The 45,519-nt window shown below is 67.6% G+C and carries 35 protein-coding genes and 1 pseudogene; 13 read left to right on the forward strand and 23 right to left on the reverse strand.

The features are described from left to right. Positions 1-87: 87 nt before the first annotated feature. The 7 genes from IRZ30_RS01880 to IRZ30_RS01910 form a co-directional block, all read right to left on the reverse strand. Positions 88-1,809 (reverse strand): hydantoinase B/oxoprolinase family protein, encoded by a 1,722-nt coding sequence (locus IRZ30_RS01880; protein ID WP_294082328.1) that lies wholly within the window; start codon positions 1,807-1,809, stop codon positions 88-90. Between the two features lie 17 nt (positions 1,810-1,826). Next, positions 1,827-3,878: a hydantoinase/oxoprolinase family protein gene (locus IRZ30_RS01885; RefSeq protein WP_294082330.1), complete on the reverse strand. Its 2,052-nt coding sequence runs from the start codon at positions 3,876-3,878 to the stop codon at positions 1,827-1,829. 227 nt (positions 3,879-4,105) lie between these two features. Then, positions 4,106-5,038 (reverse strand): ribokinase, encoded by a 933-nt coding sequence (gene rbsK, locus IRZ30_RS01890; RefSeq protein WP_294082332.1) that lies wholly within the window; start codon positions 5,036-5,038, stop codon positions 4,106-4,108. 666 nt (positions 5,039-5,704) lie between these two features. After that, positions 5,705-6,637 carry an acetamidase/formamidase family protein gene (locus tag IRZ30_RS01895; protein ID WP_294082333.1) on the reverse strand — a complete coding sequence of 311 codons (933 nt, stop codon included), beginning with the start codon at positions 6,635-6,637 and terminating at the stop codon, positions 5,705-5,707. Between the two features lie 28 nt (positions 6,638-6,665). Beyond that, positions 6,666-7,586, reverse strand: coding sequence for an ABC transporter permease (locus IRZ30_RS01900; RefSeq protein WP_294082334.1), 921 nt, complete (start codon positions 7,584-7,586; stop codon positions 6,666-6,668). 4 nt (positions 7,587-7,590) lie between these two features. Further along, positions 7,591-8,550 carry an ABC transporter permease gene (locus IRZ30_RS01905; RefSeq protein WP_294082335.1) on the reverse strand — a complete coding sequence of 320 codons (960 nt, stop codon included), beginning with the start codon at positions 8,548-8,550 and terminating at the stop codon, positions 7,591-7,593. Next, on the reverse strand, positions 8,547-10,259 hold the full coding sequence (locus tag IRZ30_RS01910) for an ABC transporter substrate-binding protein (RefSeq protein WP_294082336.1): 1,713 nt from the start codon (positions 10,257-10,259) through the stop codon (positions 8,547-8,549). The genes IRZ30_RS01905 and IRZ30_RS01910 overlap by 4 nt, the downstream gene beginning before the upstream one ends. A gap of 407 nt (positions 10,260-10,666) precedes the next feature. Between IRZ30_RS01910 and IRZ30_RS01915 the strand changes: the two genes are divergently transcribed. The 4 genes from IRZ30_RS01915 to ilvD all read left to right on the forward strand — a co-directional run bounded on the left by IRZ30_RS01915 (position 10,667) and on the right by ilvD (position 14,226). After that, positions 10,667-11,449 carry an SDR family oxidoreductase gene (locus IRZ30_RS01915; protein ID WP_294082340.1) on the forward strand — a complete coding sequence of 261 codons (783 nt, stop codon included), beginning with the start codon at positions 10,667-10,669 and terminating at the stop codon, positions 11,447-11,449. A gap of 114 nt (positions 11,450-11,563) precedes the next feature. Further along, positions 11,564-11,908 (forward strand): hypothetical protein, encoded by a 345-nt coding sequence (locus IRZ30_RS01920; protein WP_294082342.1) that lies wholly within the window; start codon positions 11,564-11,566, stop codon positions 11,906-11,908. An 81-nt stretch (positions 11,909-11,989) separates the two neighbouring features. Further along, on the forward strand, positions 11,990-12,388 hold the full coding sequence (locus IRZ30_RS01925; protein ID WP_294082344.1) for a VOC family protein: 399 nt from the start codon (positions 11,990-11,992) through the stop codon (positions 12,386-12,388). A gap of 140 nt (positions 12,389-12,528) precedes the next feature. Then, positions 12,529-14,226 (forward strand): dihydroxy-acid dehydratase, encoded by a 1,698-nt coding sequence (gene ilvD / locus IRZ30_RS01930; RefSeq protein WP_294082346.1) that lies wholly within the window; start codon positions 12,529-12,531, stop codon positions 14,224-14,226. 102 nt (positions 14,227-14,328) lie between these two features. Here ilvD and IRZ30_RS01935 read toward each other — a convergent pair whose 3' ends face one another. The 6 genes from IRZ30_RS01935 to IRZ30_RS01960 form a co-directional block, all read right to left on the reverse strand. Continuing rightward, positions 14,329-15,144: a class I SAM-dependent methyltransferase gene (locus tag IRZ30_RS01935; RefSeq protein ID WP_294082350.1), complete on the reverse strand. Its 816-nt coding sequence runs from the start codon at positions 15,142-15,144 to the stop codon at positions 14,329-14,331. A 396-nt stretch (positions 15,145-15,540) separates the two neighbouring features. Continuing rightward, positions 15,541-16,776 (reverse strand): Zn-dependent hydrolase, encoded by a 1,236-nt coding sequence (locus IRZ30_RS01940; RefSeq protein ID WP_294082352.1) that lies wholly within the window; start codon positions 16,774-16,776, stop codon positions 15,541-15,543. A gap of 28 nt (positions 16,777-16,804) precedes the next feature. After that, on the reverse strand, positions 16,805-18,961 hold the full coding sequence (locus IRZ30_RS01945; protein ID WP_294082355.1) for a heterodisulfide reductase-related iron-sulfur binding cluster: 2,157 nt from the start codon (positions 18,959-18,961) through the stop codon (positions 16,805-16,807). Beyond that, the gene (locus tag IRZ30_RS01950) at positions 18,958-19,434 is read right to left on the reverse strand and encodes a hypothetical protein (protein WP_294082357.1); all 477 of its coding nucleotides are present in this window, start codon (positions 19,432-19,434) and stop codon (positions 18,958-18,960) included. The genes IRZ30_RS01945 and IRZ30_RS01950 overlap by 4 nt, the downstream gene beginning before the upstream one ends. A gap of 124 nt (positions 19,435-19,558) precedes the next feature. Then, positions 19,559-20,518 carry an electron transfer flavoprotein subunit alpha/FixB family protein gene (locus IRZ30_RS01955; RefSeq protein WP_294082359.1) on the reverse strand — a complete coding sequence of 320 codons (960 nt, stop codon included), beginning with the start codon at positions 20,516-20,518 and terminating at the stop codon, positions 19,559-19,561. A gap of 9 nt (positions 20,519-20,527) precedes the next feature. Next, positions 20,528-21,313 (reverse strand): electron transfer flavoprotein subunit beta/FixA family protein, encoded by a 786-nt coding sequence (locus IRZ30_RS01960; protein ID WP_294082361.1) that lies wholly within the window; start codon positions 21,311-21,313, stop codon positions 20,528-20,530. Positions 21,314-21,562: 249 nt separating this feature from the next. Between IRZ30_RS01960 and gmd the strand changes: the two genes are divergently transcribed. Then, positions 21,563-22,564 (forward strand): GDP-mannose 4,6-dehydratase, encoded by a 1,002-nt coding sequence (gmd, locus tag IRZ30_RS01965; RefSeq protein ID WP_012873349.1) that lies wholly within the window; start codon positions 21,563-21,565, stop codon positions 22,562-22,564. A gap of 387 nt (positions 22,565-22,951) precedes the next feature. Here the strand turns inward: gmd and aceB are convergent, their stop codons facing one another. The 6 genes from aceB to IRZ30_RS01995 all read right to left on the reverse strand — a co-directional run bounded on the left by aceB (position 22,952) and on the right by IRZ30_RS01995 (position 32,167). Continuing rightward, positions 22,952-24,526: a malate synthase A gene (gene aceB, locus IRZ30_RS01970; protein WP_366945309.1), complete on the reverse strand. Its 1,575-nt coding sequence runs from the start codon at positions 24,524-24,526 to the stop codon at positions 22,952-22,954. A 71-nt stretch (positions 24,527-24,597) separates the two neighbouring features. Continuing rightward, positions 24,598-25,014, reverse strand: coding sequence for a DUF3830 family protein (locus IRZ30_RS01975; protein ID WP_294082377.1), 417 nt, complete (start codon positions 25,012-25,014; stop codon positions 24,598-24,600). Between the two features lie 211 nt (positions 25,015-25,225). After that, complete coding sequence (locus tag IRZ30_RS01980; RefSeq protein ID WP_273031425.1) at positions 25,226-27,493, reverse strand: UvrD-helicase domain-containing protein; 2,268 nt, start codon at positions 27,491-27,493, stop codon at positions 25,226-25,228. Positions 27,494-27,729: 236 nt separating this feature from the next. Further along, positions 27,730-29,205 (reverse strand): aldehyde dehydrogenase family protein, encoded by a 1,476-nt coding sequence (locus IRZ30_RS01985; RefSeq protein ID WP_294082385.1) that lies wholly within the window; start codon positions 29,203-29,205, stop codon positions 27,730-27,732. 293 nt (positions 29,206-29,498) lie between these two features. Continuing rightward, the gene (locus IRZ30_RS01990; protein ID WP_294082387.1) at positions 29,499-30,875 is read right to left on the reverse strand and encodes a M20/M25/M40 family metallo-hydrolase; all 1,377 of its coding nucleotides are present in this window, start codon (positions 30,873-30,875) and stop codon (positions 29,499-29,501) included. A 1,169-nt stretch (positions 30,876-32,044) separates the two neighbouring features. Continuing rightward, the gene (locus IRZ30_RS01995) at positions 32,045-32,167 is read right to left on the reverse strand and encodes a hypothetical protein (protein ID WP_294082389.1); all 123 of its coding nucleotides are present in this window, start codon (positions 32,165-32,167) and stop codon (positions 32,045-32,047) included. 175 nt (positions 32,168-32,342) lie between these two features. Here IRZ30_RS01995 and IRZ30_RS02000 point away from each other — a divergent pair, with 175 nt between their 5' ends. Then, positions 32,343-33,194, forward strand: coding sequence for a creatininase family protein (locus IRZ30_RS02000; RefSeq protein ID WP_294082391.1), 852 nt, complete (start codon positions 32,343-32,345; stop codon positions 33,192-33,194). An 87-nt stretch (positions 33,195-33,281) separates the two neighbouring features. On the opposite strand, the gene IRZ30_RS02005 is transcribed toward IRZ30_RS02000, so the two are convergent. Continuing rightward, a complete protein-coding gene (locus tag IRZ30_RS02005) occupies positions 33,282-34,418 on the reverse strand; it encodes a mandelate racemase/muconate lactonizing enzyme family protein (RefSeq protein WP_294082393.1) in 1,137 nt (378 codons plus the stop codon). Positions 34,419-34,470: 52 nt separating this feature from the next. Further along, positions 34,471-35,292 carry a creatininase family protein gene (locus tag IRZ30_RS02010; protein ID WP_294082395.1) on the reverse strand — a complete coding sequence of 274 codons (822 nt, stop codon included), beginning with the start codon at positions 35,290-35,292 and terminating at the stop codon, positions 34,471-34,473. Between the two features lie 291 nt (positions 35,293-35,583). Here IRZ30_RS02010 and IRZ30_RS02015 point away from each other — a divergent pair, with 291 nt between their 5' ends. The 7 genes from IRZ30_RS02015 (at position 35,584) to IRZ30_RS02045 (ending at position 43,946) form a co-directional block, all read left to right on the forward strand. Next, positions 35,584-37,281 carry an ABC transporter substrate-binding protein gene (locus IRZ30_RS02015; RefSeq protein WP_294082397.1) on the forward strand — a complete coding sequence of 566 codons (1,698 nt, stop codon included), beginning with the start codon at positions 35,584-35,586 and terminating at the stop codon, positions 37,279-37,281. A 41-nt stretch (positions 37,282-37,322) separates the two neighbouring features. After that, positions 37,323-38,270 carry an ABC transporter permease gene (locus tag IRZ30_RS02020; protein ID WP_294082398.1) on the forward strand — a complete coding sequence of 316 codons (948 nt, stop codon included), beginning with the start codon at positions 37,323-37,325 and terminating at the stop codon, positions 38,268-38,270. After that, complete coding sequence (locus IRZ30_RS02025) at positions 38,263-39,159, forward strand: ABC transporter permease (RefSeq protein WP_294082400.1); 897 nt, start codon at positions 38,263-38,265, stop codon at positions 39,157-39,159. Before IRZ30_RS02020 ends, IRZ30_RS02025 begins: the two co-directional genes overlap by 8 nt. Before the next feature lie 75 nt (positions 39,160-39,234). Continuing rightward, positions 39,235-40,233, forward strand: a complete 999-nt coding sequence (locus IRZ30_RS02030) for a C-terminal binding protein (protein WP_294082402.1) — start codon at positions 39,235-39,237, stop codon at positions 40,231-40,233. A gap of 147 nt (positions 40,234-40,380) precedes the next feature. Continuing rightward, positions 40,381-41,991, forward strand: a complete 1,611-nt coding sequence (locus IRZ30_RS02035; RefSeq protein ID WP_294082404.1) for a thiamine pyrophosphate-binding protein — start codon at positions 40,381-40,383, stop codon at positions 41,989-41,991. Between the two features lie 24 nt (positions 41,992-42,015). Further along, positions 42,016-43,092 carry an Ldh family oxidoreductase gene (locus IRZ30_RS02040; protein ID WP_294082406.1) on the forward strand — a complete coding sequence of 359 codons (1,077 nt, stop codon included), beginning with the start codon at positions 42,016-42,018 and terminating at the stop codon, positions 43,090-43,092. A gap of 116 nt (positions 43,093-43,208) precedes the next feature. Further along, on the forward strand, positions 43,209-43,946 hold the full coding sequence (locus tag IRZ30_RS02045) for a GNAT family protein (protein WP_294082407.1): 738 nt from the start codon (positions 43,209-43,211) through the stop codon (positions 43,944-43,946). 143 nt (positions 43,947-44,089) lie between these two features. Here the strand turns inward: IRZ30_RS02045 and IRZ30_RS02050 are convergent, their stop codons facing one another. Both IRZ30_RS02050 and IRZ30_RS02055 read right to left on the reverse strand, forming a co-directional pair. Further along, a complete protein-coding gene (locus tag IRZ30_RS02050; RefSeq protein ID WP_294082408.1) occupies positions 44,090-44,677 on the reverse strand; it encodes an NUDIX hydrolase in 588 nt (195 codons plus the stop codon). A 69-nt stretch (positions 44,678-44,746) separates the two neighbouring features. After that, positions 44,747-45,519 (reverse strand): annotated as a pseudogene (locus tag IRZ30_RS02055) (hypothetical protein); the annotation flags it as partial.

The following is a 45,519-nucleotide window of genomic DNA, read 5'->3' on the forward strand; positions in this document are numbered from 1 at the left end:
GGCCGGGGGTGAGGGCCATTGCCCCCTCTCCCCTTGTGGGCTCCGTCCGAGAGGGGGTTGGGGGTGAGGGGTAACCGTAACCCCACCTCACCCCGTCCACCCATACGCTCGGCGGGCGGTTTCCTCGGTGATGTAGCCGTTCTTGAGGTCCCAGGCAACCTTCTCGCGGGGGCGGCGGCGGGGGTCGCCGTAGCCACCGCCGCCGGGAGTGATGAGGCTGACCGTCTCCCCGGCCTTGACCAGGACGTTGGTCGCCTTGGAGTAGATTTCCCGCTCCCGGCCGTCGGGGCTGATGATGCGGAATAGGCCCTTCCCGCCCGGGCCGCCGCCGAAGAGGCCCCAGGGTGCGTGCTTGTGGCGCTCGTCGAGGAACGACATCACCACGTCGGTGTGCACCGTCATGTCGCGACGACCCGAACAGCCGCCGCGGAACTCGCCTACCCCGCCGGAGTCAGGGACCAGCTCGTAGCGCTGGATGGTGACTGGTAGCTCCAACTCGATCATCTCCACCGGGATGTTGAGGAAGTTCGACGTGTTGGCGGCACAGCAGTCCACACCGTCCACGCCGAGGCGACCGCCCATCCCGCCGCCGAGGACCTCATAGAAGGCGAAGTGGCGCCCGCGCCGTTCACTGTAGCCACCCATGGTGTACGACGGCGTGCAGCCGTAGCAGGCAGCCATCACCTGCTCCGGGCAGAGCTGGCTCAGTGCGCCGAAGAGGACGTCGGTGATCCGGTGACAGATCACGTTGCGCGCCTGGCAGGCCGCGGGCAGCGTGGCGTTGACCAGCGTGCCCTCCGGTGCCACGAGCTCGATCGGCCGGTAACAGCCATCGTTGATGGGGATGTCCGGCCCCGCGATCGCCTTGATCACGTAGTAGACGGCCGAGGTGGTGGGGCCGATCGGGGAGTTGGCCGCGCCCATCTGCTGCGGGTCGGTGCCAGTGAAGTCGACGGTGATCCGGTCGCCCTGCTTGGTGACCTTCACCCGGATGCGGCACTCGTGCATCACCACCCCGGTGTCGTCGATCACGTCCTCGAAGGTCGCCTCGCCGTCGGGGATGCGCTCGCGTAGCCCGCGGCGCATGCGCTGCTCCGAGTAGTCGATCAACCCCTCCATCCCGGCCTCGACGGTCGCCAGGCCGTAGCGGTCGATCAGCTCCAGGATGCGCCGCTCGGCGGTGCGGTTGGCGGCGATCTGCCCACGCAGGTCGCCGTAGGCCTTCTCCGGCTCGCGGACGTTGCGCAGGATCATCTTGAGGATGTTCTGGTCCAGCTCCCCGCGCCGCATGATCTTGAGCGGGGGGATGCAGATGCCTTCCTGGTAGTTGTCGGTCACGTCGTTGCCGATGCTGCCGGGCGAGCGGCCGCCAACGTCCACCCAGTGGGCCAGGCTGGCGGCGAAGGCCACGACGCGGCCCTCGACGAAGATCGGCATGAAGGCGATCACGTCCTGCAGGTGGTTCCCGCCGCGGTACGGGTCGTTGCCGATCAGGAGGTCGCCCGGCTCCAGCTCCTCAATCGGGTACTCCTGAAGCCAATCGGTCAGGGCCAGCGGCAGTGAGTTCAGGTGCATCGGGATGTTCGCCGCCTGGGCGACCATCCGCGCCTGGCCGTCGAACAGGCAGCAGGAGAAGTCCATCGCCTCGCGGACGATCGAGGAGTAGGCCGTGCGGCGGAGCGACACCGCCATCTCTTCGGCCGCGGCGTGGAGGTTGGACCCCAGGATCTCCAGCGTCACCGGGTCGATCTGCCGCGCGGAAGCCCCTAACCGGGACTTCCCGGGTGCCTTGGACGGATGTCTCGCCATAGCTGCCTCCCTCGCTGCTATGCTCCGACGGCGATGACAATGTTCCCCAGGTCGTCGACCTCGGCCCGCTGGCCGGGCAGGAGCACGGTCGTGGCACCCGGCTCCTCGATGATGGCCGGGCCGGTCAGGACCACGCCGGCGCCGAGGCGGTCGCGGTCGAGCACCGGCGTCAGGACCGGGTCGCCGCTACCGTCGAACCAGGCGGGTCGCTCGCCGATCTGCGCCGCGCCGCCGGTCCGCTCCAGCCGGGGGAAGGCCGGCTTCGTGGTCGGCACCGTGGCGATGGCGCGGAAGTTCACCAGCTCGACCGGCTCCCCCGGCGCACTGTGGCCGTAGCGCTCGGCGTGCGCCGCGTGGAATGCCTCCTCCAGCGCCGCTACGTCGGACAGCTCGAGCGGGCCGCCCGGCACCGGCACGTTCACCTCGTATGCCTGCCCGATGTAGCGGGCGTCCACCGAACGGCGGAACGTGACCTGGCCGGGATCGAACCCGTCGGCGGCGAACTGCGCGGTCAACTGCGCCTCCAGGTCGACGTAGACCTGCCGGATGCCGTCGAGCGCCTCTGGCCGCAGCGGGGTGAGTTGGGTCCGCACCGCGTCCCGGCTGAGATCGGCCACCAGCAAGCCGAACGCCGAGAAGTTCCCCGGGTTCCGCGGCACGATCACGCGCGGGATGTCCAGCTCCGCGGCCAGGGCCGCAGCGTGCACCGGCCCGGCGCCGCCGAAGGCCAGCAGGGCGAAGCGGCGGGGATCGAGACCGCGCTCGACCGAGACGAGGCGGATGGCGCGCAGCATGTTAGCGTTGGCGATCCGGAAGATACCGTGCGCCGTCTCCAGGCGGGAGAGCCCAAGCTCGGCCGCCAGCCGGTCGATGGCCGCCTCAGCGGCACTGCGGTCGAGCCGCATGCGCCCGCCCAGGAAGGCGTCGGCGCCGAGGTAGCCAAGCACCAGGTTGGCGTCCGTGACCGTCGGCTGCGTGCCGCCGCGGCCGTAGCAAGCCGGGCCGGGGTCGGCGCCCGCGCTCTGGGGCCCGACTTTGAGCCGGCCGCCCTCGTCGGCCCAGGCGATCGACCCGCCCCCGGCGCCGATGGTGGTGATGTCCAGCATCGCCGCGCGGATGACCTCCCCGGCCAGCTCGCTCTCGCTCGCCAGCGTCGGCTTGCCATGGCGCAGCAGGGCGACATCGGTGGAGGTGCCGCCCATGTCGAGCGTGATCAGGTCCGACACCCCGATCTCACGCCCCAGGGCCTCGGCGCCTATCACCCCGGCCGCCGGTCCAGAGAGGATCGTCGTGATCGGCCGGCTGCGCGCCGCCCGGCCGGTCTGCGCGGCCCCACCGGAGTGCATGACGTGGAGCGCGGCCGAAACGCCCGTCTCCGCCAGCCGGCGCTCCAGATCGCCCAGGTAGCGCTCGATGATCGGCGCCACAAAGGCGTTGACGACGGTGGTGGAGGTTCGCTCGTACTCCCGGTACTCCGGGTTGACCTCGTGGGAGAGCGAGATCGACACACCCGGCAGCACCTCGCGGATGATGGCCGCGGCCTGTCGCTCGTGCTCCGGGTTCAGGTAGGAGTGGAGGAAGCAGACGGCGACCGACTCCACCCCTTCCTCGCCGAGCGCCGCGGCCGCGTCGCGCACCCCGCCCTCGTCGAGGGGCACGACCGCGACCCCGTCGACGTTGACGCGCTCGCGCACCTCCTTACGCAGATAGCGCGGCACAAGCGGCGTGGGCTTGGTCCAGAAGATGTTGTAGAGGTCCTCGAAGGAGCGGTTCAGCCGCCGGATCTCGTAGACATCACGGAAGCCCTCGGTGGTGATCAAGCCGGTACGGGCACCCTTCCCTTCGAGGAGGGCGTTGGTGGCGACGGTTGTGCCGTGGGCCAGGAACGCGACGTCTTCGGGTGCGGCGCCCAGCTCCTCCAGCGCGGCCCGCACCCCGGCGATGAACGCTTCGGCCGGGTTCTGCGGGGTGCTCGGCACCTTGAGCGCGACGAGCCGCCCGTCTGCCTCGCGGAACGCGATCACGTCGGTGAATGTGCCGCCCGTGTCGATGCCGATGTGGACCCGCATCCAGCCCTCCAACCTTCCCCGCGAGCCGGCACGCGAACCCGACGCGGCACCGGCCGCGTCTCCGAGCCATCCGGGGAGCGTCGCAGAGTAGGTGGGATGGCTGCGCCGCAGATGATGCGACAGACGGCGCCGCCCCGACCTGGAGGCTCGCCCTACTCACGCACGTCCACGGCGATACTCGACACCCGCATTGTCGCACAGAATCGGGGTTTGGAAAGGGGAGGTAATCAGCTTCTCTCACGCTCAGCGAGGAAAGCGTCGACAGCGACCGCCGTCGGGAGCGACGGCTGGGCACCAGCGGTGAGCGTCGCCAGCGCCCCCGCCGCGGCCGCCCGCCGCAAAGCCTCGGGCGCAGCCAGCCCGCCGCCCACGCCGACGGCGAACGTGCCGACGAAGGCATCACCTGCCCCGACGGCATCCCGCGCGGCGACCGGGAAGCCTGGCTGGCGCACCACACCATTCGCGCCGACCAGCACGGCGCCACGCGCACCCAGCGTGATGATGACCTGCCGCACCCCATGCTCCCTGAGCCGCGCGGCCGCCGCTTCGGCACTCTCCCAATCGCTCGGCAGCACGCCCGTGAGGATCTCGGCCTCGGTCTCGTTCAATATCAGGCACTCGCAGCACGCGAGGAGATCGTCTGAGAGCGGTTGTGCTGGCGCCGGGTTGAGCACGACCCGCACCCCGGCCCCGGCCGCCAGCGCCGCCGCGTGGGCCACGACCTCCAGCGGCACCTCCAACTGGAGCAGGAGCGCGTCGGCGCGCGCGATCTGGTCGGCCGCGGCATCGACATCGCCGACCGTCACGGCCGCATTCGCCCCCGGGGCGACGATGATCGTATTCTGCCCGCTCGGATCGACCGCGATCAGCGCGACGCCCGTCGGCTCCTCAGGTGCGACCCGCAGGTGGGTGATGTCGATCCCCTCCGCCTCCAGCCCCGCGCGGAGGGTATCCCCGAACGCATCCGCCCCGACCCGGCCCACGAAGCTGACCTGCCCGCCGGCGCGCGCGGCGGCCACGGCCTGGTTCGCCCCCTTGCCACCCGGGTGGGTGGCGAACGGACCGCCGAGCACCGTCTGCCCCGGCACCGGCAGCACCGGCGTCGCCACAACTAGGTCCATATTGACACTGCCCACGACGCAGATGCGCGGCCCGGCCATCCCCGCCTCCCGTCACCTCTCACCTGCTCCCACGGGCAACAGAATAACACGGCTCTAGGAGCGCGGCCCTCACCCCCGACCCCTCTCCCAACGTTGGGAGAGGGGAGCTACGTGAGCGGCCGTACGAGGACGTCCGCGGAGCTACGGCAGTGGCGCGTGCCCGGGGGTAACCCCCCGGGCTGACAACGAAAGCCGGCCGTCGCCGGATTTGGAGTGCGGCGGCCCGAGCCGCCGCTTTGGTACCGCGCGGCCGCAGCCGCGCCGCTGTTGGGACGCGAGGTGGGTGGTGCGAAGGATCCCGCATCCCGGCGCGTGCCCGGGGCTAAAGCCGCCGGGCTGACAAGGGAAAGCCGGCTGAAGCCGGCTGGAACGATGCAAGGCTGGCGCCTCGGCATGATGGACCCCGTCGCCCGGCGCGTATACCCACATACAATTCGTCAAACCCCACTAACGCCGGGCAGGCGCCGGGTGGTGAACGCCGTATTGCCAGAATCTGAGCCCGATTCCTCCAGCCGGCTTCAGCCGGCTTTCGTTGTGAGCCCGGCGGCTTTAGCCCCGGGCACGCGGCAGGGCGCCTAGACTCTCCCGCCACCCTCCCAGGACGTTCACGACGACAGGCGATCATCTCTCAGAAAGCGGGGGCGTTGCCCCCGCTGGCGGCCCCCACTACCGAAAGATCGCCTGCGGGAGGAAGGCGGACACCAGCCAGTTGGGAGCGTTCACCACCTCGCTGATGCGGAGGTCGACGGCCACGCTCGCCAGCATGTAGGCGTCTTCCCGGCTCAGCCCGGCCGTTTGCTGCAAGTGCTCGATCTGGTAGCGGATCGCCTTGCGCGCCGCCTCCCGGAGGTCGGACGCGAAGCCGGTGGTGACGAAGTAGCCCTTGGCATCGGCTTCCGGCGTCGGCGGCCCGGGCAGGATATAGCGCGGCTCGGCGATGGTCTGGTTGCGGTGGAGCTGGAAGCGCAGCGTGGCGGTCATTGCCGCCTCGATGGCGGTGCCGCAGACCTCGCCGTCCCCCTGTGCCGCATGGGTGTCGCCGACCGAGAAGAGCGCGCCCTCGACCCACACCGGGAGGAACAGGCGGGCACCGCGCGTCAGGTGCCGGATATCCATGTTCCCGCCGTTCTGGCGTGGGGGTACGATCGTGTGGAGGCCCGGCTCGGGCAGGGCCACGCCGATCGTGCCGGGGAACGGCTTGATCGGGATCTCGATCCCGGACGCGAACTCCGCCCTCCCCTCGGAGAGATCCCAGATCTTCAGGACCGGCGCGGGGAACTCATCGGCCAGGAGCCCGAAACCGGGGATGATCGCGGTCCAGCCCCACTCGGCGCGGCCGAAGTCGAGGATCTCCACCTCGAGCACGTCGCCGGGTTGCGCCCCCTTGATGAAGATCGGGCCGGTGACGGGGTTGACGCGGGCGAAGTCGATCGCTCCGACGTCAGCGGCGGTGGAGTTGCGGTTCAGTTGCCCGCCGGAGGCGTCGATGATCTCGAACTCAACCGTGCTGCCCGGCTCGACCTCCATCACCGGCTCGATCGCGTTATCCCAGCCGAAGTGGTGATGCGCCGCGTGGACCGTGTGGCTCCGTCCTGTCACCGTGTCCTCCCTTCTCCATCGGCCGCCCTCACCGCAGCCGAATGCGCGGGTCGAGCATCGCCTGCACGATATCGATGATGATACTGCTCACGACCACAAGAACAGCGGTGAAGGTCACGGTTCCCAGGATCAGCGGCACGTCGTCGGTCAGGATCGCGTCCACCATCATCCGGCCGATGCCCGGCCAGGCGAAGACCGTCTCGATCAGCACCACCCCGCCGATGAACCAGGGGATGTCCATCCCCACCATGGTCACGATCGGGTTGATGGCATTACGGAGGACGTGGCGGCGGAGGACCTGGCCGCCCGCCAGCCCCTTCGACCGGGCGGTCCGTACGTAGTCGGCGCTCAGCACCTCGAGCGCGCTGGAGCGGGTCATCCGGGCGTACCAGCCCGCGCCGCCGAGCCCCGCCGTGACCGCGGGGAGAATGAGGTGCTGCCAGGAACCCGCCCCTCCGAGGGGGAACAGCCCGAGCCGAAAGGCGAAGAAGTAGAGCATCAGCAGGCCGAGCCAGAAGGGGGGCGAGGAGACCCCGATGAGCGACGCCACCATGCTGGTGCCGTCGAGCCAGGTGCTACGGCGCGACGCGGCGAGGAGACCGGCCGGCACCCCGATCAGAAGCTCGACGAAGATACCGGCGAGCGTCAGTTGCAGGGTGTAGGGGAAGCGGCTCAGGATCGCCTGCGTGACCGGCATCTGCAACTGGTAGGAGTAGCCCAGGTCGCCCTGGACGGCGCGCTCAAGGTAGCGGCCGTATTGGACATAAAACGGTTGGTCGAGCCCGAGTTGGGTGCGGATGCGGTTGACCGCCTCCACCGAGGCGTTCGGCCCGGCGTACATGCGCGCCGGGTCGGCCGGCAGGAAGTAGATCAGGACGAAGGTGATGAGCGAGATCCCGATGAGCACGGGCACTGTGAAGAGCAGCCGACGCAGCAGATAGGCAATCACGGGCTCACCTCCGCTGCTGCTGCGGGTCCAGCGCGTCCCGCAGCCCGTCGCCGAGCAGATTGAAGGAGAGGATCGTCAGCATGATCGCCAGCCCGGGGTAGATCACCAGCCAGGGCGCGGCGCGATAGAAGCTCTGACCCTGCTGGATCATCCCGCCCCAACTCGGCGTCGGCGGCTGGACCCCGATCCCCAGATAGCTCAGGCTGGCCTCGAGCATGACGTTGGTCGAGATCCCGAGGCTGGCCCAGACGATCACGAGCGGCAAGAGGTGCGGCAGGAGGTGCCGCAGCACGATGCGCCAGGTCGGCGCGCCCATGCTCACGGCAGCGGTGACGAACTCGCGCTCGCGGAGCGAGCGGACCGCGCCGTAGACGATGCGGGCGATCCACGTCCAGTAGACGGCGCCGATGACGAAGATGATGACCCAGATGCTCGGCCGCAGGACGGCGACGAGGGCGATCGCCAGGAGCAGGGTAGGGAAGGCCATCATCATGTCGGTGAAGCGCATGATGGAATTGCCCCGCCAGCCGCCGAGGTAGCCGGCCAGCGCGCCCACCAGGACGCCCAGAGTAACGGCGATGACGTTGGCCAGCACGCCGACCGTGAGGGAAACGCGGGCGCCGTAGATGATGCGGCTCAGCAGGTCGCGCCCGTTCTGGTCGGTACCCAGTGGGAACTGGGCGCTCTCGGGCAGGGTGCTCGACACCGGCAGCCCATCGAGGGTCAGCCCCTCGGCGAACTGCTCGGCCGGGTCGTGCGGCGCCAGCACCGGTGCCAGCACCGCGACCAGCACCAGCAGGAGGACGAAGATGCCGCCGGCCAGAGCGAGGCGGTCCCGCTTGAAGTGGCGCCAGGCGAGTGTGAACTGGGTCTCGGGCACCGCCCCCCGAGCCGTCCCCGAACCAGCGTCGGCCAGCGCACGGGCGTCGGCATCGGGCAGCGGCGCGTCGGTGTGCGATCTCACGGCTGCTTCGCGAGGCGCTCGTAGCGGATGGTGTGCTCCGGGTGGGCGAAGTCCGTCTCCTTGCCGACCAGCTTGTCGGAGTGCGCGATGTCGTACTGCCCGTTGTAGACCGGGATCCAGACGGCCTCGTCCATCAGCGTGCGGTAGATCTCGCGGTAGAGCCCGAGCCGCTGCTCGGTGTCGGTCGTGCCGATAGCCTGCTGCGCCTTCTGCTCCAGATCCTGGTTGCAGTACCACGGCCAGTTCCAGCCGCCGGGCACCGCCGCGACGCAGGAGAGGATCGGCGTGTAGAAGTCGTCCGGATCGGGGTAGTCCTGGATCCAGCCCAGCCCGCCGGACCAGACCAGCGGCACCTTACCCTCGGTCCCACCGTCGGCGATCACCGTGCTGGCGGCCAGTGTCTGGACCTGGACCTGAACGCCGATCTTGCTCAGATCCTGCTGGAACGACTCACACAGCTTCGGCTGCGGTTCGACCGCGATGCACTCCATGGTGGTGGAAAACCCGTTCGGGTAGCCGGCATCGGCCAGGAGTTGCCGCGCCTGGTCCGGGTTGTATTCGTATCCCTGGTAGTCCTGATCGTAGCCGGGCATCAGCGGCGGCAGGATCTGGTTGGCCACCGTGCCGCGCCCACCCAGCAGCCGGATGATGCGCTCCTTGTCGATGGCCATGTTCATCGCCCGGCGCACCTGGACGTTGTCGAAGGGCTTCATCTGCGTGTTCATGGTGATGTAGATCGTGCTCACCTGCGGCGCGCTGGTGAGCCGACCTTGCCAGGCATCGTCGTCCTTGATCCGGGCGAACTCGGCCGCCGGAATCGGGTCGCCCATCGAGTCGATCTCGCCCCGCTCCAGCCGCAGCAGCGCGACCTCGGGCTCGACGCCGACCTGGATGACCACCTGATCGAGGTAGGGCAGGCCCTCAAAGAAGTAGTTCGGATTGCGCTCGAAGGTCAGTTGCCGGCCGGCGATCCACTCGCGGAAGAGGAAGGGGCCGGTGCCCACCGGGTTGTGGCCGAAGTTCTCGCCCAGCCGCTCGACTTCCTCTTTCGGCACGATGAAGGCGAAGTTGAGCGCCATCTTGTTGCCGAAGGTGACATCGGGCGATTCCAGAGTGAACTCGATCGTCCGCGGGTCGACCACCCGGATGCCCGAGACGGAGTCCGCCTTGCCGTCGATGAAGTCCTGAGCACCGGCAATTCCGGTGTAGAAGCCGGAGCCGGGGCTCTTGGTCTGCGGGTCGAGCACACGGGTGATGGAGTACGCCACGTCGTCGGCCGTCACCTCGCGGCCGTTGTGGAAGGTGACGCCCTGGCGCAGCCGGAAGGTGTAGACCGTCGCGTCGAGGCTCACCTCGGGCATCGACTCGGCCAGCCGCGGCTGGAGGTTGGTCGTGTCGTCGTAGTCGAGCAACCCGTCGAAGACCATCTTCTCGGCCGGCCAGTTGGTCCAGTCGTAGCCCACGGCCGGGTCCAGGGTAGCGAGGTCGTCCTTGTAGGCGATGGTAAGCGTGCCCCCGCGCGGGATGTCGCCGCCGGCGGAGGGCGGGTTGCCCCCGGGCTCCGGCTGCGTTGCCTGCGGTGGGGACGTTCCCTGATCGGCTGGGCCGAGTTCGGAGGCACCGCCGCCACCGCAGGCAGCCAGCACGACGGAGACGAGGATCGACAGCACGATCGCGCGGAGCGTGACGGGCCGACGGGATGGGTGCACGGGACCGCTCCTCCTCCAGATTCACCTCGGCACCCAAGGATCCCCGCCCGAAAGGCTCGCGCAGCCGGCGCCGCCAGCCGGATCGATCCCTGTGCACCGGGCGACTCCACCTCTGCTCTCTCGCGCCGACGTTCAGTGTCTCGCTCTGGTCTCCGGATTACGCATGTGAGTATAGAAGCGCGCTAAGGTTGTGTCAATGCGTCAATATCAGTCGCTTCCCGCCGGAATCGGCATTCCGATAGCAATCTCCGCTCCGGCACGGGCCGGACGAGGCTCCCGCGGGCGCCAGTGCTCCTGGCCGTAGCCTCCCGCCGCCACACGGTGACAGGCTTGGGTTCGGGTGGTACATCGGCGCCGGATGACCGGACCATCACCTGCGTCGCGCGGGCGTGAAGGGAGGGGATGCTGTGTCGGAGCAGCCGAGCGGGAGACTCGCGGGCAAGGTAGCCATCATCACGGGAGCCGGGTCGGGGATTGGGCGCGCCATGGCGCTCCTGTTCGCCCGTGAGGGCGCGACGGTCGTGGCGGCAGGCCGCACCCCGGCGTCGATCGAGGAGACGGTGGCGATGATCCGGTCCGAGACGGGGCGGGAAGCGCTCGCCGTTGTGGCCGACGTCGCCGTCCCGGCCGACGTTGAGCGCATGGTGCGAGAGACGGTGGAGCGCTTCGGGCGCATCGACATCCTGTGCAACAACGCGGGGATCGGCAGCAGCAAGGACGTGGTCGCCGTCGAGCCGGACGAGTGGGATCAGGTCTTCGCCGTCAACGTGCGCGGGGTCTACCTGGGCTGCAAGTACGCACTGCCGCACATGCTGGCCCAGGGCGGCGGGGCGATCATCAACACCGCGTCCGTGCTCGCCCTGGTCGGCGCGCCGGAGCGGGCGGCCTACTGCGCCAGCAAGGGGGCGGTGGTGGCGCTCACCAAGCAGATCGCGGTGGAGTACGCGGACCGCGGGATCCGCTGCAACTGCCTCTGCCCGACGACCGTCGACACGCCGTGGGTGGACCGGCTGCTGGCCGCAGCACCCGACCCGGCGGCGCGACGGCGGGCGCTGGAGGAGCGGCAGCCGATGGGCCGGCTCGCCACCGCCGAGGAGGTGGCCGCCGCCGCGCTCTACCTCGCGTCAGACGACGCGGCTTTTGTCACCGGAACCGCGATGGTCATCGATGGTGGGCTCTCCGCCCGCTAGCGGGGAAAGGCACACGACACGGTGGCAGCGGGTCTGCAGAGCGATCGGCACGGAGACGCGACACCGATCGGGCGCCTGCACCGGCCTGCCGGGAGACCCCGGCCACGAACCCGGATGGCGCCGGCAACGGAAGGGATCACCGTGGTCCGCTGGCTGCACCACCGTGAGCGGACAACCGACGGCGTGGTCGAGTGGTACGAGAACCTGGACTACGGCCGCAGCCGCCGGCCGCGCCCACAGTGGATCGCCCTCGACGAGGAGTCGGTGACCAACCTGGCGCGCTGCGCACGGCTCGAATTCCGCGGCGACTGGCTGAAGGACGACCCGGCGCGCCCGTTCGCGGTCCGTATCCACTATGATATGCAGGGCGAGCGAATTCAGACGTTCGACGGACCGAGCGTGCGCCGGCTCTACGGCCGCTTGCGCGAGTGGACCGTACCGGATCGAAAAGCTCGCTGACCGCACCCGCCCGAGCCCGACTCAGGAGCCGGGCCACGACCGACGCGCCGGTGCACCGGCGAGCACGAAGGGAAATGACTGATGTCCGACACCGGATCTGCGCGACTGGATGCGACCGCCAACCACGTCGCCCTGCGCGTGCGCGACCTCGACGCGGCGCTGCGCTTCTACCGGGACCTGATCGGCCTGCCGGTCACCCGCACGGGGAAGACGCCCGGCAACGAGGACTCGGTCTGGCTCCCAGGCCTCCAGTTGATCCATGACCCGAACCTCACCGCGGAGGCAGGCGGCCGGCTGGACCACCTGGCGCTGGGCGTCATGAACATCGAGGAGGTCTGCCAGCGGCTCGACGAAGCGGGGTTCGAGGCGGATACCCCCTTGCAGCACCGCACGGCTGCGCAGGTCGGCCGCCCGCTCATGATGGCGTTCTACCGCGACCCGGAAGGCAACCGCGTCGAACTGCTGCGCTACGACGACTAGCCCGAGCCGATCGCGTGCTCGGGGACGGGCGACGGGACGCGCCTTGGCCCGTCGCGACGCCGGCCAGCACACGAGGCGGACCTGTCACGTTCGGCTGAGAGGGATTCATCCCAGGATTCATCGCAGGGGAGGGACGCAGGATGGTCGAGACGCCGACTACCGTGGACCTGCGGCACAAGAGCCGCACGATTGTTGAGGGGCGCGACCGCGCCGGGGCGCGTGCCATGCTGCGGGCCACCGGCCTGACCGACGAGGACTTCCGCAAGCCGGTCATCGGCGTGGCGCACTCCTGGATCGAGACGATGCCCTGCAACCTCGGGCTGCGGCGCCTGGCACAGCACGTCAAGCGCGGCATCCGCGACGCGGGCGGGGTGCCGATGGAGGTCAACACCGTCGCCATCAGCGACGGCGTGACGATGGGCACCCAGGGGATGAAGGCCTCCCTGATCAGCCGCGAAGTGATCGCCGACTCGATCGAGCTGGTCGGCCGGGGCCATATGTTCGACGCCATCGTCATCCTGGCGGCCTGCGACAAGACGCTGCCCGGCTCGGCCATGGCGCTGATCCGACTCGACATCCCGGGCTTCATCCTCTACGGCGGCACCATCGCCCCCGGTCACTTCCAGGGCCGCGACGTGACGGTCCAGGATGTCTACGAGGCGATCGGCGCCAACGCGGCCGGGAAGATGAGCGACGCCGACCTGCTGGAGCTGGAGCGCGTCGCCTGCCCCGGAGAGGGCGCCTGCGGCGGGCAGTACACCGCCAACACAATGGCCATGGCGATCGAGGCCCTGGGGCTCTCCCCGGTCGGGTTCGGCTCCTGGCCGCAGGCCGACCCGGGCAAGAACGAGATCGCCTACCAGGCAGGTCGCCTGGTGGTCGAACAACTCGAGCGCGGCCTGAAGCCGAGCGATATCCTGACCCGCGAGGCCTTCCTCAACGGCATCGCCCTGGCGGCCGGCACGGGCGGGTCGACCAACATCGTGCTCCACTTCCTGGCCATGGCGCGCGAGGCCGGCATCCCCCTCACTATCGACGACTTCAATCCCGTGAGCGAGCGGACGCCGATCATTGCGGACCTCAAGCCGTCCGGCAAGTACACGGCGGTCGACGTCCACCGGGCGGGCGGCACGCAGCTCATCATCAAGCGGCTGATCGACGGCGGCTATATGGACGGCAGCCAGCTCACGCCGAGCGGGCGCACGCTGGCCGAGGAAGTGGCGAACGCGACCGAGACCCCCGGCCAGCAGGTGATCCTGACGCCGGAGACCGCCAAGCAGCCCACCGGCGGGCTGGTGATCCTGAAGGGCAACCTGGCGCCCGAGGGCGCGGTGATCAAGGTGGCCGGAACCGGCCGCACCCGGCATGAGGGCCCGGCGCGCGTCTTCGACTGCGAAGAAGACGCGATGGCGGCCGTCACCAGCCAGCAGATCCGTCCCGGCGACGTGGTAGTCATCCGCTACGAGGGGCCGCGCGGCGGCCCGGGTATGCGCGAGATGCTCGGCGTGACCGCGGCGCTCGTGGGCGAGGGGCTGGGCGAGTCGGTCGCGCTGCTGACCGACGGCCGCTTCAGCGGCGCCACGCGCGGCTTCATGATCGGGCATGTCGCGCCGGAGGCGGCGGTCGGTGGCCCCATCGCCGCGCTCCGCGACGGCGACATCATCACCATCGACACCGCGGCGCGCACGCTCGACGTTGCGCTGACCGACGAGGAGATCGCCGCCCGCATGGCCGAGTGGACGCCACCCCCGCCACCGTCGGGCACTGGCGTCTTCGCCAAGTACGCCGCGCTCGTCTCCTCCGCCTCCGAGGGCGCGATCATGCAGCCGCGGTGGTGAGCGACGTCAGGCGTCATACGTCATGCGTCCTACTCCCCTCTCCCCTGGTGGGCTCCGTCCGAGAGGGGCCGGGGGTGAGGGGGACGCATGACGTATGACGCATCACTCCCCCGGCTTGCGCAGCACGTACACGGTCGGACACAGCTTGCCGAGCATCTGGTAGATACCCCAGACGGCACCGGCTAGTTCCGCCTCGTAGCGCTCACGCCCGAAGCGCTGCACCAGGTCTTCCTCGCGACGGCGCATCCGCGCCACCTGGAGCAGGTCCTCGAGCATCTGGTGATCGCCATCCTCGATCCAGCGCTCGCGCCACTCGCTGTCGATGGGATCCCGCTGCTCGATCACGAACCCCACCTGCCGGGCGGTCCCTTCAAAGGTCGTCGGGGACATGTTCTCGGGCACCATGGCGAGCGCGGTATAGAGGCGCGCCGCCTCCCGCAGCTCCATCTTGTCCGTCGCGAAGGTCTGATAGACCAGCATCCGGCCGCCCGGCACGAGGACGCGGTGGCACTCGGCCAGGCTGGCGGGCAGGTTGACGTGGTTGAGCACGTCCCGGCACCAGATGGCCGCGATCGATCCGCTTTCGATCGGCATGTCCTCCATCCCGGCCTGGTGGACCGTGATCCGGTCGGCCAGCCCGGCCTCGGCGACACGCCGGTGTGCCCGCTCAATGTGGAGCGGCACCGGGTCGATCGCGACGGCCCGGCAGCCGAAGCGCCGAACGAGTTCGACCGCGTAGATGGCATCCCGGCAACCGGCATCAAGGACCGTGTCGTCCGTCCCGACACCAAAGCCGGCGAACACGTCGTACAGCATGTCGGCGCCGCGTGGCTTCAGGCTCGTCCCGAACGCTTCCTGGAACTCCGGGTCGACCCGACCCCAGAAGTCGCCGTAAAGCTCCTCAACGGTGGTGGTCACGGCTGACTCCCGTTCAGTGCCTGTGTCCGGGTGATGAACGTTGAGGGATTAACCTCGTCTACCCGCCAGCAACCCGCTCCCGCGCGCATGTCATCCTGAGCGCCATGTCATCCTGAGCGCAGCGAAGGATCTCTCCGGTGCGTGGCCGCTCCCGCGCGAGATCCTTCGCTGCGCCGGGGGCGGCTGGCCGCCGCCCCCGGCTCCGCTCAGGATGACAGCGATCGAGCGAGGGTGTTGGTTCCGATGGAGCACGGTATGTCGTCCAACTCCACAACCTATCCGCCCAACCCAAGCCACGGCAGGAGCGCCGGCATCGTCCGTCCCCGGTAAGCCGCTCCCCTCTCCCAACGTTGGGAGAGGGGCCGGGGGTGAGGGCCGTTCTCAGTCGATGCGGTGTTAGGCGCCGGCAAGGCGCAGGGTGGCGCCGAGGAGGACATTGACGCCGGCCTCGATGTCCTCCGGGGTCGAGTACTCCTTCTCGGCGTGGCTCAGCCCGCCCTGGCTGCGCACGAAGATCATCCCCGCCGGGCTCACGTCGGCCACGTACTTGGCGTCGTGCCCGGCGCCCGACCAGAGCCGCCGGTTCGGCAGCCCGAGCGCGTCGATCGCCTCCTGCACCGCCTGCACCACCTCCGGCGCGAAGGGCGTAGCCTCGCTGGTCCAGAAGCGGTCGACCGTCGCTTCCACCTTGCCCGCCTCGGCGATCTCGGCCACCTGCTGGCGGAAGCGCTCGACCATCGCCTCCAACGTCGCCGGGTCCGGATGCCGCAGGTCCACGCTGAAGACCACCCGGCCGGGGATGGTGTTGATGGTGTTCGGTTCGACCCGCATCCGCCCGACGGTGCCGACGGCGACGTCATCCTGCCCTCGGGCCAGCCGGTCGACGGCGTCGATGATGCGCGCGGCGGCCACCAGCGGATCGCGGCGCAGGCGCATCGGCGACGGCCCGGCATGGTCCGACTGGCCGATGACCGTCACCTCCATCCAGGTGATGCCGACGATCCCCTCGACCGCACCGACGGGCACCCCGGCGTCCTCCAGCACCGGTCCCTGCTCGATGTGGAGCTCCAGATAGGCCGCGGCGCGACCGGGGCGGTTGGCCTCCTCGCCCAGGTAGCCGATGCGGCGCAGTTCGTCCTCGAAGCGCAGCCCGTCCGCGTCCTGGCGATCGTAGGCGTACTCGCGGGTGAAGCGGCCCGTGACCACGCCGGAAGCCAGCATGGCTGGCTCGAAGCGGACGCCTTCCTCGTTGGTCCAGTTGATGACCTCGATCGGGTGACGGGTGGCGATGCCGTGGTCGTTGAGCGTGCGCACCACCTCGAGGGCACCAAGCACACCCAGCACCCCGTCGAAGCGGCCGCCCAGGCGCACGCTGTCGCAGTGCGAACCGAGCTGGACGGGTGGGAGATCCTCACGCCCGTCGCGGCGACCGACCATGTTGCCCAAGTCGTCGACGCGCACGCTTAACCCGGCCTCGGTCATCCACTGCCGGAGCAACTCACGCCCGGCGCGGTCCTCATCGCTCAGCGCCAGCCGGGTCACGCCACCGCCCGGCGTCGCGCCGATCTCGGCCATGCGCTGCAAGCTCGCGTGCAACCGGTCAGCCTGGATGCGAATCCCACTCCAGTCCATCCGATCCCTCCCGCTTTCAGCGCGGCCGCTATTCCGGCCGCTCCGCCGACTCCGGGGCTGCTCCCTCGGACTCCGCCGCACCATGCTCCTTGGCGCCGTCGGCGCCGTTCGGCGTGATCATCGACCCGGCGACGATCTCGGCGATGTCCAGCACCTTGAACGACTCCTCGGCACCGACCCCGTGGATGCCGTCCTCGAACATCGTCATGCAGAAGGGGCAGGCCGCCGCCAGCAGCTCGGCCCCGGTGTCTATCGCCTCCCGCACGCGCGCCTGGTTGATGCGCGTGCCGCGCGTCTCCTCCATGAAGAGCCGGCCGCCGCCCCCGCCGCAGCAGAAGGACGTGTTGCGGTTGCGCCGCATCTCGCGCAGCTCCAGCCCGGGCAGCGCAGCCAGGGCCTCGCGCGGGGCGTCGTACTCGCCGTTGTAGCGGCCCAGGTAGCAGGGGTCGTGGTAGGTGACCGCGCCGCGAGCCAGCGCCGAGTTCGGGTCGAGCGTGATCCGCCCCTCAGCGATGAGCTGGTTGATGAGCTGGCTGTGGTGGATCACCTCGTAGTTCCCACCGATCTGCGGGAACTCGTTCTTGATCGCGTTGAAGCAGTGTGGGCAGGCCGTCACCACCTTCTTGACGTTGTAGGTGTTGAGCGTCTCGACCGCCTGCATCGCCATCATCTGGGCCAGGTACTCGTTGCCGATGCGCCGCGCCGGGTCGCCGGTACAGCTCTCCTCCTTACCCAGGATCGCGAACTTGATCCCCGCCGCCTGAAGGATGCGCGCCAGGGCGACCGTCGTCCGCTGGTTGCGCGAGTCGAAGGAGCCGAGGCAGCCGACCCAGAAGAGGATCTCGACCTCCTCGCCGCGCGCGGCCACCTCGGCCATCTCCGGGACCGGCTGGTCGAGCCGCTTGGTCCAGGCGGCGCGCTGGTTGGGCGGGAACTGGTACGGGCTGCCGAGCCGCTCCAGGTTGGTGAAGACCGAAGTGACCTCTTCCGGGAACTCCCCCTGCTCCAGCACGAGGTGACGGCGCATGCCGACGATGAGCGGCACGTGCTCGATGTAGACCGGACACTGCGCCATGCAGGCGCCGCAGGTGGTGCAGTCCCACAGCTCCGCCGGCGAGACGACGTCCGGGATCAGCGCCCGATCCGGCCCCGCGCCCCAGCGGTAGCGCGCGCTGTTCTCCCCCTGGCCCAGCTCGCCGGAGAAGATCCCACCCCGGTCGGCCATGTACCCGGCCAGCTCCAGCACGACGTCGCGCGGGCGCAGTGGCTTGCCGGTGCTGAAGGTGGGGCAGTACTCCAGGCAGCGGCCGCAGTGCATGCAGGCATCGACATTGAGCAGTTGCGCCCAGGTGAAGTCCTCCAGCTTGCCGGCGCCGAAGACCTCGGCCTCCTCGATGTTCTCAATCGGATCCAGCGCCCCGACCGGCTTGAGACGGCGGAAGAGGACGTTGGCGAAGCTGGTGAAGGGGTGGATCATCTTGCTGTAGGCGACATACGACAGGAAGACGAAGTTGGTCAGGAAGTGGATGTACCAGTTCGCCACGTGGATGGCGCGCAGCCAGCTCTCCGGCAGGGCGCTGAGGGTCAGCGCCATCGGGTAGGAGACGAACGACCAGGGGCCCCAGGGATCGTCGGTGACCGCCATGCGCAGCGCCTGCACGGCGAACCCCTGCACGCCGAGCACGACGAGGAAGGCGAGGATCACCACGTCGTCGCCGGTCGTCTCCAGCGTCGCCGGTCGCCGCACGTAGCGCCGGTAGAGCGCGGCCAGCGAGCCGCCGATCAGCAGCAGCCCGGCGAGATTCATGACGGCCTTGTAGACGAGGTAGAAGTCGCCCCGGTAGAAGCTCACCCCGAAGATCGGCACGGTGATGTCGGCCTCGATCATGACGATGACGGTGCCGATGAAGAGGGTGACGAAGCCGACGAAGATCGCGAGGTGCATCAGCCCGCCGAAGCGGTTACGGCGGCGCACGATCCGGCCGTGGAGGACCGTCATCAGGATCGCGTGCCAGAGGCGGCGGCCGAGCTGGTCGAAGCGGTTCTCCGGCTGCCCCTGGCGCCACATGCGCACCCGCCGCGCCAGCCCGTACGCCAGGAAGACGAAGGGGATCGCCATCAGCGTATAGAGGAGGATCGGCCCCAGCGCGGTGATATTCCACAGGATCTCGCGGGTCGGGATCATGCGGCCTCCTCTCCCGCCTCAGCGGGGGAGCCCGGCGTGACCGGGCGAGCGGCACGCCGGATCGCGCGCACCGCCAGCACGAAGCAGCCGACCGACGCCATGAGCATCAGCAGCGCGATCAGCCCGCCCAGCAGCGCCATGCCGGAACGTCCCTCGCCCATCGCCGCCGGGAGCACGACCAGCGCCGCGGCAAACGCCACCACGACTGGCGCCACCGACACCAGCGCGGCGATCATGCCGAGCGCCACGCGCCGATCCCGCACCCACGCCAGCCATTCAGCGCGCCGCGGCTGATCCAGCCCGGCGAGAACTCCGAGCCCGATCCCGCCCAGGCTGATGAGCCCGGCACCGAAGACGCGCACCTCATGGACCCCGCCCAGCTCGCTGAGGAGGATCAGCGCGATGCCGAGCACCACCGCGGCAGCCGAGGCGATCCGATAGCGTCCTGTCAGCATGGCGTCGTCCTTCGTCATGCGTGGAGACCGCCCTCACCCCTGGCACCGCTCCCAAACCTTGGGAAGGGGAGTGCCTCGTCGTCTTGTTTCCCCTTCTCCCAACGTTGGGAGAAGGGGCAGGGGTGAGGGCCGTGGGTCACTTCTACCGCCCCGCCAGCCGCTCGGTCAGCTTGGGCACGATGGTCAGCACGTCGCCCACCACCCCCAGATCGGCAATCTCGAAGATGGCGGCGTCCGGGTCCTGATTGATCGCAATGACGTGCTTGCTCCCCTTCATCCCGGCCAGGTGCTGGATTGCCCCGGAGATGCCACAGGCGATGTAGAGGTTGGGCTTGACCGTCTTGCCCGTCTGCCCGATCTGATAGCTGTAGGGCACCCAGCCGGCATCGACCACCGCGCGGCTGGCGCCCACGGCCCCGCCGAGCTGCCGGGCCAGCTCCTCCAGCAGGCGGAAGTTCTCCGCCTTGCCCAGCCCGCGGCCCCCGGCCACGATCACCTCGGCCTCTTCCAGGTTCGGCCCCTCGGCCACCTGCGGCACCGTCTCGACCACCTGCACCCGGCAGGCCGCCGGGTCCAGCGCCGTCGCCACCGGCCGCACCTCGGCCTGCCCGCCCACCGGCTCCACCGGGTAGGCCTTCGGCCGCACCTGCACCAGGTACGGCGCCGGCCCCTCCAGCGTCACCGTCGCTACATACGCCCCCGTGTAGGGCACCGTCGCCAGGAGCCGGTCACCCTCGAAGCGCACGCTGGTCGCGTTGGCGATCACCCCGGCCCCCAGCCGCCCAGCCAGGCGCGCCAGGACATCGCGCGCTGTGAAGGTGCTGGGGAAGAGGAGCAGGTCGGGCGCCTCGGCTTCGATCAGCGCCGCCAGCGCCGCCACCTGCGGCTCGACGGCGTACTGCGTGTAGATGGCGTCGTCCCCATGGTAGACCACGGCCGCGCCATGCGCCCCCAGCGCGGCGATGGCCTCGTCCCCGGCCGGCGCCAGCAGCACCGCGGCGGCCTCCCCCAGCCCGCGCGCCGCGGTCAACAACTCGAGCGCGGGGCGCTGCGGGGCGCCATCCGTCAGTTCGGTCCAGACCCAGACCCGTCGTGTGGCCATCACGCCCTCCTACACCACCTGAATGCGCTCGAGGAACGCCACGATCGCCTCCACGCTGCTGCCCGTGCCGTCGTCGGTCACCATCTGCCCCTGTTTCTCCTCGCGGACCTCCTCCAGGGCCACCACACGCTCGGCCGCCCCGGCTGCGCCGACTGCCCCGGCCTCCAGCCCCAGGGATGCGAGATCCCGCTCGTCGATCGGCTTGCGCTTGGCAGCCATCACCCCCTTGAAGGAGGGGTAGCGCGGCTCGGCGATGCTGGCGGTGACGGTCAGCAACGCCGGGAGCTGCGCCCGGAGCACCTGCGTGGCGCCCTCGATGTCGCGATGCACGGTGACCGTCTGGCCCTCCACCGCCACCTGGCGGGCGAAGGTGAGCTGGGGCAGATCCAGCAGCTCAGCCAGCATGCCGGGCACCATCCCGGTGTAGGCATCGGTGGCCTCGATGGCGCAGATCACCAGATCAGGCTGCTCGCCCCGGATCACGGCGGCCAGGGCGCGGGCCGTGGCCCGGGCATCCGACCCGGCCAGGGCCTCGTCGGTGATGAGGATCGCGCGGTCGGCACCCATCGCCATGGCACGCCGCAGGGCATCGGCCGCGGACGGCGGGCCCATGCTGACCACCACGACCTCACCGCCGTGCTCCTCCACCAGACGCAGCGCCGTCTCGACGCCGTACTCATCGGCGGGATCGAGGATCGACTGGTCCGGGTTGCGCACCAGACGGTGGGTGGCCGGATCCACCTGCATCGGCAGGTTGGGGTCCGGCACCTGCTTGACCGTGACACAGATCTTCATAGCTCTCGGCGGGTCCTTCCATAAACTAGCCGTACCCCCGCACCACGGGCGGTGGCCCAGGAGCTGACCAGCATGCCGCATCCGTGGGGGCCATAGTATGAAAGTGGACCGCACGTTTCAACCGGGTCACCCTGAGCGACCAGGAAGCGGACTGGCTCGCCCAGCCCAGCACCCGGTCTCGATCAGGTACACTACGAGGGCTGCAGCGGCAGCGCGTTGGGTCCGCGTGTGGGGACAAGACGGGAGACGATGAAGACAGCACTGATCACCGGCATCACCGGGCAGGACGGGTCCTACCTCGCCGAGTTCCTCCTCGAAAAGGGCTACCGCGTCGTCGGCATGCAGCGGCGCACCAGCACCGAAACCGTCGGGCGCATCGCCCACTTGATGGACAAGATCGAGCTGGTCCAGGGCGACCTGCTCGACCAGCTCTCGCTGATCGACCTGATCCAGCGCTACCAGCCGGACGAGGTGTACAACCTGGCCGCGCAGTCGTTCGTGCCGACCTCCTGGCAGCAGCCGGTCCTGACCGGCGAGTTCACCGCCCTCGGCGTTACCCGGATGCTGGAGGCGATCCGGCTGGTCAAGCCCGACGCTCGCTTCTACCAGGCCAGCTCGTCCGAGATGTTCGGCAAGGTCCGCGAGGTTCCACAGCGTGAGACAACCCCGTTCTACCCGCGCTCCCCCTACGGCGTGAGCAAGGTCTACGGGCACTGGATCACCGTCAACTACCGCGAGAGCTATAACCTCTTCGCCTGCTCGGGGATCCTCTTCAACCACGAGAGCCCCCGCCGCGGCCTGGAGTTCGTCACCCGCAAGGTGACCCACGGCGTCGCGCGGATCAAGCTGGGGCTCGCCAAGGAGCTGCGCCTGGGCAACCTCGACGCCCAGCGCGACTGGGGCTACGCGCCCGACTACGTCCGAGCCATGTGGCTCATGCTCCAGCAGGACGAGCCGGACGACTTCGTCGTCGCCACCGGGAAGACCCACACCGTCCGGCGGCTCTGCGAACTCGCCTTCGACGTCGTGGGGCTGAACTGGGAGGACTACGTCGTCGTCGATCCCAAGTTCCTCCGGCCGGCCGAAGTCGACCTCCTGGTCGGCGACGCCACCCGTGCCCGCACCATCCTCGGCTGGGAGCCGACCGTCAGCTTCGAGGAGATGGTGGAGATCATGGTCGATGCCGATCTCCGCATGCTCCGCGGCGACAGCGCCCCCGCCGGAATGATCGGCCCGATGCCCGTCCGCTGAACCGGAGGGCGGGTGGCGAGAAGACGCGATGAATGCGGCAAACGCCACGCGCGGGCTGAAGCGCGCCCGGAACCACCGCTCGGTGTTAGGCGTCCACCGTCCAGCCCGTGCCCGGGGCTCAAGCCGCCGGGCTGAATAAGGTAAGCCCACTGAAGGGGCTGCGATGGCTACCGACAGGCGGATCCTGTTCGGCACCCCGCAGGGCGCCCAATCCCTAGCCCCTTCAGTGGACTTTGTCTTGTCAGCCCGGGGCTTGAGCCCCGGGCACGTGCCGACTCCGTTGCGCGGCGGCTCCGATGCGAATCCGATGCGAAATGGTGTGACTCCGCCGGGATTCCGGCGGAGTCGGAGCGCGACATAAATTTGATCGCTTCGGAGAACGGGCAATCACTCCAGCCGCGCGTAGGCTGGGACGGTCAGGAATTCGGTGAACGACTCGCTCAGCACCAACGAATCCAGGATCTCCGCCGCGTCCGCATAGCGCTGCGTCTCGCGCCCGCCGAGCTTCGCGAGTTCCTCGTCCCGGATCCGTTCGTAGCGCTCGGCGGTGAACTGCCCACCTCCAGCGGTGCGGGCACCGTGATGGAGCCACTGCCAGAGCTGCGCCCGCGAGATCTCGGCTGTGGCGGCGTCCTCCATCAGGTTGAAGATCGCCGCGGCACCGACGCCCTGCAGCCAGGAGTTGATGTACTGCAGCGCCACGCTCACGTTGTTGCGGATGCCCTCCTCGGTGATCGTGCCGCCCGGCACCTGGAAGGCGAGCAGGTCCGCTGCCGTCACCTGCACGTCCTCCCGCAGCCGATCCTTCTGATTGGGTCGATCGCCGAGGATCCGGTCGAACTCCGCCTGCGCCACCGGCACCAAGTCCGGGTGGGCCACCCAGGTGCCGTCGAAGCCGTCGCCCGCCTCGCGCTCCTTGTCCTCCCGCACCTTGGCCAGCGCCACCTCATTCACCTTCGGGTCACGGCGGCTCGGGATGAACGCCGCCATGCCGCCGATCGCGTGGGCGCCGCGCCGGTGGCACGTCCGCACCAGCAACTCGGTGTAGGCGCGCATGAACGGCACCGTCATGGTCACCTGCGCCCGGTCGGGCAGGATCGCGTCGGGCCGGTCGCGGAACGTCTTGATCACGCTGAAGATGTAGTCCCACCGCCCCGCGTTCAGCCCGGATGCGTGCTCGCGGAGTTCGTAGAGGATCTCGTCCATCTCGAACGCGGCCCAGATCGTCTCGACCAGCACCGTCGCCCGGATCGTCCCCTGCGGGATGCCGAGCGCGTCCTGTGCCGAGCGGAAGACGTCGTTCCAGAGGCGCGCTTCGAGATGGCCCTGTAACTTCGGCAGGTAGAAGTACGGCCCGCTCCCGCGTGCGATCAACTCGGCAGCGTTGTGGAAGAAGTAGAGGCCGAAGTCGAACAGGCTGGCCGAGATCGGCTGCCCGTCCACCTCGACGTGCCGCTCCACCAGGTGCCAGCCGCGCGGTCGCACCACCAGCGTCGCTATCTCGTCCCGCAGCTCATAGCGCCGCCCGTCGGGGTTTTCGAACGAGATCGTGCGCCGCACCGCATCCCGCAGGTTGCGCTGCCCCTCCACGACGTTGGCCCACGTCGGCGAGTTGGCGTCCTCGAAGTCGGCCATGAAGACCTTGGCACCGGAGTTGAGCGCGTTGATGATCATCTTGCGGTCGACCGGCCCGGTGATCTCCACCCGCCGGTCGTTCAAGTCGGCCGGGGCGGGGGCGACGGACCACTCACCTTCGCGCACATCGCGCGTCTCCGGCAGGAAGTCGAGCGTGCCCCCGGCCAGGATCTTCGCCTGCCGCTCCTGCCGCAGGCGCAGCAGCTCCTCCCGCCGCGGGTTGAACTCCCGGTGCAGCCGCTCGACAAAGGCCAGTGCCTCCGGCGTGAGGATCTCCGCGTACTCGCTCGTCATCGGCCCCACGACACGGATCCCGTTCGCCATCATGAGCCTCCCTCCGACGACGCTGAAACGACACCTCACGATGAGCCGAACACCGGGGGCGGCCGGGCCCGCGCTCAGTCCAGCGCGGTGAACGTAATGTCCTGGGCGCCCTCCCAGACCACCAGCCGGCCGAGCTCCGGGAGCCGCTCCCGCCCCTCGACGATGGTCAGGAAGTGATTTCCCGCCAGTTGCCCCAGCTTACTGGCAAAGCAGGTAGGACCGTAGGGTACCAGAATTTCCGTCTCGCTGTAGCCACCGGGGTAGAAGAGGATCTCGCCCGGAGCCGGATAGCTCGTCGCGTTCTCGAACCCGACGCCGAGCTGGAAGTCCCCAAGCGGCACCCAGGCCGACTCACCGCTCCACCGTGCCTGGATCAGCTTGCTCTCGAACGGAAGTATCGCGCGGAACGCCGCGCACGTCTTCGGCGCTGCCGCTTCCTCCCAGCGCGCGACGAACTCCAGCGCACCCACCGTGATCCGAACCTGGGCCATCCCTCATCCTCTCGCCATACCCACACGGCCACCCAACACCGCGCCTCGCACACCGGCTCACCACCCGGCAGCGCGATATTCGCACAGCGCGGGCTAATCATCCACGTGCCCCGGGCTACAGGTCAGACCCGATTCCGGCAAGCCGCCCTCTCCCCAATCGACATGACTGGGAACAGGGATCGAGCGGGGAATGGCTGTTGGACGCGACTGGTTATCGCACATCCCACGGGTCGCCACCGAGACCATCCAGAAGCGGGGACCTGGCGGTCATCGGTACCACCACCGCCAGCGCCTCGGTTGCTCGCGTCATCGCGACGTAAGCAGTGCGTCGCCACCGGTCGATGAGTTCCTGCCGCTCCTCAGGAACCTCCACATTCCTAAGCCCTGGCACGGCCCAGGTCATGCTGGTGACGGCAACGATGGGGAACTCTTGGCCCTTCGCGTTGGACCATGTCATGACTGGTACTTCCGACCGCGCGAAGTTGATCGAATCACCGCGCCTGACGAAGCGCGCGTCTAGACCAAGTCGGAGAAGCTCATCAGTAACGATCTCTGCTTCCCGATTGGTCGGAACGAGGACCGCGCAATCTTGTCGCTGAGCTCCAATGGTGTCCATCGCTTCTTCCAGCCACTCCACCAGAGCAGGGTATATGAGCTGAGGACTGCGGACTCGCAGTAGGGCCGGGAGGCGTTCTGTGCGCTGACGCCGGTGGCTCTCGATAAGGGTGCCGTCCGGTACACCGGCGCCACCGTGCTGGAGGTAGGCTGCCGCAGCGCGGTGGATACCCGGAGTTCCACGGTGCCCTCGCCGCAGCGTCCAGCCCTTGACCGATGAGGATAAGGTGGAGAGCACTTGTTGCCAGCGCATTCCACCCCAGTAGATCGACTGACCGGTATCGCCGACCAGCAGAACCCACTCCGGGGACCGGCACAAACTGAGAACCACCTGGAGACTCAAGGGATTCAGGTCCTGCACCTCGTCCACGAGCACAGCATCATACGCCTCGGGGGCCAGCCCCTCGCGCGCTGCCTGGAGTGCCTTCCGCCGTGCCAGTGCCCAGGTAGTTCGGCCTTCTTCAGCGAGCAAGCGATAAAACGTTTCACGGAGGCGCCAAACTGCCGCACGCTGCACCTGGGTCAGCCCGATCCCCCGGCCTTTTCGATCCGCGGTGAGGAACTTCTCCAATGACTCGATCCCCTGGTTCTCGATAATCACCTCGATCTCTTGCAAGAGATAGGCATTGCTCAGCTTAGCCAAGGCGCGGGCCTCCCGGCGCAGTTGCGCCGCCTCGGGCGATAGGAGTTGGGCGAACGCCTCCTGCCGAGCCCGCTCGAACAGCGTGCCCAACCACTCATCATCGGCGATCTGGAGATCGGGCTCTTGACAGCGAGCGAGTTTGATGACCAGTGAGTCGACGGTGCTCACTCTGACCCGGCCAGCATCTGGACCAAGCACGATCCGCAACTGATCCTCGGCCACTTTCGCCAGCGAGCGCGTGTAGGTCACGTAGAGGAGCCTGGGGAAGCGGATGCCACGTGCCCGCGCCGACTCGAGGAATGCCCTCGTCGCATACAGTGCGACCGTCGTCTTGCCGCTACCCGGACCACCGCGCACCACGAACGGTCCAGGACCGTTAGCGATCGCCTGGACGATCTCCTGCTGCTGCGGGTCCAGCCGCAAGCGCCATTGGAGCGGTGCCTGACCACGCTCCCACTCGATGAGGTCAAGTTCGCAGAGATCATCGATGATGTACGCGGGCGCATCGAGCGCAGCGTCCAGGCTCGGTGCGGAGTCATCGATCTCCTCATCTTCTTCATCTTCCGGCCAGAGTGCATCGATGACTGCTTCGATCACCTCCGGCGGCACCGTTGCGCCCAGCAGTTGTCCTTCCGTTCGACACTCGAGCAGGATCGCGCGCTGGTTAGGATCAGTGATCCCGATCCGGTCGAGAAGATCCGGTGTGATCGGGGGGGAGAGAAGGTCATCCGCATCGTCGGCAAGCGCATCATGGGGGCGTTCCGGCAACGGGGGCATATCGCCGGGATGTTGTTCCGGATGCGAGTCACCAGGCTCGGTACCCGACGTGACGTCGACGGCGTGGTGGATCGACTCCGCCCACACCGTATCGGAATGCGGCCCGATCACGCTGGCGAGTAGCAACTCCGAGCCATCGATCAGCCGGTAGGGCGCCTCAGCGTCAACCGGGAGCTCTCCTCGGTACACGTCGCGTCGGTGCCCGACCGTCAGCACCGTGACATCGTACCCTTCCCAGCGGTAGAGAACGCGATACGGATGCACTTTCAAGCGATACACGTCTTGATAGCCTTGATAACGAACCTTGGCCCTGCCGTCGGGCCGCGGATCAAGGCGTAGCTCTTCTATCCGTCGCAAGATGCGCTTCTTGTGATCCGGCGGTAGCTCTGCCAACTCGTAGAGAAACTGGGTTGTCAGCGAGAGAGTAGACGCCACACTCGCCATCGCCCACCTCCCGGGCGATCGGTCCGCGCCGAATTGCGAGCGTATTGCTCACTGCGCAATCGAAGTATCCAATCCCCCTGCGCATGATGTCAATGTAGTTGAATGGGCGTACGTACATGCGTGACAAGATGATAAACTGCGTGGATAAGATACCAATACGTCAGGGTTCCAGTAACGAAAGCCGCGCCTGCCAGGGTCGACAGGCGCGGCTTAAGCCGTTCGACGCGTGCTCAGACCTACGCCGGCGGCAGATCCAAATACACCGTCTTCGTCTGGGTGAAGAACTCCATCGCCGCGCGGCCTTGCTCGCGCGAGTAGGAGCTGGACCCCTTCATGCCGCCGAACGGCACGTGCGGCTCGGCCCCGGCGGTCTCCGAGTTCACGTGCACGATGCCCGCCTCGACCGAGCGGATGAAGTGGAACGCCTTGCGGATATCGCGCGTGATGATCGAGGCGCTCAGCCCGAAGTCGACGCCGTTGGCGATCTCGATGGCCTCGTCCAGCGACCGGGCGCGGATCACGCCGACGACCGGCCCGAAGATCTCCTCCTGGGCGATGCGCATCGTCGGTTCGACGTCGGCAAAGACCGTGGGGGCGACGAAGAAACCGTGCTTGTGCTCCGGCCCGGTCAGCGGCTCGCCGCCGGTCAGGAGCTTCGCCCCCTCCTGCTTGCCGATCTCGATGTAGCGCAGCACCGACTCGCGCCGCTCCTCGGAGACCAGCGGTCCCATGTACGTCGCCGGGTCGATCCCGGGACCGACCGTGATCGACTTGGCACGCTCCACCAGCGCCTCGGTGAACTCCTTCAGCAGCGGCTCGGCGACGATCACCCGGCTGGTGGCGGTGCACTTTTGCCCGGTCGAGCGCATCGCGCCGGAGGTGACGATCTCGACCGCCTGCGCCAGATCGGCGTCCTCGGCGATGACCACCGGGTTCTTCCCGCCCAGTTCGAGCTGCACCTTGGCGCCGCGAGCGGTCGCGATCTGGTACAGGTGCCGGCCGACAGCGTTGGAGCCGGTGAAGGTGATGGCGTTCACCTTCGGGTGACGGGCGAGCGCCTCACCGACCACCTGGCCGGGGCCATGCACCAGGTTGAGCACGCCGGCTGGCAGCCCCGCCTCGGCGAACACCTCCGTGATCAGGTGGGCCGTCAGCGGGGTCAACTCGGCCGGCTTGAACACCGCCGTGTTGCCGTAGGCAAGGCAGGGAGCCAGCTTCCAGATCGGGATCGCGACCGGGAAGTTCCACGGGGTGATGACCCCGACGACCCCCACCGGGACCCGCTCGGTGTAGAGGAAGGTGTCGGGGTTGGCGCTGGCGTAGTTCTCCCCGATCGGCCGCAGCGGCTCCCCGGCGTAGAAGCGGAGGATCTGCACGCCGCGCAGCACCTCGCCCACGCCCTCGCCGATGGTCTTCCCCTCCTCGCGGGTCAAGACCTCGCCGATCTCCTGGGCGCGCCGCTCCAGGATCTCCGCAGCTTTGGTCAGGATGGCGCTGCGCTGGGGACCGGAGGTCCGCCGCCAGGCGGGCAGCGCCTCCGCGGCCGCCTCAACGGCCCGCGCGACGTCCTCCTCGCTGGAGCGGGGGAACTCGCCCAGCACCTCGCGGGTGTCGGCCGGGTTCTGGTTCGGCCGGAGTTCCGCCCCGCTGGGCATCACCCACTCGCCACCGATGTAGTTCCGAAAGCGGGTTTCGGTCGCCTGCGCACTCATGCTCGTGACTCCTTCGCTGCACCGGGGAACGCATCCGTGCCGCTACCGGCCGGATATGCCGTGTTTGCCTCCGCGCTACCGATAGCACAGGGCACGATGCCGGGCAAGCAGGCTGCCCGGTGCCGTCTCCCGGCCCGCGTGGGTGCAAGCCGCCGGTGACTCTTCCCATCCCCAGCCGGCCCGTTAGGAGAGGGGTGGGTTAGAGACCCACCCCATGCGAGCGCGGACAACTTGACAGAACATTCGACACGCACACCGGCCAGGCAGGGAAGGGCACAGGCGAGTAGCGGCCCCTAGGCCCGAAGCTGTGCCGGGTCCAGCTTCGCCACGCGGTCGAAGACCAGGGCGCTGGCGACGATGCCGTTCAGGAAGCACTCGACCGTGATGTTCTCGTTCGGCGAGTGGTTGTTCTCGTCGTAGTTCGCGTAGGTGGCCCAGATCACCGGCAGCTTCAGCGTCTCGGCGAAGAGATAGCTCGGGGCGGCCGCACCCAGCACCGGCTTGACCACCGGCTCGACCCCGTAGGCGTCGGCGAGCGCTGCCACGATCGCCTGCGACACCGGCAATTCCGGCGAGGTCTTCTGTGGTTTGGAGCGGGAGAGCAGGCGCACCTCGACCTCAGGAGCGTAGCGGCGCACGTGCCGGGCGACCTTGGCGAAGATGTCGTCGGGGTCCTGATCGGCCACCAGCCGCGCCTCCAGGCGCACCACGGCCTCCGACGGCAGCACGCCCTTCACGCCCGGGCCGGTGTAGCCGCACGCCATGCCGCTGATCGTCAGGGTCGGCTGGAACATCAACTGCTCGTACCACGACAGGTCGGGCGGACCGGCGAAGGCGCTGATCCCCAGGTCCCGCTTGACTTCCTCAGGGTCGAACGGGATGCGCTCCAGCAGCTTCCGCTCGTAGGGGGTCGGAGGCACCACGCGGTCGTAGAAGCCCTCGATCGCCACCCGCTCGTCGGGGAGGCGCATCGTGTGCAGCAGCTCGACCAGCGTCCAGGCCGGGTTGGGCACCGGCCCGCCGAACTCGCCCGAGTGCAGGTCGCGGTTGGCCCCGCGGGCGACGAGTTCGATGCCGACCACGCCCCGCACGCCGAAGAAGACCACCGGGCGACCCGAGGGGTGCATCGGCCCGTCGGCCGCGTAGAACACGTCCGCCCGGAGCAGGTCGGCGTGCTCCCGCAGGAACGCGGGCAGGCTCGGGCTGAGGCTCTCTTCCTCGCCCTCGAAGATGAACTTGAGGTTGACCTTCGGCATCAGCCCCAGGTCCGCGAGTAGCTTGACCGCCAGGACGTGGGTAAGCAGTTGGCCCTTGTTGTCGCCCGTGCCCCGGGCGTAGATCCGGCCGTCGCGGATCGCCGGCTCGAACGGCGGCGAGATCCAGGCCTCGTACGGCTCCGGCGGCTGCACGTCGTAGTGCCCGTAGACCAGCAGGGTGTTGGTAGCGCCCTCGACCGGATACTCACCGTAGACCACCGGGTGACCGGCGGTCGGGATCACCCGCGCCGCGATGCCGTGCTCCTCCATGATGTCGCGCAGCACCTCGGCACACTCGGCCACACCCAGCCCCTGGGCGCTGACCGACGGCTGCCGGAGCAGCCGGAAGAGCGTCTCGATCAGCGCCGGCTTGTGCGCCTCGATGCTCGCGCGAACCTGCTCGCTAAGTGACATAATATCCCCCTCCGCCTCACCAGAACCGGTGCGCCGCCCGTGCCCGGCGCGCGCCGCCACGGTACCCGGCCATCCCGGCTTCGGCAAGCCGTTACGGGGTGTCACACAGGTGCCATAATTCGTCGTGGACATGTCTGGAGAGACCTGACGTCAGGAGCGCTTCGTGAGCTGGGCGCCGCACTACAACGTGGGTCGGCCGTACCCCGAAACCATGTACGCAGCACTGCACGGCGTGCTGCAGCTCCACCCATGGTGGAACCCAGCCACCACAGTCGCCGCTCGACGCCCTCGGCTGGCTGGCCGCCTTCCTGGCCCATACGCCTGTGTCCACGGCGTTAACAGACCCCTCATGCTCACGGCCGCCCGCGGAGGGGAATCACAGGCCCCAGAGCGGCTCGTGATACATTGCGGATAAGGGAGGTTATCCGCAATAATGCCCTTCCCCTTCGGCCCGGAAGGACCAGGGCGATGTCTGGTGACTGTCTGGTGAAAGGATCCCAGTCCTGCGTCAGGCGCCCGGGGCTAAAGCCGCCGGGCTCACAAGAAAAGCCGGCTAAAGCCGGCTGGGAAACGATCTGACGTGCGGCCACCGGAGCCGCCAACTGGGACGGCGCAGAACTGGGAAACGAACCATGGCCCACCTATGACACCGGTGATGGTAAGTGGATCCCCGCACACCACCCGGTCGGCTCCCAGTCCTCAGCCGGCTTATGGAGTTTGACGAATTAATCCTGCATACCAGCCCGCGCCGTCTCCCGCCCGCCTCAACCGGCGCGTGCGGCTGCCGAACGGATCCGAGATGGGTGGTGGAAAGAGCCCGTGCCGTGGTCGGTGCCCGGGGCTAAAGCCGCCGGGCCCGGGCCGAGCGGCGCGCGGTTAACCCCAAGGTGTGGGCCCGGTCCCCCCGCCCGCTTCAGCCGGCTTTGCTGGTCAGCCCGGCGGCTTTAGCCCCGGGCACACGCCACGCCGCTGGAGCCGTCACACCACCCGCCGTGGACACCGACGGCAACATGCGACCATCCGAACCCGGCCCGTCACTACCACATCCCACCTCAGTTCCCGGCTCCTGCCCGCTCCACAGGTCCAGCCACGCCGCCCACGCACTCCAGCCCGGTCCTGCCCTGCCCTCTTCATTCGATCCAGGCGTTATGTCTACTCTCGCGCGGAGATCATCCCAAGTACCCGTGCTCCCGCAGCCGCTCCTCACACAGCAGCAACGCCGGCGCGCTCTGGCCGCCGGCGATGCGGCCGGTGCGGGCCAGGCGCAGGGTCTCCCCTACCGACACGGGCACGGTCTCGATCCGCTCCGTTTGCGGAGCTCCGTCGGATCGACGCTCCGGTGCTGCGCAGCCGGTCATGAACGCGGCGCTCGCTGCGGATCGAAGTCCCGCGATCGTCTGTTAGAATGAAACCTATCCACACACCGTACCCTTAGCGTCGCTGTAGCTATCGTGCTAGGAGGACGACATGGCATCCAGCGCGCATAGTACGCCCAGCGTTAAGTATCGCTATGGCGAAATGACCTGGCCCGAAATCCGCGAGGCTGCTGCGGCGGGAAGGGTTGCGATCCTCCCGGTAGCAACCATCGAGGACCACGGGTATCACCTTCCCGTTGATACCGATGTGCTCCTCTGTACGACCGTCTGCGAGCGCGGGGCGGCGCTCATCCCCGACGAGTGCGTTCTGGTGCCGCCGGTGATCCACGGCTACAGCCCACACCACATGGACTTCCCAGGCACCTTGAGTATTGATGGGCACACGTTTATCAAGTACGTCCTCGACATCACCAAGAGCCTTGCCCACCATGGCTTCACCCGGATTCTGATCGTCAACGGACATGGCAGTAACACGCCTTTCTGCGAGATCATCGCGCGGCTGACGGTGATCGAGACCGCCGGGAACGCGATCGCCATGGCGGTCAATCACTGGGGCCTGAACACGGTTCGCGAGGTGGTCGAACAGATCCGAGAATCGGCCCCCGGCGGGATGTCCCACGCCTGTGAGCTGGAGACCTCGATGTATCTGGCAATCAAGCCGGAGCTCGTGGACATGAGCAAGGCCGTGGCCGAGGTGAACCCCTACCCGACGACCTCGATCCCGGCATGGACCGACCTCGTCGCGGGGCGGCCACCCACCTCGTCAGCCGTGGCCTGGATGCCCTATTGGAGTACCTTCAGCCAGAGCGGCGTGCGTGGGGACGCGACACTCGCAACGCGGGAGAAGGGGGAGCAGATCCTCGCTGCTGCTGCGGAGGGATTGGCTGCCCTGGTGCGGGAGCTGCGGCAGCTCGAGGTCGGCCCCCGCGTGGATCACCACTGATCGCAGCGCTTCACCGATCCATATGAGCACTGGGCGGGGATGGGGCAACCGCACCCCCGCCCAGTTAGTGTCATGCTGGTTGCGACCTTATCCGTCGAGAAGGCGCCGACCGCCGGTGTACCGTGCGACGGCGTCCCAATCCAGCTCGATGCCGAGGCCCGGCGTGTCGGGAATCGGGAGCATGCCGTCCGCGTCGAGCTGCCAGCGATCGGCGACGATCTCATCGATATAGGCTGAGCCAGTCTTGTATTCGACGAGAGTGGTGTCCGCGAGGGCGCTCGCCAACTGCAAGTCGGCCGCGAGGCCGATCGCCGTGTTCCAGCCGTGTGGGATCAGCCGGACGCCAAGCTCTTGGGCGAAGAGCCCAATCCGCCGGGACTCGCTCAGCCCGCCCACCTTCGTGGCGTCTGGCTGGACCACATCGAGCGCGCCGGCCGTCAGCCAGGGGACGAAGCTTTGTCGCCGGGTGAGCACCTCCCCTGCTGCGATGGGAACCGTTGTTGCCTGGCGCAGGGCAACGTAGCTATCAGGGTCATCGGGGCCGAGCGGTTCTTCAAACCAGGCGACGTCGTAGCTCTCTAGCATCTCGGCCGTTCGGATCGCCCATTTCAAGCCCGGTTTCCAGAAGGCATCGCTCCCACCGGCGTCGACCATCAAGAGGGCATCGGGGCCGACGGCGGTGCGGGCCGCCCGGACGATCGCCTCGTCGAGCTTGCTATCACGGCGACCGAATGGTCCCCAGCCGATCTTGAACGCACGAAACCCCTGCTCTTTGAGTTGCCCCAGATGTTCGGCGAGGCGCTCGGGTTCCTCCATCAACACCGAGGCGTAGGGTTGCACACGCGTCCGGTAGCGGCCGCCGAGCAGGCGACCCACCGGTTGCCCGGTGACTTTCCCCAGGATGTCCCACAGGGCGATGTCGATGCCGCTGATCGTATGGGTGATCGAACCGCCCCGACCGAGCCAGAACGTCGTCTGGTGCAGCTTTTCGGTAACGCGCTCCGGCTCCAAGGCGGATTCCCCCAGGCAGAGGGGGCGGAGTTCCGCCAAGGCGGCCTCGACGAGGGTATCGCTGGAGAACACGCTGCCCAGTCCGGTGACCCCCTCATCGGTCGTGACCGCGATGAGCGTGTGGAGGCAATCGTCGGGGCCAACCTCGTAGGTCCAACCACTCTCTGGGGTGGCACCTCGGAGCCCGACCGCACGAATGTCCCGAATCTTCATGTGGCCCCCTCTCACACCGTGCACGGCGTCGGCGGTGTGCACCCCGCGTTGACTACCATCGAATGTGTCCTTGTACCTCGCCGAGGTGCTGGTCGCGCCGCTCATTGATCGGCCACTGCCGCAACTCGTCGACGATGCCGATGAGCTTCGTGACCGCTGCCTCGAAGATGACCTGTCCCTTCTCCGCCGTCGCCGCCGTGGCATCGCCATGGACCCCGAGGGTCGTCCACCGGCTCCAATAGTCGTTGAAGCGCACAGGGTAGTTCGCGGTGCTGTCCGAACTCATATAGGTGCCCATGACGTCGTTGTCGGCGCCAGCCAGCTCCATCCGCACCCGTTCGGGCGCGAGATGAAGGTAGAGGGACGTTTCGAACTCGTCGGCGTGGGCGACGACCGGCGTCTCCTGTACTTCGGCGAAGGCGTCGAGGGCGAGCGTGATGTAGTGGACCGCCGCGCAGAGCGAGCGCGTCTCCAGGGTAATCTTCCGCGCCACGATGTCGATCAAGGGCACATTCGACCCGTGCCCATTGACGATCAGCATCTTCTCGAAGCCGTGGTAGGCCACGCTCTTCAGAACGTTGACGCAGAACGCGATGAAGGTTTCGGGTTCGATGTGGATCGTCCCGGGGAAATCGATGTGGTGGAGGTTCAGGCCGTAGGGGATGGGTGGCAGGACGAGCACGCGATCGGCAGCGCGGCGACCGACCTCAAGGCAGATGGATTCGGCCAGGAAGAGATCGACGTCGAGGGGGAGGTGCCGCCCATGCTGTTCCGTCGACCCGGTCGGCAGGATGACCACTTTCTTCATTGCGATCGCGTCGTTCATCTCGGGCCAGGTGAGCCGGTTGTACCGGTATTCGGTCGTTGCGGACATCGCGTCGATCCTCCTCCCGCCGCTCGGGTCCGCCACCAGGGCAGATTCGACCGGCCGAAAAGACGACGGTCGTCACCGGAACGGTGTGTCACCGCCGCTTGTGCGATTCCGCCGATTGCGGAGCCTCAGGGGTTCATGAATGGTTGAATGATACCGAAGATTTGGGTTATTGACAACGAATTGGCCGGACCTTATACTGGATCCTAACGTCTCACAAACCAATACGTACCGTCCGTTCGGCTCATCCGGACGATAGGGTGATGAGTTCGCGGAGGAGGAGTCATGGCTGGGGTGCCTGACCGCAGACTGGACGACCGGCGTTTTCCGCGACGGACGATGCTCAAGGGCGGACTCCTGGTGCTCAGTGGCGGGATCACAGGCGGCCTCCTGGCTGCCTGTGGGCAAAGTCCGAGCCAGGCCCAGCCGACCGCGACCACCGCTGACTCAACCTCCTCCGGCACGACACCTGCCGCCGCCACCCAACCCGCAAGTGGCTCATCATCCGCGTCGCCGACGGCGAGCGGGTCCGCGACGGGAGCCGGGGAGCCGAAACCGGGCGGGATCCTGCAGGGGGCGTTTGAGCTCGATCCTCTGAGCCTCGACCCCCACACGAACTCGAATTTCTCGTCCCTCCAGGGCTTCGAACATTGCTATGAGAGCCTGACGACGTACGACGAGGAGATGAACGTCATCCCTGCGCTTGCCGAGCAATGGGAGATCGCGGAGGACGGCCTGACCTACACGTTCACCTTGCGCCCCGACGTGAAGTTCCATAACGGGAAGACGATGACCGGGGATGACGTCAAGTACAGCATTGAGCGTGTCCTCAACCCAGAAACGGCCTCGCCCTGGCGGAGCTGGCTCTCCGCGATCAACGAGATCACCGTCGTGGAGCCGCTGCTGGTTGAGATGAAGCTCAGCGAACCATACCCGGATCTTCTCAGTTCGTTCGCCGCGATGCGGGCGTCCGCGATCATTCCCGAGGGCCTGGCGGAGGAAGTCAACCTGCAGACCACGGCAGTGGGGACCGGGCCGTTCAAGCTCGTCGAGTATGTGCCGCAGGATCACATCACCTATGAACGCTTCGACGAGTATTGGGGCCAGCCCCTCCCCTACCTGGACGGGATGGTCTTCAAGATCTTGAGCGAAGAGAACGTGCGGCTGGCCGCGCTGCAGGCGGGGCAGATCAAGTATGCGGCGATCAGTGCCCAGGGCGCGGAACAGCTCAAGAACGCGAGCAACATTCAGGTGCTGCAGAGTCCGTATGCCTGGGTGGATCTAACCTATGTCAATGTTTCCCGCCCGCCACTGAATGATGCGCGTGTTCGCCGCGCGATGCGCATGGCGGTCAATACGAACGAGATGATCCAGAAGGGCGTCTTCGGCGCCGGTGTCCCCTCCGGCCCCGTGCCCACCGGCTACGGTGACTGGTACCTGGATCCTGAGTCGCTTCCCTACCTCGAACCAGACATCGAAGGCGCGAAGGCGCTGCTCGCCGAGGCCGGCTATGCCGGCGAACGGCTGGTGATCAACTGTTCCCCGCAGTATCCCGATTTCGTCGCCAACGCGGTGGTGATGCAACAGGCCTTCCAGGCCATTGGGATGAACGTCGAGATCAACCAGATGGAGTGGGGCGCGCAGAACGCGGCCTATAACGCCAAGGATTATGACCTCAGCAACTCGGCGAACACCTTCCGCCCCGGCCCCGATGGTTACATCTACGCCTACTTCCACACCGACGGGAACCTCAACTCGGGCTATTCCAATCCCGAGCTGGACACCCTCATCGAACAGGCTCGGTCGACCAGCGACCACGACGAGCGCGTGAGACTCTACACCCAGATTCAGCAAATGCTGCTCGAGGAAAGCCCCGACTTCTGGTGGTATGTCAAGTACAACATCGAGGCGGTGGCGAACGACCTCCAAGGGTACGTGCAGTCGTTCACGGGGCGCCGGATGTTCCTCAAACAAGCCTGGCTCAACGAGTAGGCGAAGACGATCCCTTCAGAGTGAGGGGAGACGAAGCGCGAATGCATCACGTGATCCGGCGCCTGGTCGCGACGATCGTGACGTTGTTCGGTGTCTCCATCTTGATCTTCGGCCTGGTGCGCCTGCTCCCGGGGGACATCGCCACCATCATCGCGGGTTCGGAAGGGCAACTCTCTGCCGAGCAGCGGGAAGCCGTCCTGCGAGAATTCGGACTGGATCGGTCCCTGCCGGTTCAGTACGGCCTGTGGATCTGGAATATGGTGCAGGGGAACTTTGGCTGGTCCTTCCGGAACGGCGAGCCGGTGGCCACGTTGCTCTTCTCGCGCCTGCCCCTGACCATTGAGCTGGCCGTCCTCTCGGTGGCGCTTTCCTCGGTGTTCGGCCTGATCTTCGGAGTCATCGCGAGCATCAGCCAGCGGAAAGGCGTAAAGCTCGGCACGCAAGTGTTCGGATTGCTCGGGCTCTCCGTGCCCGACTTCTGGATCGGGGTGCTGTTGATCATTGCGGCCTCGCAGATCTTCCACTGGCTGCCGCCACTCACCTACGCCACGCTCTGGAAGCAACCCTTGGCGAATCTGCAGCAGATGGTCTTGCCCGTGCTCGCCCTCTCGTTCGGGCTGGGGGCGGTGACCATGCGCATGACGCGTTCGTCCATGCTCGAGGTTCTGGGTGAGGAGTTCGTCAAGGTGGGGCGGGCCAAAGGGCTTTCCGAATCGGCCATTCTCCTCCGCTATGCCCTTCGCAACGCCTTCATCCCGATCGTGACCATCCTCGGGTTGCAGATGGGGGTGCTCTTGGGGGGCGTGGTGATTATCGAGCAAGTCTTCGGTCTGCCGGGACTCGGTTGGACGCTGCTCAACGGGGTCTATCAGCGCGACTATCCGGTGGTGCAAGGGGCGGTGATGTTGTTCGCCGTCGGCTTCGCGTTGGTCAACCTGCTCGTCGATATCGTCTACACCTACCTCGATCCGAGGATCCGACATGTTTGATGGAGTGGCCCAGAGCAAGCCCATCGTCATTCATGAGCCAACGGCCCGCCGGCGGACGCTGGCCCAGTGGGGCCGGGCCGTCCGGCAGAGTCCGGCAACGATGATCGGGGCGGTGCTGGTGATCGGCCTGGTGCTGGTGGCGCTCGCCGCGCCGTTGATCGCGCCGTACCCACCGGCTGCACAGATCGACCTGCCCCTGCTCCGTCCGGGCCAGGGCTACTGGCTGGGGACCGACGAGTTCGGGCGCGATGAGCTGAGCCGCCTGGTGTATGGCGCCCGCGTCTCGCTCTACGTCGGCTTCCTCTCGGTCACGATCGCGTTGGCGCTGGGCGCGACCTCCGGCATCGTCGCCGGCTACTACGGCGGGCACATCGACAATGTGATCATGCGCCTGATGGATGTCCTCTTTTCGCTCCCGGCGATCGTCCTCGCGATCGCCATCACCGCGATCCTGGGGCCCAGCCTGACGAACGCGCTCATCGCGATTGGGCTCGTGTATGCGCCGCGGTTCGCCCGCGTCACCCGCGGTCCGACGTTGACCGTGGCACAGTTGCCCTACATCGAAGCCGCTCGCACGATCGGGGTATCGAACCGCACGATCATGCTGCGCCACGTGCTGCCGAACATCTCAGCCCCGCTCATCGTGCAAATCACGATCTCGCTCTCGACGGCGATCCTGACCGAGGCCGCATTGAGTTTTCTCGGTCTCGGAACCCAGCCGCCGACTCCCTCGTGGGGACTAATGCTGAGCACCGCTCGCCAATACATGCTGCTTGACGCCTGGATTGCAGTGCTGCCGGGCGCGGCGATCGCACTCGCTGTGCTCGGATTCAATCTACTCGGTGACGGTCTGCGCGACATCCTCGACCCGCGCATCCGGACACTCTGACGCCAACAGTCGCAGCCGGATGCGCGCATCGATTGGCAGCGGCCGGACACGGGCCGCCGAGAGGAGCATCAGGTTATGTCGTTCCGCATCATCCGCACGACCGTGTTCCCCCACGCGCCCGAATCGACCCTGCCTGAGGAGCGCCATATTCTGGGGGATGTCGATGCCGAGGTCGTGCCCGTGACGGTGCAGAGCCCGGACGAGCTCGCCGAGGCGGCACGGGGCGCCGATGGAGTCATCACCAGCAACGTTCCCGTGACCGAAGCGGTGATCAACGCGATGAACCCGTGCCGCGGCATCGTCACGGCCAGCGTGGGCTTCGACCACATTGATCTCGAGACGGCCACCGCGCGTGGCATTCCGGTCGCCCATGTCCCCGACTTTTGCTCTCGTGAGGTCGCCGATCACACAATCGGGCTATTGCTCGCCTGTGTGCGCAAGATCACCGAGCTCAACAATGCCCTGCACGCTGGTATCTGGGATCGAACCGCCCTCTCGCCGATGATGCCGATCTATGGAAAAACGCTGGGGCTGATCGGTCTGGGACGCATCGGCCGAGAGGTAGCCCGCCGCGCAGCCGCGTTCGACCTCCGCCTCATCGCACATGACCCGTATGTCTCGCAAGAGGTAGCGGACCGATACGGGGTCGAACTCGTGTCGTTGGAGCAGCTCCTTCGCGAGAGTCACTTCGTCTCGATCCATACCCCGCTCACCCCTGAGACACGTCATCTCCTGAGTGACCCACAGTTCGCGCTGATGAAGGAGAGTGCGCTGGTCTTCAACACCGCCCGTGGGCCGGTGATTGATGAAGCTGCCTTGATTCGTGCCCTGGAATCGGGCCGGATCGCCGGTGCGGGCCTGGACGTCTTCGAGCAGGAGCCGGTCGCGCCCGATAACCCGCTCTTGGGTATGGCGAATGTGGTGGTGACGCCCCATGCGGGTGGGTATTCCGAGGAGTCGATCCGGACGGTCCGGCGCCTGGCCGCGGAGGAAATGGCCCGCATGCTCCGTGGCCAGCAGCCACGCAATTTGGTCAATCGGGAGCTCATTGCGCGCTGGCAGACCGCTGGGTAGCCGCCGCACGTGAACGAGCTGCGGAGGATCACGCATCTCTGCATCGCCGTTCACGGATTGCCGGCCGGGATGGCGCAGGATCCGGCCGGTGACCGGCTTCTCCGTCGTCCGTGATCTGTGCCACTGGCATCCTGAGAGGAGCACCAGATGCAAATGTCCGGTGGGCAAGCGATTGTCGAGACCTTACGCGCGGGCGGCGTCGATACGGTCTTCGGCATCCCCGGTGTGCACAACCTGGCGATCTACGACGCCCTCTCCCGAACACCGGAGATAACCCACATCGTGTGTCGCCATGAACAGGGGGCTGGGTTTGCGGCCGATGGCTATGCCCGGACGTCGGGGAAGCCTGGCGTGTTCATTACCACCACGGGGCCGGGTGCCACCAATGCGTTCACGGCGCTTGGCGAGGCCTGGAGTGAGTCATCCCCGGTCTTGCATCTCGCCTCTCAGTTGGCGACCAACCTCATTGACGCCGAACGCGGGGTCGTCCATGAACTGGTCGATCAGACGGGAACCTTCCGCAACGTGACGCGGATCAATAAGAGCGTGCGCGAACTGGCGCGCGTGTCGCCCGCCGTCGCGGAAGCGCTGACGGCGATTCAAAGTGGTCGGCCGCGTCCCGCCTACCTCGACTTCCCAGAAGACATCTTGAATGCCGTCGATGACGTGACCGTGTGCTCACCCGCGGCCCCGGAGATCCCCGAACCGGATCCCGCACTCGTACGACGGGCCGCCGAGCGGCTCGGGCGGGCGCGTCGGCCGGTCATTCTCGCGGGTGCGGGCGTCCATCGGTCCGGAGCGTGGGTAGAGCTCCTGCGGGTGGCGGAGGCGCTGCAGGCGCCGGTGTTCGAGACGGCGCCGGGACGCGGGGCGATTCCGAATGACCACCCCCTGTCGGTCGGCGGCCGTTGGACCGGTGATCCGCGGCTGAGCCGCTTCTTGAGCGATTCCGACGTGCTCCTGGCCGTTGGCACGCGGCTCGGTGGTGGTTCGACCGCCAACTGGACGCTGGAGCTCCCGCCGCTGATTCATCTCGACGTGGATCCGGACGTCATCAACCTGAACTACCCGGCTGATGTGGCGATCGTCGGTGATGCGCGGGTGTCGCTCGGGCAGCTCTATGAGTCCCTCATGGATGGGGGCGCACGCTCCGATGGTCAGTGGGCGGCTACGGCCCGTGGGCTGGCTGAGCAGGTCGACGCCGAGATGCGCGCGGCGCATCCGATCGCGATGGGTGTGATTGATAGCCTGCGGGCAGCGTTGGATCGTGATGCCATCGTCACCAACGACAGCCTGATCCAGTACTGGACGGCCCGGCACTTCCCGGTTTACACGCCGCGCTCCTATCACATCCCGTGGATCTACGGCACGCTGGGAACCGCACTCCCCTTCGCGATCGGTGCCGCCGTCGCCGCGCCCGATCGGCAGGTCGTGGCCATCGGCGGTGACGGCGCGTTCATGTTCACCTGTGGTGAGCTGGCGACCGCCATCCAAGCCGGGGCGAACGTTGTCTGCGTCGTCTGCAACGACCAGGGCTACAACGCCATGCGTCGCTATCAACGGCTGCGCTACGGCGATCGAATCTTCGCCAGTGATCTGGTGACCCCCGATTTCGCGGCGCTCGCCGAGAGTTTCGGTGCGCTCGGCATCCGGCTGCAAGCACCCGACGAGCTTGAGGCGGCGCTCCGCACCGCGCTCGCCGCCAAGCGGGTTGCGGTCATCGACCTCCCGCTCTCGCTCGACCTGCCCTGGCGTTAGATAGGGGTCAGAACGGAGAGACGCATGACCACCGTCTGGTGCGCGGCTGAGCCGCTTGAGACGTTCGTCCGCGAAACCTGTTGTGCCCTCGGTACCCCGGAGGACATCGCGGCCGAGGTTGCCCATCATCTCGTACGCGCCAACCTGTCCGGTCACGATTCGCACGGCGTCCTTCGCCTGCCGTGGTATGCGAGCCAGATCAAGAACGGTGAGCTCATCCCGCAGGCTCGCCCAACCATCGTCCGGGAAACGGCGGGGACCGCCCTGTTCGATTCTGGGTTCGGGTTCGGGCATTACGCCACCCGGGTGGTGCTCGACTGGACGCTTGCGCGCGCCAAGCAACAGGGCGTGGCCAGCGCCGCGATCCGCAATTTCACGCATATCGGTCGTTTGGGGGAGTATGCCGAGCATGGAGCAGAGCAAGGCCTGGTCACGCTGGTCACCATCGGGACGGCGGGCCCCGACAATGGTTGGGTTGCGCCCTTCGGTGGCCGTGGCCGCTTCTTGGGGACCAACCCCTGGGCGATCGGCGTCCCCGCTGCTGGTCGACTTCCTATGGTCTACGACGCCGCCACCTCGACGATCGCCGAGGGCAAGGTGCGCCAGGCCCAGGCGAAGGGATTGCCCCTGCCGCCTGGGAGTATCCTCGATCAGCACGGCGCGCCAAGCGATGTACCCGGTGATCTGTACGACGGTGGAATGCTCCTGCCCCTGGGTGGATCCGTCGCGGGGCACAAGGGATATGGATTTGCGCTCGCGGCGGCGCTCCTCGGCGGTTTGGCCATGAGCGCGGACGGTGCGCGAGATCCCGATGACCCCGCCATGCAGAACATCAGTGGTGTGTTGGTGCTTGTGCTTGATCCCGCGGCCTTTGGCAGCGCTGCACACTTCGCGGAACGGGCGGGGGCGGTCCTCGATGCCGCCACGCGGGTGGAACCGGTCCCGGGCGTCGAACGCGTCCTCGTCCCGGGTGAGCCGGAGGCGCAGGCCCGCAGCGAGCGTCACCGGTCCGGGATCCCAATCCCGGAGCCCGTCTGGCGGGAACTCGAGCAACTGGCAGCTCAGTTCGCGGTGGAGCTGCCGGAACACCGCGTGGAGTGACGTCGGGCGCCCTGGCACTCCCGCCGTATCGGCCTTCCGCTCCTCAGGCTCCGTCGGCTACGATGCGGGTGGCTACGGTGGGGGCCATCATGTGCATCGTATCGGAAAGGACGATTGTGAGCGAGACACTCGGAGAGCGCCAGCTATCGGGCGACGTGGTCGACCCACTTCCACCAGGGCTCTACCCGGCGCGGGTTCCGCTTGACGGGCGCTACGCACGGGTGGAGCCGTTGCATCCGATCGACCACGCACAGGAGTTGTGGGACGCGTCGCACGACGCGCCAACGGACGTGACCGATCGGATCTGGGACTACCTGCCGTACGGCCCATTCCCCAGCTTCGACGCGTTTCGGGCCTGGCTACGAACCTGCTCGGCATCGGCCGATCCGACCTTCTTCGCGATTCGCGACGGGCGGACCGGCAAAGCCGCGGGGATGGCGAGCTATTTGAACATCCGCCCCAGCGACGGCGTCATCGAGATCGGCCACATCTGGCTGGCACCCTCGCTACAGCGGAGCCGGGAGGCGACCGAGGCCCTCTACCTCATGATCCGACATGCGATCGACGATCTCGGCTATCGCCGGGTGGAGTGGAAATGTAACGCGCTCAATGAGCCTTCACGCCGGGCAGCCGCCCGACTCGGCTTCGCCTACGAAGGGACCTTCTATCGGCACGTGATCGTGAAGGGGCGGAACCGCGACACCGCGTGGTTCTCGATCCTCGCCGAGGAGTGGCCGCCCATCCGGGCGAACTTCGAGGCCTGGCTGGCACCGGAGAACTTTGATGCGGACGGCCGGCAGATCCAGTCGCTCGGGGAGATGAACCGGGCACTACGCGAGGGCCACCCCCGCTGAGGGCCGCCGAGCCCCTTCGATTGCGTTATGTCCGCCACGGTCAGGCGGGAGAGCCCTGCCGTCCCGGATGAGCTGCTACACCGTCACACCGGAGCGGTCGCTGCAACGCCGACGGCATGCTTCGCGGACCGGTGGTGCCGGCGTCAGTCGAGGTAGCCGCGCTGCCGCAGCCGCTCCTCGCACAGCAGCAGCGCCAGCGCGCTCTGCCCGTCGGCGATGCGGCCGGTGCGGGCCAGGTGCAGGGCCTCCCCCACCGGCACGGGCAGGATCTCGATCCGCTCCGTCGCCTCGTGCCGCGGCGTCTGACCCAACTCCACCCCGAGTGCCAGGAACACGTGGCACTCCTGGGCGCTGTGCGTCACGCTCGGGTGGAACGAGCCGATCCGCTCAATCGTGGCGCAGGTGCCGCCGACCTCCTCCAGCAGTTCCTCCCGCGCCAGGTCCGCCAGCGGCACCCCCGGCCGGTCGTGCGTCCCCCCAGCCGGAACCTCCAGACACCAGGCATCCACCGGGTAGCGGTACTGGCGGATCAGCACCACCCGCCCGTCATCGGTCACCGGCACCACGAACACACCGGGCGGCTGGTCGAGATACGTGTAGGTGATCCGCTCATCGCCGATGGCGATATCGTCCTGCCGCAGGCGGAGCCAGGGCGTCGTAAAGGGCCGGCGCGTCGCCACCGTCCGCCAGCCCAGCCCCCGCGCCACCGGCTTGTCGGTCGTCTCAGTCATACGTCAGTCACGCGTCATGCGTCACGCGATAGGGAGCACGCATCACGCGGGCAGCATGACACAAGCCCTTCACACCTCCCACACCCGCAACTCCGCGAATCCCGACGGTCGCAGCCGCTCAAACTCCTCCTGCCGCACCTTCATGTACCGCCATCGCGTGCCCGTCAATGCCGTCGCGTTCTCGCACCACAGCCGCGCCGCTTGGTCTTTGAACGTCACCTCGGGCGTCTCCACACCCTTCGTCTCGATCAGCCAGTGCTCCCCGTCCGTCAGTCTGGCCACGAAATCCGGATAGTAGTACCGCAGGTTCGCCGACCCGTCCGTATACTCGATACTGAACCCGAATTGCTCGGGTAGCTTCGCGAAGGCCGCCACATCCTCCGTCTCGTCCAACCACCGCGCGAACGCCTGCTCGAAGCGGTTTTCACACGGCACCAGGTTGAACACGCACTTCTTCGCCGCATACGTCGCTCGCGAGTACGGAAACGGATCGGAATCAGAAAGCGCCCGCGCCGGAGCCAGCAACTCCGGCTCGACCGTCTCGATCAGAACATCCTTGAGTGCCGTGCGGAACGCCCGGCGCACTGCCTCTGCCGCCATGTTTCGGCTCATCGCACGCAGCACAGCCGGCTGCTCAAGATCCACTCGCCGCCCGAACGCCTTCTCTTCAAAGAATGCACGCACCTTCGGCACCAGATGCGCGAACTGTGACGGCAGCTTTAAGTCGTTCGCGATCAACTGCGCGTAGTACCCGATCACCTCCTGCGGCGTCTGGGGATCGGGAACGCTGTACTCTGCATCGACCACCTTCTCATCAGTCAGGATGTCGTAGCCCTCATACC

Source organism: Sphaerobacter sp. (genome assembly GCF_019683595.1).
Lineage (GTDB): Bacteria > Chloroflexota > Chloroflexia > Thermomicrobiales > Thermomicrobiaceae > Sphaerobacter.

Excerpts from the sequence above, each read along its gene's own strand:
- IRZ30_RS01980 (WP_273031425.1), bottom strand. The coding sequence starts at position 27,493 with ATGGCGAGTGTGGCGTCTACTCTCTCGCTGACAACCCAGTTTCTCTAC.
- IRZ30_RS01940 (WP_294082352.1), bottom strand. The coding sequence starts at position 16,776 with ATGGACTGGAGTGGGATTCGCATCCAGGCTGACCGGTTGCACGCGAGC.
- IRZ30_RS02005 (WP_294082393.1), bottom strand. The coding sequence starts at position 34,418 with ATGAAGATTCGGGACATTCGTGCGGTCGGGCTCCGAGGTGCCACCCCA.
- IRZ30_RS02030 (WP_294082402.1), top strand. The coding sequence starts at position 39,235 with ATGTCGTTCCGCATCATCCGCACGACCGTGTTCCCCCACGCGCCCGAA.
- IRZ30_RS01985 (WP_294082385.1), bottom strand. The coding sequence starts at position 29,205 with ATGAGTGCGCAGGCGACCGAAACCCGCTTTCGGAACTACATCGGTGGC.
- IRZ30_RS01960 (WP_294082361.1), bottom strand. The coding sequence starts at position 21,313 with ATGAAGATCTGTGTCACGGTCAAGCAGGTGCCGGACCCCAACCTGCCG.
- IRZ30_RS02035 (WP_294082404.1), top strand. The coding sequence starts at position 40,381 with ATGCAAATGTCCGGTGGGCAAGCGATTGTCGAGACCTTACGCGCGGGC.
- aceB (WP_366945309.1), bottom strand. The coding sequence starts at position 24,526 with ATGATGGCGAACGGGATCCGTGTCGTGGGGCCGATGACGAGCGAGTAC.
- IRZ30_RS01925 (WP_294082344.1), top strand. The coding sequence starts at position 11,990 with ATGTCCGACACCGGATCTGCGCGACTGGATGCGACCGCCAACCACGTC.
- IRZ30_RS01880 (WP_294082328.1), bottom strand. The coding sequence starts at position 1,809 with ATGGCGAGACATCCGTCCAAGGCACCCGGGAAGTCCCGGTTAGGGGCT.
- IRZ30_RS01945 (WP_294082355.1), bottom strand. The coding sequence starts at position 18,961 with ATGATCCCGACCCGCGAGATCCTGTGGAATATCACCGCGCTGGGGCCG.
- IRZ30_RS02000 (WP_294082391.1), top strand. The coding sequence starts at position 32,343 with ATGGCATCCAGCGCGCATAGTACGCCCAGCGTTAAGTATCGCTATGGC.
- IRZ30_RS01920 (WP_294082342.1), top strand. The coding sequence starts at position 11,564 with ATGGCGCCGGCAACGGAAGGGATCACCGTGGTCCGCTGGCTGCACCAC.
- ilvD (WP_294082346.1), top strand. The coding sequence starts at position 12,529 with ATGGTCGAGACGCCGACTACCGTGGACCTGCGGCACAAGAGCCGCACG.
- IRZ30_RS01975 (WP_294082377.1), bottom strand. The coding sequence starts at position 25,014 with ATGGCCCAGGTTCGGATCACGGTGGGTGCGCTGGAGTTCGTCGCGCGC.
- IRZ30_RS02050 (WP_294082408.1), bottom strand. The coding sequence starts at position 44,677 with ATGACTGAGACGACCGACAAGCCGGTGGCGCGGGGGCTGGGCTGGCGG.
- IRZ30_RS01990 (WP_294082387.1), bottom strand. The coding sequence starts at position 30,875 with ATGTCACTTAGCGAGCAGGTTCGCGCGAGCATCGAGGCGCACAAGCCG.
- IRZ30_RS01950 (WP_294082357.1), bottom strand. The coding sequence starts at position 19,434 with ATGACGAAGGACGACGCCATGCTGACAGGACGCTATCGGATCGCCTCG.
- gmd (WP_012873349.1), top strand. The coding sequence starts at position 21,563 with ATGAAGACAGCACTGATCACCGGCATCACCGGGCAGGACGGGTCCTAC.
- IRZ30_RS01955 (WP_294082359.1), bottom strand. The coding sequence starts at position 20,518 with ATGGCCACACGACGGGTCTGGGTCTGGACCGAACTGACGGATGGCGCC.
- IRZ30_RS02020 (WP_294082398.1), top strand. The coding sequence starts at position 37,323 with ATGCATCACGTGATCCGGCGCCTGGTCGCGACGATCGTGACGTTGTTC.
- IRZ30_RS02025 (WP_294082400.1), top strand. The coding sequence starts at position 38,263 with ATGTTTGATGGAGTGGCCCAGAGCAAGCCCATCGTCATTCATGAGCCA.
- rbsK (WP_294082332.1), bottom strand. The coding sequence starts at position 5,038 with ATGGCCGGGCCGCGCATCTGCGTCGTGGGCAGTGTCAATATGGACCTA.
- IRZ30_RS02040 (WP_294082406.1), top strand. The coding sequence starts at position 42,016 with ATGACCACCGTCTGGTGCGCGGCTGAGCCGCTTGAGACGTTCGTCCGC.
- IRZ30_RS01885 (WP_294082330.1), bottom strand. The coding sequence starts at position 3,878 with ATGCGGGTCCACATCGGCATCGACACGGGCGGCACATTCACCGACGTG.
- IRZ30_RS02010 (WP_294082395.1), bottom strand. The coding sequence starts at position 35,292 with ATGTCCGCAACGACCGAATACCGGTACAACCGGCTCACCTGGCCCGAG.